The 56,889-nt window shown below is 35.0% G+C and carries 71 protein-coding genes (1 of these 71 only partly in view); 60 read left to right on the top strand and 11 right to left on the bottom strand.

Features of this window, described 5'->3' with window-relative positions; all coding sequences use genetic code 11:
• The 9 genes from QZU81_RS03485 to QZU81_RS03445 all read left to right on the top strand — a co-directional run.
• Positions 1-77, top strand: the 3' end of a protein-coding gene (locus QZU81_RS03485) for an aldo/keto reductase (protein ID WP_295589457.1). 1,072 nt of this gene lie to the left of the window's left edge; the window shows 77 of its 1,149 coding nt (coding positions 1,073-1,149); its start codon lies off the left edge, out of view; the stop codon is at positions 75-77.
• Between the two features lie 67 nt (positions 78-144).
• Positions 145-1,431, top strand: a complete 1,287-nt coding sequence (locus QZU81_RS03480; protein ID WP_295589456.1) for an O-acetylhomoserine aminocarboxypropyltransferase/cysteine synthase family protein — start codon at positions 145-147, stop codon at positions 1,429-1,431.
• A 102-nt stretch (positions 1,432-1,533) separates the two neighbouring features.
• The gene (locus QZU81_RS03475) at positions 1,534-2,898 is read left to right on the top strand and encodes an MATE family efflux transporter (protein ID WP_292851608.1); all 1,365 of its coding nucleotides are present in this window, start codon (positions 1,534-1,536) and stop codon (positions 2,896-2,898) included.
• Positions 2,899-3,178: 280 nt separating this feature from the next.
• The gene (locus tag QZU81_RS03470; RefSeq protein WP_292823980.1) at positions 3,179-3,997 is read left to right on the top strand and encodes a tetratricopeptide repeat protein; all 819 of its coding nucleotides are present in this window, start codon (positions 3,179-3,181) and stop codon (positions 3,995-3,997) included.
• 267 nt (positions 3,998-4,264) lie between these two features.
• Positions 4,265-4,954, top strand: a complete 690-nt coding sequence (locus QZU81_RS03465; RefSeq protein ID WP_295589455.1) for an SDR family NAD(P)-dependent oxidoreductase — start codon at positions 4,265-4,267, stop codon at positions 4,952-4,954.
• A gap of 68 nt (positions 4,955-5,022) precedes the next feature.
• A complete protein-coding gene (locus tag QZU81_RS03460; protein WP_295589453.1) occupies positions 5,023-6,066 on the top strand; it encodes an NAD(P)-dependent alcohol dehydrogenase in 1,044 nt (347 codons plus the stop codon).
• A 134-nt stretch (positions 6,067-6,200) separates the two neighbouring features.
• Entirely contained in the window at positions 6,201-8,006 is a 1,806-nt protein-coding gene (locus QZU81_RS03455) for an ABC transporter ATP-binding protein (protein WP_295589452.1), read from the top strand.
• Position 8,007: 1 nt separating this feature from the next.
• Entirely contained in the window at positions 8,008-9,801 is a 1,794-nt protein-coding gene (locus QZU81_RS03450; RefSeq protein ID WP_295589450.1) for an ABC transporter ATP-binding protein, read from the top strand.
• A complete protein-coding gene (locus tag QZU81_RS03445) occupies positions 9,791-10,330 on the top strand; it encodes a MarR family winged helix-turn-helix transcriptional regulator (protein ID WP_295589448.1) in 540 nt (179 codons plus the stop codon). The genes QZU81_RS03450 and QZU81_RS03445 overlap by 11 nt, the downstream gene beginning before the upstream one ends.
• 63 nt (positions 10,331-10,393) lie before the next feature.
• Here QZU81_RS03445 and QZU81_RS03440 read toward each other — a convergent pair whose 3' ends face one another.
• Positions 10,394-11,194 (bottom strand): DUF169 domain-containing protein, encoded by an 801-nt coding sequence (locus QZU81_RS03440; RefSeq protein WP_295589446.1) that lies wholly within the window; start codon positions 11,192-11,194, stop codon positions 10,394-10,396.
• Positions 11,195-11,556: 362 nt separating this feature from the next.
• On the opposite strand from QZU81_RS03440, the gene QZU81_RS03435 reads away from it, so the two are divergent.
• The 6 genes from QZU81_RS03435 (at position 11,557) to QZU81_RS03410 (ending at position 14,887) form a co-directional block, all read left to right on the top strand.
• Complete coding sequence (locus QZU81_RS03435) at positions 11,557-12,333, top strand: DUF389 domain-containing protein (protein WP_295589445.1); 777 nt, start codon at positions 11,557-11,559, stop codon at positions 12,331-12,333.
• A gap of 112 nt (positions 12,334-12,445) precedes the next feature.
• Positions 12,446-12,925 carry a dCMP deaminase family protein gene (locus tag QZU81_RS03430; protein ID WP_295589443.1) on the top strand — a complete coding sequence of 160 codons (480 nt, stop codon included), beginning with the start codon at positions 12,446-12,448 and terminating at the stop codon, positions 12,923-12,925.
• 42 nt (positions 12,926-12,967) lie between these two features.
• On the top strand, positions 12,968-13,360 hold the full coding sequence (tsaA, locus tag QZU81_RS03425; RefSeq protein WP_292823955.1) for a tRNA (N6-threonylcarbamoyladenosine(37)-N6)-methyltransferase TrmO: 393 nt from the start codon (positions 12,968-12,970) through the stop codon (positions 13,358-13,360).
• Between the two features lie 101 nt (positions 13,361-13,461).
• Entirely contained in the window at positions 13,462-14,082 is a 621-nt protein-coding gene (locus QZU81_RS03420; protein ID WP_292851623.1) for a HEAT repeat domain-containing protein, read from the top strand.
• Positions 14,083-14,259: 177 nt separating this feature from the next.
• Complete coding sequence (locus QZU81_RS03415) at positions 14,260-14,463, top strand: MoaD/ThiS family protein (RefSeq protein ID WP_295589440.1); 204 nt, start codon at positions 14,260-14,262, stop codon at positions 14,461-14,463.
• Between the two features lie 4 nt (positions 14,464-14,467).
• Positions 14,468-14,887, top strand: a complete 420-nt coding sequence (locus QZU81_RS03410) for a nuclease (protein WP_295589438.1) — start codon at positions 14,468-14,470, stop codon at positions 14,885-14,887.
• Between the two features lie 113 nt (positions 14,888-15,000).
• Here the strand turns inward: QZU81_RS03410 and QZU81_RS03405 are convergent, their stop codons facing one another.
• Complete coding sequence (locus QZU81_RS03405) at positions 15,001-16,497, bottom strand: DUF3100 domain-containing protein (protein ID WP_295589437.1); 1,497 nt, start codon at positions 16,495-16,497, stop codon at positions 15,001-15,003.
• 243 nt (positions 16,498-16,740) lie between these two features.
• Here QZU81_RS03405 and QZU81_RS03400 point away from each other — a divergent pair, with 243 nt between their 5' ends.
• The 6 genes from QZU81_RS03400 to QZU81_RS03375 all read left to right on the top strand — a co-directional run bounded on the left by QZU81_RS03400 (position 16,741) and on the right by QZU81_RS03375 (position 19,776).
• Positions 16,741-17,598: a DUF1002 domain-containing protein gene (locus tag QZU81_RS03400; protein WP_295589435.1), complete on the top strand. Its 858-nt coding sequence runs from the start codon at positions 16,741-16,743 to the stop codon at positions 17,596-17,598.
• 85 nt (positions 17,599-17,683) lie between these two features.
• Positions 17,684-18,313, top strand: coding sequence for a zinc ribbon domain-containing protein (locus tag QZU81_RS03395; protein ID WP_295589434.1), 630 nt, complete (start codon positions 17,684-17,686; stop codon positions 18,311-18,313).
• Between the two features lie 377 nt (positions 18,314-18,690).
• Complete coding sequence (locus tag QZU81_RS03390; RefSeq protein ID WP_295589468.1) at positions 18,691-19,278, top strand: acyltransferase; 588 nt, start codon at positions 18,691-18,693, stop codon at positions 19,276-19,278.
• A gap of 18 nt (positions 19,279-19,296) precedes the next feature.
• Positions 19,297-19,458, top strand: a complete 162-nt coding sequence (locus tag QZU81_RS03385; RefSeq protein WP_295589432.1) for a rubredoxin — start codon at positions 19,297-19,299, stop codon at positions 19,456-19,458.
• A 78-nt stretch (positions 19,459-19,536) separates the two neighbouring features.
• Entirely contained in the window at positions 19,537-19,656 is a 120-nt protein-coding gene (locus QZU81_RS03380) for a rubredoxin (protein ID WP_292750918.1), read from the top strand.
• Between the two features lie 9 nt (positions 19,657-19,665).
• On the top strand, positions 19,666-19,776 hold the full coding sequence (locus tag QZU81_RS03375; protein ID WP_292783789.1) for a rubredoxin-like domain-containing protein: 111 nt from the start codon (positions 19,666-19,668) through the stop codon (positions 19,774-19,776).
• Positions 19,777-19,789: 13 nt separating this feature from the next.
• Here the strand turns inward: QZU81_RS03375 and QZU81_RS03370 are convergent, their stop codons facing one another.
• The gene (locus QZU81_RS03370; protein ID WP_295589428.1) at positions 19,790-20,386 is read right to left on the bottom strand and encodes a YigZ family protein; all 597 of its coding nucleotides are present in this window, start codon (positions 20,384-20,386) and stop codon (positions 19,790-19,792) included.
• A gap of 66 nt (positions 20,387-20,452) precedes the next feature.
• Here QZU81_RS03370 and QZU81_RS03365 point away from each other — a divergent pair, with 66 nt between their 5' ends.
• A complete protein-coding gene (locus QZU81_RS03365) occupies positions 20,453-20,848 on the top strand; it encodes a hypothetical protein (protein WP_295589426.1) in 396 nt (131 codons plus the stop codon).
• Between the two features lie 8 nt (positions 20,849-20,856).
• Here the strand turns inward: QZU81_RS03365 and arfB are convergent, their stop codons facing one another.
• Genes arfB through QZU81_RS03350 form a run of 3 tightly spaced genes read right to left on the bottom strand, consistent with a single transcriptional unit; the run spans position 20,857 to position 22,605 of the window.
• Positions 20,857-21,549 (bottom strand): 2-amino-5-formylamino-6-ribosylaminopyrimidin-4(3H)-one 5'-monophosphate deformylase, encoded by a 693-nt coding sequence (gene arfB, locus QZU81_RS03360; protein ID WP_292823926.1) that lies wholly within the window; start codon positions 21,547-21,549, stop codon positions 20,857-20,859.
• An 11-nt stretch (positions 21,550-21,560) separates the two neighbouring features.
• Entirely contained in the window at positions 21,561-22,043 is a 483-nt protein-coding gene (locus tag QZU81_RS03355; protein WP_292823923.1) for an RNA-binding protein, read from the bottom strand.
• A 55-nt stretch (positions 22,044-22,098) separates the two neighbouring features.
• Positions 22,099-22,605 carry a type II toxin-antitoxin system antitoxin SocA domain-containing protein gene (locus QZU81_RS03350; protein WP_295589424.1) on the bottom strand — a complete coding sequence of 169 codons (507 nt, stop codon included), beginning with the start codon at positions 22,603-22,605 and terminating at the stop codon, positions 22,099-22,101.
• Positions 22,606-22,906: 301 nt separating this feature from the next.
• On the opposite strand from QZU81_RS03350, the gene QZU81_RS03345 reads away from it, so the two are divergent.
• The 4 genes from QZU81_RS03345 (at position 22,907) to QZU81_RS03330 (ending at position 24,343) form a co-directional block, all read left to right on the top strand.
• Complete coding sequence (locus QZU81_RS03345) at positions 22,907-23,137, top strand: LSm family protein (protein WP_116591755.1); 231 nt, start codon at positions 22,907-22,909, stop codon at positions 23,135-23,137.
• A 59-nt stretch (positions 23,138-23,196) separates the two neighbouring features.
• The gene (locus QZU81_RS03340) at positions 23,197-23,385 is read left to right on the top strand and encodes a 50S ribosomal protein L37e (protein WP_067042784.1); all 189 of its coding nucleotides are present in this window, start codon (positions 23,197-23,199) and stop codon (positions 23,383-23,385) included.
• 150 nt (positions 23,386-23,535) lie between these two features.
• On the top strand, positions 23,536-23,946 hold the full coding sequence (locus QZU81_RS03335; protein ID WP_295589422.1) for a hypothetical protein: 411 nt from the start codon (positions 23,536-23,538) through the stop codon (positions 23,944-23,946).
• A gap of 4 nt (positions 23,947-23,950) precedes the next feature.
• Positions 23,951-24,343, top strand: coding sequence for a hypothetical protein (locus QZU81_RS03330; RefSeq protein ID WP_295589420.1), 393 nt, complete (start codon positions 23,951-23,953; stop codon positions 24,341-24,343).
• 15 nt (positions 24,344-24,358) lie between these two features.
• On the opposite strand, the gene QZU81_RS03325 is transcribed toward QZU81_RS03330, so the two are convergent.
• On the bottom strand, positions 24,359-24,694 hold the full coding sequence (locus QZU81_RS03325) for a hypothetical protein (protein WP_292823912.1): 336 nt from the start codon (positions 24,692-24,694) through the stop codon (positions 24,359-24,361).
• 163 nt (positions 24,695-24,857) lie between these two features.
• On the opposite strand from QZU81_RS03325, the gene rnc reads away from it, so the two are divergent.
• From rnc to QZU81_RS03200, 25 genes are all read left to right on the top strand, one after another.
• Positions 24,858-25,529, top strand: coding sequence for a ribonuclease III (rnc, locus tag QZU81_RS03320; RefSeq protein WP_295589418.1), 672 nt, complete (start codon positions 24,858-24,860; stop codon positions 25,527-25,529).
• A complete protein-coding gene (locus QZU81_RS03315) occupies positions 25,530-26,996 on the top strand; it encodes a homoserine O-acetyltransferase (RefSeq protein WP_295589417.1) in 1,467 nt (488 codons plus the stop codon). It begins immediately after the preceding gene.
• A 41-nt stretch (positions 26,997-27,037) separates the two neighbouring features.
• On the top strand, positions 27,038-27,733 hold the full coding sequence (locus QZU81_RS03310; protein WP_342764256.1) for an AzlC family ABC transporter permease: 696 nt from the start codon (positions 27,038-27,040) through the stop codon (positions 27,731-27,733).
• A complete protein-coding gene (locus QZU81_RS03305) occupies positions 27,733-28,047 on the top strand; it encodes an AzlD domain-containing protein (protein WP_292823903.1) in 315 nt (104 codons plus the stop codon). The genes QZU81_RS03310 and QZU81_RS03305 overlap by 1 nt, the downstream gene beginning before the upstream one ends.
• Positions 28,048-28,482: 435 nt before the next feature.
• Entirely contained in the window at positions 28,483-28,719 is a 237-nt protein-coding gene (locus tag QZU81_RS03300) for a helix-turn-helix transcriptional regulator (protein ID WP_116591747.1), read from the top strand.
• Positions 28,720-28,729: 10 nt separating this feature from the next.
• The gene (locus QZU81_RS03295) at positions 28,730-29,461 is read left to right on the top strand and encodes a DUF4013 domain-containing protein (protein WP_295589416.1); all 732 of its coding nucleotides are present in this window, start codon (positions 28,730-28,732) and stop codon (positions 29,459-29,461) included.
• Positions 29,462-29,471: 10 nt separating this feature from the next.
• Positions 29,472-30,308, top strand: coding sequence for a DUF4013 domain-containing protein (locus QZU81_RS03290; protein ID WP_295589415.1), 837 nt, complete (start codon positions 29,472-29,474; stop codon positions 30,306-30,308).
• A 60-nt stretch (positions 30,309-30,368) separates the two neighbouring features.
• Positions 30,369-31,289, top strand: a complete 921-nt coding sequence (locus QZU81_RS03285; protein WP_295589413.1) for an ABC transporter ATP-binding protein — start codon at positions 30,369-30,371, stop codon at positions 31,287-31,289.
• A gap of 9 nt (positions 31,290-31,298) precedes the next feature.
• Complete coding sequence (locus QZU81_RS03280; protein ID WP_295589412.1) at positions 31,299-32,024, top strand: ABC transporter permease; 726 nt, start codon at positions 31,299-31,301, stop codon at positions 32,022-32,024.
• 71 nt (positions 32,025-32,095) lie between these two features.
• The gene (locus QZU81_RS03275) at positions 32,096-32,371 is read left to right on the top strand and encodes a zinc ribbon domain-containing protein (protein WP_292823887.1); all 276 of its coding nucleotides are present in this window, start codon (positions 32,096-32,098) and stop codon (positions 32,369-32,371) included.
• Positions 32,372-32,440: 69 nt separating this feature from the next.
• Complete coding sequence (locus QZU81_RS03270; protein WP_295589410.1) at positions 32,441-33,889, top strand: asparagine synthase-related protein; 1,449 nt, start codon at positions 32,441-32,443, stop codon at positions 33,887-33,889.
• Between the two features lie 753 nt (positions 33,890-34,642).
• On the top strand, positions 34,643-34,858 hold the full coding sequence (gene gatC, locus QZU81_RS03265) for an Asp-tRNA(Asn) amidotransferase subunit GatC (RefSeq protein WP_295589409.1): 216 nt from the start codon (positions 34,643-34,645) through the stop codon (positions 34,856-34,858).
• A 10-nt stretch (positions 34,859-34,868) separates the two neighbouring features.
• Entirely contained in the window at positions 34,869-35,354 is a 486-nt protein-coding gene (locus QZU81_RS03260) for an amino acid-binding protein (protein WP_295589407.1), read from the top strand.
• A gap of 12 nt (positions 35,355-35,366) precedes the next feature.
• The gene (locus tag QZU81_RS03255; RefSeq protein WP_292851630.1) at positions 35,367-36,386 is read left to right on the top strand and encodes a homoserine dehydrogenase; all 1,020 of its coding nucleotides are present in this window, start codon (positions 35,367-35,369) and stop codon (positions 36,384-36,386) included.
• 31 nt (positions 36,387-36,417) lie between these two features.
• Complete coding sequence (locus QZU81_RS03250) at positions 36,418-37,629, top strand: cofactor-independent phosphoglycerate mutase (protein ID WP_295589405.1); 1,212 nt, start codon at positions 36,418-36,420, stop codon at positions 37,627-37,629.
• Positions 37,630-38,265, top strand: a complete 636-nt coding sequence (locus tag QZU81_RS03245; protein WP_295589404.1) for a flavodoxin family protein — start codon at positions 37,630-37,632, stop codon at positions 38,263-38,265.
• Between the two features lie 8 nt (positions 38,266-38,273).
• A complete protein-coding gene (locus QZU81_RS03240; protein ID WP_295589403.1) occupies positions 38,274-39,638 on the top strand; it encodes an MATE family efflux transporter in 1,365 nt (454 codons plus the stop codon).
• Entirely contained in the window at positions 39,638-40,045 is a 408-nt protein-coding gene (locus QZU81_RS03235; RefSeq protein WP_295589402.1) for a GNAT family N-acetyltransferase, read from the top strand. Before QZU81_RS03240 ends, QZU81_RS03235 begins: the two co-directional genes overlap by 1 nt.
• Positions 40,046-40,054: 9 nt before the next feature.
• Entirely contained in the window at positions 40,055-40,828 is a 774-nt protein-coding gene (locus tag QZU81_RS03230) for an alpha/beta hydrolase family protein (RefSeq protein WP_295589400.1), read from the top strand.
• Positions 40,829-40,838: 10 nt separating this feature from the next.
• Entirely contained in the window at positions 40,839-41,192 is a 354-nt protein-coding gene (locus QZU81_RS03225; protein ID WP_292851642.1) for a hypothetical protein, read from the top strand.
• 67 nt (positions 41,193-41,259) lie between these two features.
• The gene (locus QZU81_RS03220; protein ID WP_295589399.1) at positions 41,260-42,876 is read left to right on the top strand and encodes a CTP synthase; all 1,617 of its coding nucleotides are present in this window, start codon (positions 41,260-41,262) and stop codon (positions 42,874-42,876) included.
• Positions 42,877-42,971: 95 nt separating this feature from the next.
• Complete coding sequence (locus QZU81_RS03215; RefSeq protein ID WP_292826047.1) at positions 42,972-43,841, top strand: prepilin peptidase; 870 nt, start codon at positions 42,972-42,974, stop codon at positions 43,839-43,841.
• The gene (locus QZU81_RS03210) at positions 43,842-44,270 is read left to right on the top strand and encodes a class III signal peptide-containing protein (RefSeq protein ID WP_292851648.1); all 429 of its coding nucleotides are present in this window, start codon (positions 43,842-43,844) and stop codon (positions 44,268-44,270) included.
• A 75-nt stretch (positions 44,271-44,345) separates the two neighbouring features.
• On the top strand, positions 44,346-45,149 hold the full coding sequence (locus QZU81_RS03205) for a hypothetical protein (RefSeq protein ID WP_292826041.1): 804 nt from the start codon (positions 44,346-44,348) through the stop codon (positions 45,147-45,149).
• A gap of 4 nt (positions 45,150-45,153) precedes the next feature.
• Entirely contained in the window at positions 45,154-45,837 is a 684-nt protein-coding gene (locus QZU81_RS03200) for a TIGR00289 family protein (protein ID WP_292826038.1), read from the top strand.
• Here QZU81_RS03200 and QZU81_RS03195 read toward each other — a convergent pair.
• Genes QZU81_RS03195 through QZU81_RS03185 form a run of 3 tightly spaced genes read right to left on the bottom strand, consistent with a single transcriptional unit; the run spans position 45,832 to position 47,510 of the window.
• Positions 45,832-46,371 carry an AAA family ATPase gene (locus tag QZU81_RS03195; RefSeq protein ID WP_295589397.1) on the bottom strand — a complete coding sequence of 180 codons (540 nt, stop codon included), beginning with the start codon at positions 46,369-46,371 and terminating at the stop codon, positions 45,832-45,834. The two genes, QZU81_RS03200 and QZU81_RS03195, sit on opposite strands and share 6 nt — an antisense overlap.
• Before the next feature lie 5 nt (positions 46,372-46,376).
• Entirely contained in the window at positions 46,377-47,114 is a 738-nt protein-coding gene (locus QZU81_RS03190) for a 4-phosphopantoate--beta-alanine ligase (protein ID WP_292826032.1), read from the bottom strand.
• A 12-nt stretch (positions 47,115-47,126) separates the two neighbouring features.
• Complete coding sequence (locus QZU81_RS03185) at positions 47,127-47,510, bottom strand: hypothetical protein (RefSeq protein WP_292826029.1); 384 nt, start codon at positions 47,508-47,510, stop codon at positions 47,127-47,129.
• A gap of 345 nt (positions 47,511-47,855) precedes the next feature.
• On the opposite strand from QZU81_RS03185, the gene QZU81_RS03180 reads away from it, so the two are divergent.
• Together QZU81_RS03180 and QZU81_RS03175 are read left to right on the top strand one after the other, a co-directional pair.
• Positions 47,856-48,893, top strand: coding sequence for a ribonuclease H-like domain-containing protein (locus tag QZU81_RS03180; protein ID WP_295589394.1), 1,038 nt, complete (start codon positions 47,856-47,858; stop codon positions 48,891-48,893).
• A gap of 1 nt (position 48,894) precedes the next feature.
• Positions 48,895-50,400: a HEAT repeat domain-containing protein gene (locus QZU81_RS03175; RefSeq protein ID WP_292826023.1), complete on the top strand. Its 1,506-nt coding sequence runs from the start codon at positions 48,895-48,897 to the stop codon at positions 50,398-50,400.
• Here QZU81_RS03175 and QZU81_RS03170 read toward each other — a convergent pair.
• Positions 50,395-51,153: a flavodoxin domain-containing protein gene (locus tag QZU81_RS03170; protein ID WP_292851654.1), complete on the bottom strand. Its 759-nt coding sequence runs from the start codon at positions 51,151-51,153 to the stop codon at positions 50,395-50,397. The two genes, QZU81_RS03175 and QZU81_RS03170, sit on opposite strands and share 6 nt — an antisense overlap.
• 250 nt (positions 51,154-51,403) lie before the next feature.
• On the opposite strand from QZU81_RS03170, the gene QZU81_RS03165 reads away from it, so the two are divergent.
• The 7 genes from QZU81_RS03165 (at position 51,404) to QZU81_RS03135 (ending at position 56,800) form a co-directional block, all read left to right on the top strand.
• Complete coding sequence (locus QZU81_RS03165) at positions 51,404-52,477, top strand: Coenzyme F420 hydrogenase/dehydrogenase, beta subunit C-terminal domain (RefSeq protein ID WP_292826017.1); 1,074 nt, start codon at positions 51,404-51,406, stop codon at positions 52,475-52,477.
• Between the two features lie 100 nt (positions 52,478-52,577).
• Positions 52,578-53,606: a M42 family metallopeptidase gene (locus QZU81_RS03160; protein ID WP_295589392.1), complete on the top strand. Its 1,029-nt coding sequence runs from the start codon at positions 52,578-52,580 to the stop codon at positions 53,604-53,606.
• 66 nt (positions 53,607-53,672) lie between these two features.
• A complete protein-coding gene (locus QZU81_RS03155) occupies positions 53,673-54,839 on the top strand; it encodes a site-specific integrase (protein ID WP_295589391.1) in 1,167 nt (388 codons plus the stop codon).
• Positions 54,840-55,076: 237 nt separating this feature from the next.
• Entirely contained in the window at positions 55,077-55,910 is an 834-nt protein-coding gene (locus QZU81_RS03150; protein WP_295589389.1) for a hypothetical protein, read from the top strand.
• Between the two features lie 14 nt (positions 55,911-55,924).
• Positions 55,925-56,197, top strand: a complete 273-nt coding sequence (locus tag QZU81_RS03145) for an STAS-like domain-containing protein (protein WP_295589387.1) — start codon at positions 55,925-55,927, stop codon at positions 56,195-56,197.
• A gap of 22 nt (positions 56,198-56,219) precedes the next feature.
• Positions 56,220-56,681, top strand: coding sequence for a hypothetical protein (locus tag QZU81_RS03140; protein WP_295589386.1), 462 nt, complete (start codon positions 56,220-56,222; stop codon positions 56,679-56,681).
• A complete protein-coding gene (locus tag QZU81_RS03135) occupies positions 56,678-56,800 on the top strand; it encodes a hypothetical protein (RefSeq protein ID WP_295589385.1) in 123 nt (40 codons plus the stop codon). Before QZU81_RS03140 ends, QZU81_RS03135 begins: the two co-directional genes overlap by 4 nt.
• The last annotated feature ends 89 nt before the right edge of the window (positions 56,801-56,889 follow it).

Below are 56,889 nucleotides of genomic sequence, written 5' to 3'. Positions count from 1 at the left end.
ACTGTGAACCGAGATGCCCATTCAATGTTCACATTGTAGATGTGATGCTTGATGCACAGGATTTATTCGGATTCTAACCGAATCTTTTTTTCTTTTTTTCACTATATTTATTAGATTATTTAAACAAATATTCAAATGATTATTATGGCGTATGAAATTAAAAACAAAAAAAACATCTCAACAATTGGCGTGCATGCCGGTCAGGAAGAGGTGGATGAGACCGGTTCAAGAGTGACACCTATTTATCAGACCACTTCTTATGTATTTGAATCTTCCGAGCAGGCTGCAAATAGATTTGCACTTAAGGAAGGAGGAAACATCTACACCAGACTTACAAACCCTACTACTGAAGCTTTTGAAAAAAGAATGGCCGCTATCGAAGGGGGAACAGCAGCATATGCAACAGCTTCAGGAATGGCCGCAATTTTCTATGCAATCATTAACCTGACAAAAGTGGGAGATAATATTGTATCCGCAGATAACCTATACGGCGGAACATATGAGCTTTTTGAAAATACACTGGAAGAATTGGGACGTACAGTAACATTTGTCGATTCGCAATCTCCTGAATTGTTTGAAGAAGCAATCAATGATAAGACAAAAGCGATTTATGTAGAGTCAATCGGAAACCCGAAACTTGATATTCCGGACTTTGACAGATTGGCTGAAATCGCACACTCTCATGGAATACCATTGATTGCGGACAATACTGTAGGTATTGGATCCGTAAGGCCGTTTGACCATGGGGCTGACATTATCGCTTCATCTGCAACCAAGTATATTGGAGGTCATGGAACCACTCTCGGTGGTATTGTCATTGAAAAGGGAGACTTTGACTGGATGAACGGCAAGTTTCCGACATTGTCCGAACCTGATGAAACCTACAACGGATTGATATTTGCTGAAACATTTAAGGGTTCCGCATTCACAACAAGAATCAGAACAGTTGTCGGAAGGGACACAGGTGCAGTACCTTCTCCATTCGGATCATTTTTACTGTTGCAAGGTCTTGAAACCTTGGGACTCAGAATTGAAAGGCACGCTTCAAATGCAATGGCCGTTGCAGAACACTTGGAAGCACATCCTAAAGTGGCTTGGGTAACTTATTCAGGCCTTGAATCTTCACCTAACCATGAAGTGGCTAAAAAATATGCCGAAAAGGGTTATGGGGGAATAGTTTCATTCGGCCTTAAAGCTGGTTATGACGGTGCTTTGAAATTCATTGAAAATGTAGAGCTAATCTCATTTTTGGCAAATATCGGTGATGCAAAGTCATTGGTAACCCATCCGGCATCAACTACACACTCCCAATTGTCTGAAGAGCAGCAATTGTCTACTGGAGTGACACCTGACCTAATCAGGTTTTCAGTGGGTATTGAGGATATTGAAGATATTTTGGCTGATGTCGATCAGGCTTTAGAAAAAGTTTAATGGAATTCCTTTATTTCCATTTTTCTCTTTTTTTTGTTTTTTAAAATCTAATTTTGTTTTTCTAGTTAAAATTAAATATGCTATTTTTGAAAATATAATGTAATGCGAAGCAATGAAAATATTAACTCTATTATTGGCTCACCAAGAAAGGCAATAAACAAATTGGCGTTTCCCACTATTTTTTCAATGCTTTTAATGTTTCTGAATAATCTGATTGATAGTTTTTGGGTTGCAGGAATCAATGCTGATGCGTTGGCTGCGCTTGGTTTTGTTTCACCATTGTATCTGGTCATCATTGGACTTGGAAGCGGTGTGGGTGCAGGTGCCAATTCATTGATTTCAAGATGCGTTGGAGCCAGACAATTTGAAGATGCAAACAATGCAGTAATGCATTCAATAATTTTAACACTTATTGTTTCAATTATAGTTTTAATTGTAGGTATTTTCTTTTTAGATGATTTGATTGTTTTTTTAGGTGCGAACAGCGTTAAGTCATATTGCCTAAGTTATGGCCAAATCATATTTTTGCTGAATATAGTATTTCTGGCACCTAATGTAACTGCAAGCATCTTTAGGGCTGAAGGTGATGTCGGAAGGGCAACTAATCCCCTGATTTTAACTGCAGTTTTAAACATGATTCTAGACCCGATTTTGATTTATGGATTAAATTGGGGCATTTTTGGAGCGGGGCTTGCAACTGTCATTGCCTCTCTTGTAGGATTTTTATGGATGTTATTCTGGATTTTTGTTAAAAGGGACACATTCTTTAAGTTTGATTTCAAATATTACAAAAGAAAACTTGAAATCTATAAGGAAATTCTTGTTGTTTCGCTGCCGGCAGGTACGGAAGAGATTATTTTTGCATTAGTTGCAATCATTCTCAATTATCTAATCATGATGACTGCTGGCGTAAGCGAGGTTGCTTCGTTTACCATTGCATGGAGATTCATATCAATTGCATTTCTGCCTTGCATGGCAATTGGAATCGCAACAATAACCGTTTCGGGAATTGCATATGGTGCTCGAAACTGGGAAAACTTCAATGAAACAATAAAATATTCTACATTATTAAGTTTAGCTATTACTTTAGCAATCTGCGCCATATTTTTCATTTTTGCATATCCTATTTGTGAAATATTTAATTTCCAGGCCGGAAACTTGGCTTTGGTGGAGAGGTCTGCAGAAATATTACGGATATTGGCATTTTACAACTGCCTGATTTCATTTGGAGCAACTGCAGCATATACATATCAGGGAGTAGGTTCAGGATTCAAATCACTTGGGTTGACTATTTTAAGGGAATTAATATTGAGCATGGCATTCGCATATATTATGGGAATAATTTTGGATATGGGCGTTTTTGGTGTGTATTTGGGTGCTGTAATTGGAATGAATATGGGTTCTTTAATTGGTTTTATCTGCATTTGGATATTTAATTTGAAGTTTAAAAAGCAATGCGGACTTTAAATTTTAAAATTTAAGTATGATTTTTATCTATCTTAGTTTTCTAAATAAAGCTAATGATTTACAATATTAGTTTTTTGAAAAGAAAAGCACCAAATAACAAAAAAGAATCAGATTTAATTTTAAATCATCCAAATTGATTTAATTAATTTTATTTGTTTAATCAAAATTTGATTAATTATTTTTACTTAATTTTAACAATTTTAATTAATATTATTAAATAGAAACCTTTTTATAATTGAAGGATAATATCATTAGCAACCAATAATTTGTTGGTGATATTATGAAAAAACAATCAAAAGATTGGGAAGACATTAAGATCAATGAAAGAAGAACAGATAAGATTTTCTTTGAATCTTCATTACTTCAATCCATCTCCGATAAAATTGATTTTTTAAGAGAGGAATCATTTGAATTGTTTAATGAATTGGATTCAAACGAATTTAAACAACAACTTGATGAATTTGATTTGGAAGAGTTTGGTGAAGAAGCATTTTACCAAATTTCAGAAATCGCAGACAATTTTTCAGAATTAAAATCTGAATTAATCAATTCTGATGAGTTGCCTGATTTTGTAAAGGAATCCACTAGAAATGCTAAATTCGTATTAAATAGGGATTCCGATTATGTTAGAAAAGCAAAAAGAAAACTTGATAGGTTAGACTCTGATAGTGAATTGGTTGATTCATATAAGACAAATATTAGGGTCATTGAACTTTGCGATAAAGCTATTGATGTTAACTATGAAAATTGGCAAGCGTATTATTTTAAAGCTCAAGCATTAATTAATTTGGAAAGATATGATGATGCAATTCGTCAATTAATCAAATCTCTTGCATTGAATGAAGAAAATATGGATGCATGGTTTGATATTGCAAATGCATATAAGTTAGATAAGAAATATGCAAAATCAATTGAAGTATTTGATTCAATTTTAAAAAGAGATGAAAATTCATTTGAGGCATTACTTGGAAAAGCACAAGCATATTTTGAATTGGGCGATTATCAAAATGCAGATGAATTTTTCAAAAAAGCTAATTCCATTAAATTCTTAGATGATGACGCTAAGGAAATGTGGAAAAGTATCCAAAAAGATAATTAATTTTTTTTGCATATAAGAATTTTTTTCTTATATGCTCATATTTGTTTATTTTATTTCACTGTTTTTTAGTATTTTGAATAATATTCATCAAATTTTTGCCATCACTGAATTTATTAAATAATTTTTCTTATTCATCTGTAAATTATGAATGATTTTCATAAAAAATAAAAATAGTTAGTAATATATTTATTATTACCAAATTATTTTAGGTGAAAAAATGGCAAAAAATGCAATTATTACTGGTGGATCAAGAGGAATAGGTAAGCAATGGCTTTAAAACTTGGTGAACTTGGATACAATGTAGCAATAAACTACAGAAGTGACTCATCTAAACAGCTAACAGAAGATTTAATTGAAGAAATAAAATCTGAATATGGTGTAGATGCTATTGCTGTACAAGCGGATGTAAGTAAATTTGAAGACTGCAAAAAATTAGTCGAAGCGACTGTTGAAGCATTTGGTGAAGAAATTGACGCATTAGTCAACAATGCAGGAATTACAAACAACTCCAATTTCATTGACTTGCAACCTGAACAGTATGAAGCTGTAATCAACACTAACCTCGTAAGTATGATGCACATGTGCCACTTAGCACTTCCTTATATGGTAGACCGTGACACCGCAATTGTATGTACTGCATCTGTAGGTGGATTAACTGGTGTTATTAACCAAGCAGACTACTGTGCTGCTAAAACTGGGGTAATCGGATTATGCCGTGCACTTGCATTAGAATTTGCTCCAAGAAAAGTAAGAGTAAACTCAATTGCACCAGGTATGATTATGACTGACATGTTACGCGGAGTAAACCAAGATGAATTGAACGCACTTGCTGCAACAATCCCTCTTGGACACATTGGTGAAGTTGAAGAAATCGCCGGTGCTTTAGAATATATCTTAACCGCAGACTACTTGACTGGACAAGTTATCTCACCTAACGGTGGATTCGTATTACAATAAGGTTATTTGACCTTATTAATGATAATTGAATTCTAATTCAATGAATAAAATTAAAAAGAGGAATTAAAATGGCTGAAACAATGAAAGCTTGGAGAATTAACGAATTGGGAAAACCTCCAGTATTGGAGGATGTACCTATTCCAGAACCTGGATTTGGCGAAATCTTAATTAAAATGAAAGGTGCAGGAATGTGCAGAACCGACCTTGAAGTTATTGACGAAGGTTTTATTACAGTTCCGTTTGTAGGACCATTCACCTTCGGTCACGAAAATGCAGGTACTGTTGCTAAACTCGGGCCTGGTGTCGGCACTGTTGAGGTTGGACAAAACGTTATTGTAGACACATTACACGCATGCGGTAAATGTCAGTACTGTCTTTCTGGCTGTGACAACTTCTGTGAAGTTGCAAGTGCACGTGGTCTTAAGGAAGATGGGGGAATGGCAGAATATATGATTGCCGATGCAAGGGAAGTTGCACCTTTAGGTGATCTTGACCCTACAGAATATGTGGCATTGGCTGATGCAGGTTTATCTCCATATGGTGCTGTACAGACTGCAAAACCATTCATTCCAAACAACGGTACTGCAGTGGTCATCGGTGTAGGTGGACTTGGATTCTACTGCTGCCAATATTTGGCTTTAACAACATCTGCCCGTGTTATTGTAGTCAACAGATCAGCTGATAAGATGGCTAAAATGACTGACTTCGGTGCTGATGAATTAGTTGTTTTAGATGACAATGCATATGACAAAATCATGGAATTGACTGATGGTAAAGGTGTAGATGCAGTATTTGACTTTGTAGGTAGAGATAACACTTTAGAGCTTGCTGCACAAATTACTAAAGGATTAGGTCTCATTTCCATTTTAGGTCTTGGTGGAGGAACACTCCCTGTAAGTTGGACCACTGTTAAACCTGGTGTTATGGTAAGACTAACTCAAGGTGGAACAATTACAGACCTTTACGAAATCATGGATTTGGCAAAAGCCGGAAAAATCACAGTTCAAGCTCAAAAGTATCCCTTCAGTAAAGTCCTCGAAGCTCTTGATGACTTGAGAAATGGAAGAGTTGAGGGTAGAGCTGTCATTACCTTCGAAGAATTTGACGAATAAATTATAAAGGACTTTTTGTCCTTTCTTTATCTTTTTTTTTAAAATATTTCTTGATTGACATTTAGTGATAATGATTATATATTATAAAATCTAAAGGTACCTTTAAGAAATTGAAAATAAAGCAGGAAAATATCATGAAGTTAACCAAGACACTGAAGACAATAGGAAAAATGCTTAGCCCATTAAAAAAGAACATTATTTCGCTTTTTCTTATTATTGCATTCCTATTGATTGATGTTTACTGTAACCTGACTCTGCCGGCATACACTGCAAATATTGTGGATGTAGGGATTAAAAACACAGATTTCAACTACATAATAAGTGTAGGAACCATGATGATGGCAATGGTTTTGGTAGGGGTTTTGGCTACAATAGGCCTTTCATACTTCTCAAGCAAAGTATCGGCGGCATACGGTAGAGATTTAAGAAAGATCAGCTATGACAAGATTCTGAAATTTTCAAACTTTGAATTGAATAAGATATCAAGAGCATCTCTCATAACACGTAATACAAACGATGTGCATCAAATACAAATATTTTTAGGTTTGTTTTTCACAACAATACTGTTCTCGCCGATATTGGGTATAGGAAGCATACTCAAGGCATTGGAACTTGGAACTAATCTTTTATGGATTATTGGAGTGACATTTGCTGCTGTAATGATACCGTTCATCCTGATATTCATAAAGACTGTTCCTTACTTTAAAGTAATGCAGGAACTGACTGACAAAATCAATCAAACCTCAAGGGAAATATTGATAGGCATGCCGGTTATTAAGGCATTCGTAAGGCAAAACTATGAAGAGAAGAGATTTGAAAAGACCAATGAAGAATTCAGGTCTGTAAACTTAAGTGTTTTCAGAGTCCTATTGACTTTACTGCCTGCAATGACTTTGTTGTTGAACTTGATGATTGTTCTCATTTTATACTTTGGCGCATATGATGCAATCAGGGGAGAGATATTGACAGGAACAATCATAGCATTCATTCAATATGCTACACAAATTGTTATGGCCTTTTTGATGATGGGTGGTTTTCTTGTAATGATTCCAAGAATTTTAGTGTCAGGAAGGCGTGTTGCTGAAGTGATAAACATGGAAATATCAATCAGCGACGGGCCAATTGACAGGATTGATGGCGACCCTACAATCGAATTCAGGAACGTTACCTATAGTTTTCCCGGCAGTGAACAGGAAATATTGAAGGATATCAATTTCAAGTTGGAAAAGGGAAAAACCACTGCAATAATCGGAGGAACTGGAAGTGGAAAGTCTACAATCCTGAATCTGATACCTCGCCTTCAGGATGTAACCGATGGGGAAATCCTTGTCAATGGCATAAATATAAAGGAATATAAGCTATCCGTCATTAGGGATAGAATCTCATACGCTCCTCAAAAGGCGATTCTTTTTGAAGGGACAATAAGGTCAAACATGCTAATAGGAAAAGGCGATGCAAGCGATGAGGAGATTGAAAAGGCATTGGACATGGCGGAAGTTGACTTTATAGAAAGCCTTGACGATGGAGTTTCACAGGGTGCATCCAATTTCTCAGGAGGACAGAAGCAGCGCCTTCAGCTGGCAAGGTCAGTGATAGCCGAACGTGACTTTTACCTCTTTGATGACTGCTTTTCCGCATTGGATATGAATACCGAAGCAAAAGTGAAAGAAAACATAAGAGACTTAAAGGAAAACTCATCAATGCTCATTGTTTCACAGAGGATTTCAACAATCATGGATGCCGATGAGATAATCGTGCTGGATGAAGGCGAGATTATAGACAAGGGCAGCCATGACTACCTTAATGAAAATTGTAGCATCTATAGGGAAATCGTTTCCTCACAGATGGAACAGTCCAAAGAGATGCTATATGACGATGCAGAATCATCCAAATTCGTCATAGATACAGATCATATTAAGAAAACTGCAGGAGGCAAATGATATGGCAAGAAGACCGAGAAGGCTGCCTCCTGAAAAGCCGGCAAATACCAGGCAATCCATAAAAAACATATTCAGTCTATTGGTGGGATATAAGTTAAAGTTATCTTTGACAGTTATTTGTGGCATCATATCAACAGTATTTTCAGTAATAAGCCCTCTTTTGATAGGTTTTGCCACAACTGCAATATTTGACGGTATAAAAACCGGAAACATGAATATGGAATATATACTCAATCTTTTAATCACAGTCGTAATCCTATATGTTATAAGCGCCGTTTTCTCATATCTTCAAAGCTATCTCCTGCTTGACATTACAACTGACATAAGCTATAATCTAAGAAAGAATCTGATTGAAAAGATTACCCATCTGTCAATGGGAGGTCTGGATGCGAATACCCGAGGGGATATCCTATCTAGAATTACGAATGATGTGGATTCCCTGCAGTCAGGTATCGTTCAGACATTCAACCAATTGCTGACAGGTGTCATCACTATAATCGGCGTTACGGTAATGATGCTTTCCATTAATATCTGGCTGACAATTGCTACAATAATATTGGTTCCGATTGCCTTTTTCATCATAATTAAGGTCACTGAATTCTCACAGGATTATTATCTCAAACAATTGGAATACAGAGGTAGGCTCAACGGACAGATTGAAGAGTCTTTCACAGGCCATGAAATCATCCGTTCATTCAACCAGGAAGAGGAATCCATGATTATCTTTGATGAGGAAAATGAAAACTGGTATGAACAGGAATGGAAATCCAAGTTCTTTTCAAGCATATCCGGCCCTTTCGTGCATTTCATCTCCAATCTGCAATATGTTATCATATCAGTTCTTGGAGCAGTTTTCGTGCTTCAAAATGCAATAAGTGTTGGGGATATTTTGGCGTTTATCCAGTATTCCAAAAACTTTACAACCCCAATCGAACAGATTACAAGAATCATGAACATGATACAAACCGCAATGGCTGCAAGCGAGAGAATATTTGACTTCCTAAAAATCGATGTTGAAGAAAACCCATCAGAAGAGAAAATCACAGAAATTAATGATGAAATCAGCTTTGAAAATGTCAGTTTCGGCTACACTGAAGATGAATTGGTCATAAAGGATTTGTCTTTTAAAGTCAAAAAAGGAGAAAAGATAGCTATTGTGGGTGAAACCGGAGCTGGCAAGACAACTATCGTAAAACTGCTAATGAGATTTTATGATGTGAGCGGCGGTGAAATAAAGATCGATGGTGTAAACATCAACAGGTACGACAAGCACAGCATCAGGTCCCTTGTAGGCATGGTTCTTCAGGATACCTGGCTTTTCAACGACACAATCTTCAACAATATCCGCTATGGAAAGCTGGATGCCACTGAAGAGGAGGTCATAGCCGCTTCAAAAGAGGCCCATGCGCACCATTTCATAATGCAGAGCGCTGAAGGATATGAACTGATGCTGAACGAGGATGCGGACAATATTTCCCATGGCCAAAAGCAGCTTCTGACAATTGCAAGAACCATCCTTTCAAACAAGCAGATACTGATTCTGGATGAGGCGACATCATCTGTCGATACAAGAACTGAAAAGCTAATTCAAAGGGCTATGGACAGATTGATGAAAAACAGGACAAGCTTCATCATAGCACACAGGCTTTCAACAGTCAGGGATGCTGATAAGATACTGGTAATTGATGACGGGCATATTATTGAGCAGGGAACACATGATGAATTGCTAAAACAGAAAGGATATTACTACAATACCCTGAATGCTCAAAAGGGGAGAATAGCAAATGAAAACTGATGAAATCAACAATCAGCTATTGTTCTACAAGTTCGCCATGATAAATGGGATTCTGGATCAAAGGAACAAGAAGCAAAATCCTGAAATGAAGAGCATTACAAGGGGCCAGGGCAGATTGATTGTTCTTTTAAAGCGAAAAGACAAGCTATCTACCAAGGAACTATCTGAAATACTTAATATCAGTGTCAGTTCCCTCAATGAAACCCTGAACAAATTAGAACAAAAGAACTTCATTAAAAAGGTTCCGTCAGAAAATGACAAAAGAATTTTGCTTGTTGAACTGACTGATGAAGGCAGAAACCTAAAATTCAAAGAGCATAATGACATTGATATTTTCGACTCTTTAACCGATGAAGAGAAGGAAAACCTGAACGATTATCTTAATCGTATGCTATTGGGTATTCATGATAAATTCAGGGATGAAGAACCTGAAAAGTATGAAAAGATTATTAAAAATAGGCAGAAAATCTTTGAAAAATACTTTAAAAACGATAATCATCATGCAGAATGGGTAAAATTGATGATGTGAATAAAAATAGAAAAAACAGTTGGAATTGCTTCCAACAGAAGAATATTTTCACCTAAGATAAGTTTATTCATATTTTTTTAGAAAATCTGTCTGAAGGACGCTGTTTTCGCTTACTTCTTCCAATTTTAAGAACAGTTTCCAAGGCATTGACAAGGTCAGATAGTCATTTGGAATGAAATGTTTCATTTTGCTTCTGCCTGCAAAGTCGATAGGTCCCAAAACAGGTTTCGGATCATCGCTTTCGTCTTGCTCGAATACAAAATTACCAATGGCCTGACAAGCTGATGCCTGTGGAGTTAAGATATATGAATCTTTAGTCCTGAATGATGAATTGATTTGTATCAATGCTGTCAGCTCAATCGGATTGACAGTAAAAATTACGGATTCAGGTATTTCTCCATCTTCCAAGTTTTCAATACCCTTAAATATTACATAGTCTTCGCTATCGTAGATTGGTCTATTCTTGATATTGGTTTTTGCAGTTTCAAAGTCACAGTAGATTCTCTCACCGTGCATGAACATTTCACGTGTTGGTTTGGCAAAATGCTCCAATCTCTTTAAGTATTCCTCTTTGTCAGGAGCCGAATCGACACCTAATGACAGAAATGATGCCTGAAAGTCTATCGCACTTTCATCGGCAAAACCGGTTCCCCATCCAAAGCCTGAGGCTATTCCTCCGCATGTGATATTTTCACGGCCAAAGCATGTTGTTTTTCTTTTAGCTATTGTTTGTGCAACAAAACTCATTACACATCCACCTTTGCCGTCTTTAGGTCCAGTAGCATTTTCGGGTTTAGTATCGCTCTTTATCAATACGATTGGTGGAAATTTCATGTCTAGTCCTTGTGATATTTTGCTTTGCATTTTAACTACCTCGTTAGTTATAGTTTCTTCATAGCCATTAATATTGATTTTGAAAAAATTCGAATTTGGTTATGAATATTTAATCCCTGATTTCCATTTTCGGTAGAAAAACAACTTTTGAAATATTTGATTAATGTAGCCACCAGAACATAGCATATAATTTTAATTAATATTAAAAACAATTATTTAGTAAGGAATAATGGTCATGAATATTGACTGAATGTTTCAATAGAACTATTCAACCATAAGCAGTGAAAAATGTAATTTGCCGTATTATGGAATTATTCTGTTGTATGAGAAGTTTAGGATTATATGACCTTTTTCATCAGCTTATGTGTTATGATAGATTGGGAAATGGGAATATGAGTGTGGAGACATATCAAAACGAAACAGTAAAGGAAAAAATAAGAAAAGCGTTTTCATTAAAAGAAGATTCGGCATCAAATGAGGAGATTCGCTCACGTCTCCTTGATGGCGGAAAAATCACTGGAACTAATATGTGTGTGCTGGTATGTGCAATGGTAATTGCATCTGTCGGCCTCAATATGAATTCAACAGCAGTGATTATCGGTGCGATGCTGATTTCACCTATAATGGGAAGTATTCTTGCTTCTGCATATGGAAATGTGTCAGCGGATTATCCTCTGCTTAAAAATCATATGATTGGTTTTGGAATGCAAATTGCAATCAGTGTTACTGCGGCTACTATTTATTTCCTTCTCTCTCCGGTTAAAGAGCCGACTGTGGAATTGCTTGCAAGGACATCTCCAACATTTTTTGATGTTCTGATAGCATTTTTCGGAGGTCTTGCAGGAATCATAGGACAAACAAGAGAAGACAAAGTCAACACAGTTATTCCGGGTGTTGCAATTGCAACCGCTTTGATGCCGCCACTATGTACCTGTGGATTTTCTATTGCAAACGGAAGATGGGACATGCTTCTTGGAGCAGGATATCTCTTTATCCTCAATGCGTATTTCATTTTCCTGTCATCCAGCATGATTTTGAGCGTTTTGAAAATTCCGAAAACAAAGGAATTGACAGAAAAAGAATGGAAATGGCATCGTTTCAGGATGATTCGAAATACAATCATCATAGCGATACCAAGTATAGTTGCGGTTTATATGATGATGCAATAAGTAAACGGTTTATGGTGAAAATAAAGATGGTGGGATTTCAAATCCCCACTATACATTTTTCAAAATGAAATTACATGTTTTGATTTATTTTTAATGAGATGGAGATAAAAGAATGGCAGATGAAAAAACAATAAACGAAAGCCGTATGAGTAAAAACGAGTATTACCTTGCAATCGCTCTTGCAGTATCAAAAAGAAGCACTTGTCTGAAAAGACGATATGGGGCAGTAATTGTCAATAACGATGAGATAGTCAGCACTGGTTATAATGGAAATCCAAGAGGAGAAGAAAACTGCTGTGATAGGGGAAACTGTAAAAGAATGAACCTCCCATCCAATTCCGGAAACTACAATGACTGCTTTTCAGTCCATGCCGAACAGAATGCCATGATCAGTGCAAGCAGAAATGAGATGCTGGGCTCAACCATTTATTTGGCTGGAGAAAAGTATGCTGACGGCGATTGGGTGGAAATAGAAGATGCGGAACCTTGTCCAATATGCTTCAGAATGATAAAGAACTCAGGAATTGACAGAATAGTCAGTAAGAAAGGAATTTTAGAGCTACGCAATTCCGCATGCAATGATTGTTGCTAAGATTAAAATAGAATCATTTTTAAATCTTATGTTGGTGGTTTTATGGATGAAGAAATAGTTTTCAAACCGATTGGTTATATCAAGTCCCCCTTTGAAGATGTCGGCAACATGCCAAAGTCCACTAGGGAATCCATGGATGTGGAAGCGGAAATAATCATCAATGAGGAATATCTGGAAAGCATGTCCAGCATGGAAGCCGGCGAAGAGTATATGGTATTGTTTTATTTTCATAAATCAAAGGGATTCAAGCAAAGGGTTCCCTTCATGGGAAATGGTCCAATTAAGGGATTGTTTTCAACTCATGCGCCGAACAGGCCAAATCCAATTGGAGTTTCCACAATAAAAATAAAAGAGATTAACGGGAATGTCATCAAGTTTAATGGAGTTGACATGTTAAACGGCACTCCAGTGCTTGATATTAAAGACATTCTATGAATTTTTCATTGGCAAAACCTACAAGTTTTTTTTTTAATTCTGATAGCTATTGTGAATGCTTCTACAGATATATTGATAATTTAGGATTGAAAGGAATAAATATGGATGATAAAGCTATTCTAAATGAATTGAGAGACATAACAAAAAATAAGAATTGCTGGAAAGCAAATATTGGTGATGTCTCAGACAAATTGAATGAAGATTATTCCATTGCCGTTAAGGCAAAGGCATTATGGCTTCTTGGAGAGATGGGATTAATGCATCCTGAAGAAATCGAATGCCATGTTGAAAATATCGCCAGCTACTTGGATAATGAAAATCCCAAATTGAGGGAAAGGTCAGCCAATGCGATGGGTAGAATAGGCAGGGCAAATGAAAGTCTCGTAATTCCTTATCTGGACAGGCTAATGGAATTGAGGCGTGATGAATCGGAAAACGTCAGGCATGCATTTATCTGGGCCTGTGAAAACATAGCTTCAAATGCTCCCGAGCTCTTTTGCGAAAAACTGGACATATTTTATGAGATGATTTCTGATTCAGGGCAAAAGGTCAGGATAGAAGCTCCTGAAATGTTCAGGGTGATTGGAAAAAGAAAGCCTGAGTATGTAAAGCCTTATCTGGAAAAGCTGGAATGGATTGCTGAAAATGATGAAAACCCTATCGTTCGCATTCATAGTGCAGGTGCAATTAGAATCACTAAGAAAGCTTTGAAAGAAAGTTAATTGCTTCAATTCAACTATTTTTAAATATTTTTCATCGAAAGGTTTATATTATCTTAAAATAATATAACAATTGTTAATTTTTTTGTGATGCTAACTATTTATGAAGTGCCTGTTGTTTGAACCGGTGCTCGAGTTCAACAGCAGCAAAATTGTTAATCAAGAATTTGAAGTGATATTATGAGTTTTAACTTAAAGTTTAAAGATATTGATGAAATCAGAGAATTAAAAGATGAAAATTATACCATAAATGATTTATTGAATGATTTGGATTTGTCCGCTCAGACCATAGTCGCAAAGCAAAACGGTGATTTGACCCTTGAGGAAAGCGTAATCAACGACGGCGATGAAATAAAACTGGTCCAGATTATTTATGGGGGATAATTTCATGCCGGATGAAAAAAAGGTTTATAAGTTGCTTATAACTAAGGGAATTGATCCTGATGACCAATATGGATTCTATAAGGAAAGAATCGATAGTCAAAGGGATTTTTCATATGAGGAATATAATACGATGGATGATGATTTGACTGAGGAGTTATTTGAGGAAATTGATGTGATTGTATTGTTATTCGGCTTATATCATAATAATCAGGAGTTGTTCGATGAGTTAATAGACAAATCTAATGAATTCAAGGTTCCCATATTATTGATAAGATTCTTCGGTATGGAATTCATTTTAAAGGAATTGGAAGAAAAGGCAGATGCGGTTGTTGGATGGAATCCGCATTGTATTGTAGATGCAATAGAGACTCTTGTAAATGGTGAAGATTGGATTAAACCATGCGATTCCGCAGAGGAATCTTAGCTTTTTTCAATCTACCATAGCAAAATAAGCAATTGGTATCTGTTAATATACAAGCATTAAAACAAAATTAATATTCTATTAAAAAATAAAAAAAGAAAAATGGAATGGATTGATTAGATCATTCCGGTTAAAAGTAAAGTTATGTTTGCAATTGTTGCAGAACCAAGGTAAGTTCCGGTAATCACTATCAAAGCAACAATGACTCCTCTCCAACCGATTCTCTTAAATTCATCCCAGTTTTTACCGATTGCAATACCGACGTAACCTAAAAATGCTGTACAGATTGTTGTTAACTCAACTTGAGAAACATAATGAGCCACAAAATCCGCTGTTGGAGAGCCTGGTATAGCCACTAGCAAGCCGATTATGCTGATGAAGATAATTGATGGAATATGGACTGGAACAATCCTTTCAAGAGACATGCCTATAATGGTAATCAAAGAAATGATCATCATCGCAATAAATGCGCCAACAAAGGAAGCATTATAACCTACGGCACTTCCAACGGCTACAATGATTGAAAATCCAAATAGCAATGCAGCCCATCTTTTAAGTTTACCGGAATTCAAGTTGTCTATAGATTCATCTTCATCATCCATATCATCAGGAACATAGCCGTCATCATCAATGTGTGCATCACCTTTACCTAAAATTGGAGATAACCATTTATACAATTTTTCTGCAAGAGGTAAGGAAATAAACATGCACATGTAAATTCCCAAACAGAATGAAAGGATATTACTGCATCCTGCAAAAGCTTCGAGTTGGGTAGCTATGGCCGGGTTCATATGAACCAATGGAACTAATGCAGCGGCATTCATACTTGCACTTCCGATACCTGATGCCATTGCAAAGGCATATGGATGGTATGGTATGAGTGAAACACACATGCTTGATAAGAAACTGATATATGGGGTACCGATAATGGACCCTATAACAAAAATAGCCAAAACACCTCGCGCTTCCGGTGAGTTAAAGCCATACTTATCAATAATAATTCCCAAGTTCGGTTCACGGCAAATGGAACTTGCCATACCGATAACTTCTCTTCTAAAACCTAAAAGCAAAGCGACAGGCAATGCTATGAGAGTACCTAAATCACCTAAAAGCTGTAAAACCAAAGCAGGACCCACCTGAAAAATAATGCCAATGGATTGTCCGCTTGAAATAGCTAATTTACAAATCAGAACACCAATAAGCAGAACCATAACTCCTTCAGCTACTTTGGCCTGTTCTTCATCTATGTATTTAAATGGTTTTGCCAAATAAAGAGCCAATCCCATAACCAAAGAGTATATTAAAGGCAATAGTAAAAAGCTGATTGTATCTGTTATTTTAATCTCTATAACTCCAATATACATTGAAATGACAACTAAAATCAACACGACAAAAGTTAAAGTATACTCTCTCCACGGAGGTCTTCTTTTAATTGCCCTATCTGCTCTTCTTCTAAGTCGGTGTTGCTTAAATCTGCGTTGACTGTGCATATGCTGTTTGTGCATATGCTGTTCATTCATATGCTTGTCCAATTTTTGCTGTTCATGCATATGTTGCGTATTGTCGTCAGAAATAAAATCCCTCCTAATTTTGAATAATATCTTATCAAACACTCAGTTTAAAATCTATAGCTTGCACAAATGTTTACTTTTTGTTTAGATATATTCAGAGATACTTAAAATTCTATTTTTAGAAATATAAAAATATGACTGTTGTTTTAAAGCATTTTAGTGAATGTCAATGTTTAAATTCATATTAAAATCTTCAGTTTTTGAATGATATATTTTCCAGAAAACTGCAACATTTAAATACTACTTTCGCTAACTTATGATAGGAATTTAAAAGAGGTGATAAAAATGCGCAAGACTACTGTACTAGTATTAGCATTAATCCTTGTTGGCATGTTAATCCCAGCAGGATTTTCAACTGATTCCAATGTTGTAATAACTTATGGTGAGACAACCTATTCAAATTCAGACTACAAATCTTTCGTTGACAATTTCTTTGTCAGCCAAGCGAATGTTGATATAAATAATGTTGGTGTAAAAACAATTTCAGCAAATCAAGTAAATCAAATCTCAGGTGGAATTACAGGAAAATATTACAATTCAAATCAAATATTGTCCTCAGCGCTTGTTGATTTAAATGATAATGCTGATTTGAAAGTGAGCGTTGATAAATCAAAAATCACCACAATAACTGGTGACATGTACATTTCAGCCTTGAAATCAGCTGGAATTACTAAAGGCCATGTTTATGTGACAAGTCCTGTTCAAGCAACCGGTGAATCCGCTCTTGCAGGAATAATGAACTCTTATGAGGAAGTGACCGATGTTGAAATTCCGGACAGCGTAAAAGAAGCTGCAAACGATGAAATCTACACTGAAGCGGAAATCGTTGAAAACTCCGGCGTAGATGCAAATGAACTATCAGACCTTGTAAATCAAGTAAAAGATGAAGTGTCAGCAGATAACGTTACAGATCACGACACAATCGTCAATATCATCAACAACTATGTTGAAAACAATAACATCAACATAACAAATGTGGATATTGAAAACTTGGCGGATTCCATTGAGCAAGTGCAAAACGTTCAGGGGGACGTAAACTACTACAAAGACCAAGTGGGTGATATTTTAGGCAATAGTTCAGCAAGTGGATTTTCACTTGATGGTCTTTTAGACTGGATTAAATCCTTTGTTAATGGGATTTAATTCCTATTTTTCTTTTTTTAATTTTTGTCATTTAACACAATCTTTTTATTAACTTATTAATAAATTAATAACAAGGAGGTTTTAAATGAATAATGTAAAACACTGTCCTAATTGTGGATGTGAACTTGACATTGATAATGAATTTTGTAGTGAATGCGGTTATGATTTACGAAATAATGTTTCACTTGAGCAAAAAAACATGCCACTTGGCTTTTTTGATAATCTAACTCAAAAAACAAGCTTTCCAATAATTGTATACTCATTTATAGTATTTGGAATATTCCTGTTTGTTGGTTCGATATTTTGGTCTTCAGTAATGGCTAACGGTTCAATAGACTTTTTAACATACATTATATTAACAGTAACATTTTCAGTATTCCTTGCGGGGATATTTTTAGGATACTTTGGTTGCAATGATCAGTCATATGTATTGCCTAACTTTTTAGTGCATATGGGATGCGTATACTCTGTAGTTCTATGTGTGATAGGTTTAATTTTCACATTTTTAATGGGAATCTTCGGCATGTTAAGTTCAATTTTCCCGGGTAGCGGTTCTACTCCTACTTATACAGGTACATCTCAATCAACTGCTTCAAATTATGTTCCGTCATTTGATTTGAGCGGATATCTTAAAATATTCATATTAATTTTAGTAATTCCTGTTGCATCATATTTGGGAATTTATTTGGGATATTTTTTAAAAGAAAATATCTAATTTTTTTTCTTTTTTTGTAAGTTAAAATACATTTTCATGTTAATATTGTAAATTCTTCAAAAACAAAACCATCTACTATATATACTAATTGAAGACATAAATTAATTCACTAACAAATTATTTTAATTAAATGTAGGTTTGATATTATGGTTAGATTTTCACAAACTCTTGGTGATAGGCAATCAAAAAGTCGAGAAAAACCTTATGAACGATTTGAGGAGAATCCTTATTATCAAAGGCAGCCTCAAGTAGCTATGCCAAGAGAAGACAGGCTATATTCACAGCCTCCAAGAAGGGTCTATCAACAGGATAATTACTATGCACAGCCTCCAAGAGAGGAAGTAATATATGAAAGACCAGTCATCAAAAGAGAATCTATCCAACCTGATTATCCAGAACCAGAGTTAGACAAATTTAAAGAGCAGAATATTCAATTCGGTGTTGAATATGCTCCTAATTCAAAGCCTCCAGTAGTCGGTAGAAACTACACAATCAGGTCCAATTCAATTATCTACAATGATGTGGTCATTGGGGATAATTTTAGAACAGGACACAACGTTGTAATTCGTGAAAACACCAATATTGGAGACGATGTATTGATTGGAACCAATACAGTCATTGAAGGAGATGTAATCATAGGAAATGATGTCAGCATCCAATCCAATGTATATATTCCGACCAATTCTGTAATTGAGGATAATGTATTTATCGGACCTTGTGCTTGTTTTACAAATGATAAATATCCTGTAAGAATCAATTATGAACTTCAGGGACCTAAAATCAGACGTGGTGCTTCAATTGGAGGTAACACAACATTCTTATCCAATGTTGAGATAGGTGAAGGATCCATTGTTGCTGCTGGAGCTATTGTTATTCATTCCGTTCCACCATTTTATTTGGCTATTGGAACACCGGCACGTATCAAACCGCTTCCAGACCACTTGAAAGTCCCTAATAGGTTTTAATTAAAAGGAGATTATTTTATGGCTCAATATAAGTGTAAAATTTGTGGATATATCATCGATGAAGATAATTATGAAGAAGGTTTGAACATTCCTGAGGGCACCAAATTTGAAGATTTGCCATCTTCATTCAAATGCCCTAAATGCAGAATGCCAAAGGCAATGTTTGAAAAATTTAAATAATTTTATATATTGATAAAGTGAAAGATAATATTAATTAAATTATATAATTTAATAGAACTTTTAAGGAGATTGTTAAAAATGGCAAAATTTAAATGTAAACTTTGCGGATACACAACTGAAGAATTTGAAGAACTCCCAGAAGACTTTAAATGTCCTATGTGCGGCGCAACTGCTGACATGTTCGAAAAAGTGGAATAGGTGTTTTAAATGGCTTACGTTTGTAAGGTATGTGGTTTCGTTTTAGAAGAAGACGAATTACCAGAAGATTACACCTGCCCTGTCTGCGGTGTACCTGCTGCAAATTTTGAAGAACAATAAGTTCTTCATTTATTTATTTTTCTAAAAATTGCTTATTTTTAAAATTAACGCTTATTTTTCCAGAGTATTTCTCAAATATTTTTAGGATATCTCTGTTGTCTTTTGATACAATTTCATAGCTGACCTTATCTGAATATTCTTTATTTATCACGTCTAGACTATTGTTTCTGACTTCACTGTCGGCTGTTTTAATGTCTGAGTATTCAAAAACAATTTCATAAACATCATACTCTTCAATTTCAAGTATTTCAGCTTCGCCGATAGCTTCCATTACAGATTTTGAATAAGCCCTTACAAGGCCTCCGGCACCAAGTTTTATTCCTCCGAAGTATCTTGTAACGACAGCAGTTACATTGTGAAGCTCGTTTTTTCTTAAAACATTGATCATAGGTTTTCCGGCAGTTCCGCCAGGTTCGCCGTCATCGTCAAAGCCTTCTCCATCATTTACAATATATGCTGTACAGTTATGGGTCGCATCATTGTACTGTTCATTTAATTTTTGAATCACAGCTTTGGATTCCGCTTTTGATTTGGTTGGAACCAATGTGCAAATAAACTGGGATTTTTTAATGTTTATTTCACTTTGTATTGCTTTTTTAATAGTTTTCATTGTATCAATATCTTTTTATATTAAATTAAACATATTATTGTTATTAATTTTTATGAGGTGATATTGTTGTCAAGCAGGTCTGCAAAAGTTCTAGTAATTTTTATTGTAGCTATTATTGCATTCTGTCTAGCTTGCGTTTGTGCATCTATGACTGGACCAATATCAATTTTACCTAATGAAAGTAATTCGGGAAGTATTTTGGATAACCTTTCAGCCATTACGGATGATACAGGAAATAACGGCGAAAGCTATGGTTATCAAGAGGATTATAGTGATTATAGCTCATCAAGTTCAGATAGTTCATCTTCAGATGATTCCTATGTAGAGACTACAACAGATAGTTCTTCATCTGATTCAAGTAGTAGCCAGCAAAGTTCTACTGAGTCAAGCACTTCTGAGGTAGAAACTACAACAGAGTCACACACTTCTACTTCTAATGTGGAAACTACAACTGACGAATAACGGTTATTCTAAAAGTCCAATAGCTTTTCGACATCAAGGATTACGGAGTTAATAGCTAAATTGAACAGTCTTTCTCCGTACTCTTCATCTACATAAACACCGTTTTCTTCAACGTCACGTGCACCTTCTTCAATGTTCGGATCATCTTTGCGTGCTTGCTTAAATCCATATAGGCCAACTTCCTCATATTCATCGACATTAGCTTGATTTATAACTTCATCGTCATTAATGATGCCCAATACCTTTGCCATTGATAATTCTCCGCTGCCGCCATGAGGGCCTTCTGATGAGATTACCTTATTGTTAAATATGATTGCCATATCAGTTTCATCTTCAATATCCCATAATTCTGCCATTAAAGGAATGTTTCCTCCATGAGCATTAACAATAACGACTTTTTCAATATCCAAGAATTTTTTAGCAGAATTAAGGGTTGTAATAACATTTTCTTTTAATGTGTCAAGGGAAACGTGCACTCCATGGTCTATTGTATCCAATTCATAAGCTGGAAAGATTATTCCTAAAAATTTAGCTCCTGTCTTAAGGGAGGATTGAAATGCGATATGCGCTCCAATTTTGGCGTCGGTATCGATTGGTAGTGCAGGTCCGTGGTTTTCCAAGTGTGAACCAAGCGCTATAATGCCTATCTTATGAACTCCAGGATCTCTTATTTTACCGGCTCTGTATCTTAATTCGGCCATGTTATCACCGTTTATATTTCAAAGTTCCAGATATCGTCACCGACATAATGTTTGGTTTCAACTGCCTTTCCGGAATCGTTTTCAACCATTTCCTCACCGCTGATTAAACTCACTCCAATAGCTAATGGTTTTCCATGAGTTTCATCAATAATCAGGACAATGTCGCCTGCTTCGACACCTTCTGATGTCGCTACAATTCCAGGGCTCATTATGTCTGCACCATTGCTTACGAATCTGATTGCACCCATGTCTACAGTCACGGTTTTCGCATCGATTTCATTGGCTAATGCTGCCTTTAATGTTGGAAATGGTCTTTCATCAATCAGTATGATGTACGGTTCGCCATCCACAAGAATGAATGAATTAGGTTCGGCCTCAAGTATTTCAACATTTTTCTTTCCTTGAAGTAAGTTGCCGTATTCGCCTAATTCCGCTTTAATTTCTTTTATTTTCTTTTTTTTCAAGAAATTTCTTTTTTTAACTTTTATAGCCATGTCAATCCCGAATAATATTTTAATGAATAATATTTTGTATTAAGAATAAATAAATTTATTTATTTGATATTTTAATTTTTCTTGCTGAATATTTGTGATTTCTGCAAAAAACATAGCGATAATCTATATTTTCACCAAAATCCGCTATCATTAATGGCGGATCTTTTATTGCATATTTCATTATTGTGCTGGCATTGTTATTGCATAGTGCGTTGATTGAGAAATCTATTATTTCAAGCTCCTCTCTACTAAATTTGATCGAGGGGATTATTGTCAGGTAATATCTGTGGATGGTTCTGTGGTAGTACGGTTCCTTTCTTAAAAAAAGCTTTTTTGAGGAAATCAGGTCTTCTGTAACCTCTTTAAAGTGTGTTGGCTTTATTCCTCTTTTTGATTTGACGTATGTTTCCTTTGTGAGCAGCTTGCCGTAAAGCTCATAATAATTGGAGTCAATGAAATACAGTATGCTGCAGAGCACGGTTTTTCCCAGATTGGGCTTGTTGCAGCATCTAGCCAAAATGTACATTATCACGTCAATATATTTTTCACGATTAAGTTGCATGGTGTTACCGGTGATGGTTGGTTGATTGTATTTTTGTGCGGTTTTATTTTTAAGTGATGTCAGAGAGCATTTGAAAAATAATATAAATACGATTAAGTTAATAATTGGTATTGTTGTTATTTTTTCATTCTTTTTGCCTAAAATAAAGTAACATTTATATAGTAGGTTATTTATAATTAATAGTATTAGTTTTAATTAGGTTTTGTCTTATCTTAACTTGATTATATTATGTCTAATAAGGGGTATTACTTACTCCATTCATATTAAAAAACTAAAATTTGTAATAATATAAGGTGATATAATGAGCGGACAAAATGTTCAAAGACCACTTGATGCATTAGGGAAATCTGTAGACTCTCCAGTTTTAATAAAACTCAAAGGAGATCGTGAATTTAGAGGTATACTTAAGAGCTTTGATTTACACATGAATTTAGTTCTTAATGATGCAGAAGAGTTACAAGACGGAGAAGTTACTAGAAGACTCGGTGTTGTACTCATTAGAGGAGACAATATTGTTTATATTTCACCATAAATATTATTCAATACTTTTTTCGAGATTATATTCTAATGATAAACTAGGGAGGTGTATCAATGTCAAAGGGAACTCCATCAATGGGTAAAAAGAATAAAAAGACCCATATCAGATGCAGAAGATGTGGTAGAAACACTTATCATATACGTAAAAAAGTCTGTGCTTCCTGTGGATTTGGTAAATCTAAAAAATTAAGGAGATACAGCTGGCAAAACAAAAAACCAACTACTAGGCAAAGATTAGTATAAGTTGGTAAAAACTATGAAGATTATTAAATTAATCTTCTTCAAACTACTTTTTTTAATCAGATTAATTTCAAAATAGACTGCTTTTTTTAGATAGATTTATATAACTATTGATATTATAATTAAATTAAACATTTTTTTAGGAGGTCTTTTATGACCGAGTTAAAAGATATTGCTAAAGAATATGATGTAGATTTGGAAAACTGTGTTGTCTTTATAAGAGGCAACGATGATATATTGGCTGTTGACATAACCAATGCCGGAATTAGGCAAAGAAGTGATGATACAATGGGTTTTACCTTTTCATTGCCTCCAAAAGAAACATTGAAGCTAGAGGAATATTTCAATAAGTTTGCAACAGGAGAAAAATTCTACTTTGATATTTCACAAACTGGCTACAGGCCGGTTTATTACAGAGGCCTATCTCCAATCAACAAGGAAGTCAGTGCCGAATACCATCCGAAATTCAACATTACACTGTTTGCACAAAAGGCTATTGTCGAGCCTGAAGATTCATACTTTGCTCCGACATGCGCTTGCTGTGAATTTTGCCACATAGGATAGGGATATGATGTTCGATTCTCAATTTTCAAATTATGTTGTACTTACCAACAAAAAGACAAATGAATCCATTAAGTTAGATCAAAGAAGGGTTAAAATCAGAGAAAATGAAAATGGTTTGATGGCCATAAGCTATGTTGGCCCTGTATTTGAAATAATGGATCTGGAAATCTTTTTTGAAGATTTCTTGAATTCTGAAAAATTAAATATAGATATCTGCGGAACCGGAAACAGCATTGTAAGCTTTAGGGGAATAATTGATGGTAAGGGAAAAAATCTCCCTCAAAATATAGACCATAAAATTATTCTTTTACAGGAGCCTAAATGTTTGGATCCAAGAGTGAACATTCAAAGGACAGGATTTTCTAAATTCAAGCTAAAAAGTGAGATTTCAGAATAATCCTTTTTATTTTTTTTATAATTCGTCTTCAACGGCTTCCCATAAGTCAACCGCCCATCCTTGCGAACCATCAATTACCATATCGAGCAGCCTTACCTTGCCGTCTCTAAATCGGAATAGCCTGTAGTCCTGCTGAGGCTTTTTAGCACTTCCTTCCTTATTGCAGTCAAGGTATAGACCTTCATCATAATTTTCTTCAAAATCTCCGGCCTGAACAAATTCTCCAACAAGGGAAAATCCATTTTTTACGCTTTTGTCTAGTTTTTCGACGGTTTTCAACCAGCCGCCTTGTGCTCTGAACTTTATATCAGGGTCAATTCTTGTTATTTCTTCTTGCCAGTTAACTATCATATTACCAAATCCTTTTTATTTTTTAATTTGGCTATTAATAGCATATAAGCAAAGAGCGAGAGCATTTGAAAAGTATTATTTTCCAACTTCAAAATAATTAGTTATATATAATTAAAATTTCAAATTTATTAATATACTATTTAATTAAATCTGGGCTTTATTTATGAATTTATTTGAAAAATTTGGCATAAAAACTGAAAATGAACATTTATATGAAATGGCGTTCACACATGGTTCCTATTCAACACAGCATAAATTAGATTATAATTATGAAAGATTGGAATACTTAGGTGATTCTGTCTTAAGTTTAATTGTATCTGAATATTTATATCAGAAATATCCTCAATTTGAAGAGGGTAAATTAACCAAGTTAAGGGCGAATTATGTCTGTCAATCAGCATTAATCTATTACTCTCATGATTTGGGACTTCAAGATTACCTTAAAGTAGCCGCCGAGGAATCAAATCTGACTAAAAATGAGATTTTGTCCATTACAGCGGATATTTTTGAGTCATTTCTTGGTGCGATATTCCTGGATCAGGGAATGGATTTTGCAAAAGAGTACATATCTAAGACAATATTTAAATATATTGATGAAAATAAAATATTCTTTGCAGATTATAAATCAGCAATGAAGGAATACGGCGACGCAAAGGAATTGGATATTTCATATAAGATATTGAAAGAATTTGGAGTGCCCCATGATAAGACATTCATCATATCCATTTTGATTGATGGTGTTGAAATGGGAGTTGGAAAAGGAAAGAATAAGAAAGAGGCAGAACAAGCGGCTGCTAAAATAGCTATTGAAAAATTAAATATTAAGGTGTTTTAAATGTATGAAGAATCTGTAGGTATTGTTAAAACAGAATATCTTGACATCAAGGAACCGATTGAATTGGACAGTGGAAAGGTTCTTGATGAAGTCACAATTGCCTATGAAACTTATGGTCAACTCAATAAGGAAAAATCCAATGCTATTCTAGTTTGTCATGCTTTAACAGGAGATGCCCATGCAGCAGGTTGGCATGAAGGCGATAAGAAGCCTGGCTGGTGGGAGATAGTAATAGGTCCAGGCAAGGCATTAGATAGTGAAAAATACTTCATAATCTGTTCTAATGTATTAGGAGGATGTAAAGGAACAACTGGCCCTAGTTCAATCAATCCAAAGACAGAAAAGGAATACGGTCTTGAGTTCCCGGTTATTACAATCAGAGACATGGTCAATGTTCAGAAAAAGTTGGTTGACCACTTTGGAATTACACAATTGGCTGCAGTCATTGGCGGGTCCATGGGCGGAATGCAGGTTCTCCAGTGGATGGTATCATACCCTAAAATGATGAAAAAGGCGATACCTATAGCTACAGCGGCAATGTCCTACCCTCAGCAAATAGCTTTTAATGCAGTGGGTCGCCAGTCAATATTCTCCGATCCTAATTGGAATAATGGAAATTACTATGAAACAGGCAAAATTCCAAGCAACGGATTGTCCCTTGCGCGCATGATTGCTCACATCACATATTTAAGTGATGAATCAATGGACATTAAGTTTGGACGTGGACTTCAGGATAAGGATGAAATCAGTTACGATTTCACAGTTGATTTCCAAGTTGAAAGCTACCTGAAACATCAAGGGGAAACATTCGTAAAGCGTTTTGACGCTAACAGCTATCTATACATTACAAAGGCTGTCGATTTGTTTGACTTGTCCATCAGCAATTCATTGATTGATGGTCTTAAGGATGTTGAAGCCAAAGTTGAAGTGATTTCAGTAGATTCCGATTGGCTATATCCATCAGAACAGAGCATGGAAATTGTCACAGCCCTCAACGCTAATGATGTTGAGGTTTCATATTCCGAAATCAAATCAAATTATGGGCATGATGCATTCTTGCTTGAAACAGGGCAGCTTAACTATATCTTCATGAAATTCCTCTCAGACAGCATTGTTGAGGATATAATGATGGAAGAGATAGCTACAATCAGAGGCAATGCGGATGTAACCGAAGCGGCTAAATTAATGTTGGATAAGCATGTAACTCATATTCCTGTTGTTACTGATGATTATAAACTCATTGGAATTGTTACAAGTTGGGACTTGGCTAAATCAGTAGCTACTAATTCAAATCATTTAACGGATATAATGACAACAACCGTCAAGTATTGTAATGCCGGCGACACCATAGAGGAAGTCGCCCGTCAAATGCGCAAATTTGACATATCCTGTCTTCCGGTTGTTGATGAGAACATGAAGGTTTTAGGCCTTATCACAACAGATCAAATTAGTAATTTACTCGGTTAAATTACTTCTTTTTTTATTTATTTTAATTTTCTGGAGTCGTTATTATTTCACGTAAATCTAAGTTTATCGATGGTGCTAAAAAGGGTATTCCAATCACATTCGGATATGTTCCGATGGGTATTGGATATGCTGCAATTGCCATAAAGGCGGGAATGACACCCCTTGAGACAATTTCAATGTCCTTTTTAGTTTATGCAGGTGCAGGACAGATCATTGCCGCATCGATGGTTCTTAGCGGTGCAACTGCAATGGCGATTATATTGACAAATTTTGTTGTAAATTTAAGATATTTCGTAATGTCAACATGCGTTTTAAATCAAATCGAAGATTCAAATGTGGGTTTGAACATTCTGGCGGCTCATGTAACTGTTGACGAGTCATTTGCAATGTTTTCATTAAGTGAAGATTCAAGCATTTGGACTTATCTTGGAATTGCAATAACCGCCTGGTTAAGCTGGTGCTTTGGAGCGGGAATTGGTGTTGTACTTTTGGATTTGCTTCCGGTAATCGTTACAAACAGTTTTAACATTTCACTGTATGCATTGTTTGTTGCAATTTTGACTCCTGCCGTTAAAGAAAACAAGCAGATTGCACTTTTGGTTTTAATAACTGCAGTTTTAAATGTTGTTTTAGGCCAATTCTTGGGAAATTGGTCCTTGATTGTCGCTACACTTATAGGTGCAGCTGCTGGAATGTATATTGTTGATGACGAATATCTGATTTCAGGTGATGCCTAATGGATTATATCATGTTGGTTATTTTAGGCTGTGCAATCGTAACATTCATTCCAAGGTTGATTCCGGCATTATTCATAGATAAATTGAATTTCTCTCCTAAAGTGGAGAAATTTTTGAATTTAATTCCATATACCGCTCTTGCGGCTTTAATATGTCCTGGAGTATTGACAGTTGACAGTCAATTATGGTATATCGGTTTGATTGGTGCGGTTGTGGCTGCAGGGCTTGCCTGGAAGAAGGTCCCTCTCGGAGCTATTGTAATTTTAACCGTGGTTGTTTTAATAAGCGTTTATTCAATTGTTCCTTTCTTCTAATTTTTTTAGTCCCAAGCAGATATTAAAGGGAAAATGGATTGATAAATGTGTAAGTCTAATTTTGATTTTCTGCTTGAGACCATGTAACATCTAAATGTGTTAATGATATGTTACATATGTTAAAGATTAATTACCTAATATATAAATGTTTCGTTTTTAATTTTTCTATTAAAAAATATTTAAAATCTATTTAATTAATTATTTAACATCAATTATTTATTTTATTCTTAAAATTTTTATTAAATATTATATTTATATAAAATAAAGTTATTTTAACTTGTTTTTATTAATTTACACTTATTATATTAATTTTATTATAAACAGTTAAGTTTATATACTATGTAATGTAACATTAACATAAGTAATTAGTTTTTAACATAATTACTAATGTACTTAAATACTTTTTGCAAAAATGAATTAATTTGTGGGAATACTATGAGAACCATGATTAAATATTTAAGACAAGAGCTCAAGATGAGCCAAAAAGAACTTGGGGATAAAGTTGGAGTCACCCGACAAACCATAAATGCGCTGGAAAATGGTAGATATAATCCATCTTTATTTTTAGCATATGAGATAACCCAGGTTTTTAATAAAATGATGTTTAAAGGAGATCGAGAAAAGTATTTTGTTATGGAAGAAATATTCATTTTCGATGATGATTACTATTAGGTGATAAAAGATGATTTTAGATATATACAAAGATTCACTAGAATATTCCGCCAAGGACTGGAAGACATTAGTGATTTTGGGAGTAATCTGTTTATTCAGTTTCTTATTGCTGCCTGCATTCTTGATTACAGGATATAATTATAGAGTTATTAATACTGCAGTACATGGAATAATCAACGGAAGGGATCCTCTTCCGGGCTTCGATGACCCGATTGACATGTTTGTTGATGGTGTAAAGGTTGTTATTGTTCAGGTTCTGTATCTGATTGTGCCGATGATTATCTTTTTCGTGTTTGCACTTATTGCAGGTAATGTATCCGGCGTAGCATCAAGCGCTCTAATGCTTATCGGATGTTTGATTACCTTGATTGTTGGCGTAGCTGCATGCCTAATGAGCCAAATGGGAATATGCCACATGGCATATAATGACGGAGCATTTTCAAAAGCGTTTGCCCTAAGTGAGATAAAAGAAGTGATTGATGAAATTGGATGGTTTGAATGCATTTTAACCTATATTGGACTGATAATCATAGTCATTGTCATTTCAGTTGTTGTTACCGCACTCATTGGAATCATTTTTACATTATTTGGAATTTCAGGTGCGGTTTTAGGTGCTGACCCAAGCGGAGTATTTGTATTAGGAGCATTAGTCAACACAGCAATATCAATGTTTATTGTTGGACCGTACTTGAGCATATTCGCATCAAGATCAATGGGATTATTGTATACAATGCAAATATGAGGTGATTATGATGGCAAGTATAACTGACTGTGTAGTGGAAGGATTGAAATATCCTTTCAATGACATTAAAAAACTTCTAAGCTTTGGAGCTCTATTTGCATTAATAAGTGTAGTCTCAACATTCATTGGCGCAAAATCGTTGGATATTTTCAGAGCCGCTGTGCATATAGCTGAAAAGACTAACGGTACTGTTTCACACATTCCCATTTCACAGCTGCCTGTTGGCGATATGTATCTTGTAGCGGGCTTGACTATTGTTACCTTTATCGTCTCATTGCTGATAATGGGATATCAATATGATATTATAAAATTCTCAATAGATAAGAAAGAAGACCTTCCCGGATTTGGCGACATCCTGTCCATGTTTGTAAATGGAATAAAATATTGCATTGTCATATTGGCATATAATATCCTTCCGATACTCATATTGGTGGGTGGAGCAGCATTGGCAGGAGAATCATCAATATTTCCAATTGTCCTCTTAATTTCAATGCTGTTATTCATAATTGCATATTTCCTCCTTCTCATGGCATTAAACAACATGATTGCCCATGACAGTCTCAAAAAGGCATTTGATTTCGGAGAGATAATTGATAATATTTCAAATCTTGGATGGGGAAAGTATGTCGGAATAATTCTGTTCACATTAATTGTGATGATGATTATTTCTGTTGCAGTAGGATTCATACTAAGCTTTATAACAGTATTGTTCGCAGCAATTATCAACAATCAGGCATTTGTCATATCAATAGTTATTGCGATAATCGAAGGTTTGTTCATAGACTCTTATATGGGATTATTCTTCAACAGAGTGTGTGGATCAATCTATAGAGAATCAATCAAATAGATGGAATGTTTTTAAACATTCCACTTTATTTTTTCATGTTATTTATTGGAGGTTTTAGCCATGGCAGACTATGTCATCGAAACAAAGGATTTGTCAAAAATATATTCCAAAACTAAAGTTGTTGATTCTATTAATATGCATGTTGAAAAAGGTAAAATCTATGGGCTATTGGGTAAAAACGGAGCCGGAAAGACCACAACAATGTGCATGCTTTTGAATCTCACATATCCAAGCAGTGGAGAGGTATTCCTTTTTGGAAAAGATCCTAAAAAATACTCAAAGGAAATTTACCCAAAAATCGGTTCCATCATTGAAACTCCAGGATTTTATGAAAATTTAACCGCTTATGAAAACTTGAAAATCATTGCGAAGCTAAGGGGAGAATATAATCCTGTCAATATAAATTCAGTTCTTAAAATGGTCAATCTGGACCAGGAAAAATCAAAAAAATTCAAGGATTTTTCGTTAGGCATGAAGCAGCGTCTAGGAATAGCTGCAGCAATCATGCATAGTCCGGAATTGCTGATTCTGGATGAGCCAATCAACGGTCTTGACCCATTTGGAATCAAGGAAATCAGAACATTGCTTAAAAGGCTATCCCATGAATTCGGAATAACCATTTTGATTTCATCCCATATCCTAAGTGAAATTGAAAATATTGCTGATGTAATCGGAGTCATGGATGAGGGAATTTTGATTGAAGAGTTTACACGAGATGAACTGTTCAGAAAATTGAATAAGCATGTCGAATTCGAAGTATCCGATGTTGATTTGGCGGTCAATATTTTAAAGAAATTGGATCTTAGGGATAACAGCGATTTCACTTTTAATATTGATGGAAAAATCTGTCTGTATTCTCATTTGGAAATGAGGGATAAGTTCAATGCATTATTTGTCAAGGCAGGTGTCGACGTTAAAAAAGTGAACTTATGTGAAGAAAACCTGGAGGAGTTCTTCACACGATTTGTTTCTAATAATTGAGGTGATAATATGTTAACTTTTATTAAAATGGAATTTCTAAAGCTTAAAAGGTCAAATATATTTTTGTTAAGCTTAATGGGGGCAGTTCTTCCTCCTTTGTTAATGTTTATTGCAGTTTTTGCATTTGATGAGGGAAGCACTTTCGACATGCTGTTCACCAATGTGAACATGTACATGTCAGCATTGTTTGCTATCATGCTTTTTTCAATAATGATATCCTATCTATTCGGAAGGGAATATAACGAACATACTCTAAAGACCATGCTGACCATTCCGATATCCAGAGGAAAATTCCTGGCAAGCAAATATGTGATGTTTCTGGTGTGGATTTTAATCTTGACTGTTGTTACAAGTCTTTCAGCACTTGTCTTCGGTTTCATTGCAGGTCTTGAGGGTTTCACGTTAAAGTTGTTTATGGATAGCTTTGCACAGCTTCTGTTTGCAAATATCCTGCTGTTTTTAACATTCTCCCCATTTGTATTTCTTTCATTGTTCATTACAAATATGGTGCCTGCAATGGTTGGCGGTGCAGGTTTGACACTGGTGAATATGCTTATTTATGGCCAAACTTGGGCTCCGTACGTGCCTTGGGTTTGTCCATATCTAATAGCCTCCGGTGAAATAGCGGAATATGCAACAAGCCCAACAGTATCTTATGGGATTATTTTGGTCACTTTCTTAATAGGATTGGCTATTTCTTACATTTATTTCACTAAAACCGACGTGGCGATATAATCATTAGTATTCAAATGCTCTATGTATTGATTTAAATATGATGGTGGTAAAATATAGTTGATGGTGATATGATGAATGACTTTGAAAACCAAAAATTCTGTCAATCATGTGCAATGCCTTTAGCTGATGAAGAACTCTTCGGAACCAATGCAGACGGCAGCAAAAATGAAGATTACTGCATGTACTGCTTTAAAGATGGTGAATTCACTTCAGACATGACAATGGATGAGATGATGAATTTCTGCATCGGCAAAATGGTTGAAGTTCATCCGGAAATTGACAAGGATGAAGCAAGCGCAATGATGAAGGAAGTATTTCCTAAATTAAAAAGATGGGCAAATGATTAATCAGCTCACTTTTTTTCTTTTTCTTTTTTTTTTAAAATTTTAAGTATTATTAGTTTATAATATTATATCATGTGTTCTATTGTTGGCCTGCAAGGCAATTTTAAGGGAAATGATATTGTAAAAATGCTTAAAGCCTCAAAAAACAGAGGTCAGGATTCTTCAGGAGTTTGTTTGGATAAGATTTATACAGACATTGACTTGGATGAATTTAACGATGATAATGATTATGAGATAGCTTTTGGCCACAATCTGCTTTCAATATATGATTTGAATGAAAGAGTATCAAGAACACAGCCGATTTCAAATGACAATCTGACTCTTGTTTTCAATGGCGAGATATATAACTTCAGAACTATGAAGAATTTCTTGAATAAGGTGGGCGTTGAAGAGGAAATTACCTCAGACAGCGAAATTTTATTATATCTAATAGATTTCTATGCCAAAAAGATGGACTTGCTTAAGGCAGTTCAAGCGGCAATCAGATTAATTGACGGCGATTATGCCTTTGCAGTATATGACGGGGAAAATCTGGCAATTGCAAGAGATCCGTTAGGTGTAAAGCCATTGTTCTACTCCCAAAATAAGGACATTAAAGGATTCGCATCAACCAGACAATCATTAAAGGAAGTGGGATTAACTGACATTGACACATTAAAACCTGAACACATACTTTACAACTGGGAGGATATATCTCCATCTCAAGCAATCTATGAAAAGATCTTTGATGGTGACGTAGCTAAAATAGACAAGATGTTAAGATTAAGCGTTATTAAAAGAGTTGAAGGATTACGGGAGCTTGGTGTAATATTTTCAGGTGGTCTTGACAGTTCATATTTAGCTCTTCTTTTAAAAGAGATTTCAGAAAACATACCATTGAAAGTCAAGCTTTATGCAGTGGGCGCCGAAGGCTCACAGGATGTTGAAGCTGCAATTTACGCTTCAAAATTCCTGAATATGGATTTGGAAATATGTGAAGTCACAGAAGAGTTGGTGCGTGAAGCGTTGCCTCAAGTTGTCAAGGCCATCGGGGATGACAATCTGATGAAGGTAGGCGTAGGATTGACTACTTATTTTGCAACCAAAATGGTGGCTGATGACGGCATTAAAGTAGCCTTTTCAGGCCAAGGTGCTGATGAGCTGTTTGGAGGATATAAAAGATATCTTAAAAGCTTTGTTGACGGTACACTAAATTACGATTTGAGAGTTGACATGTCCAACATGTATCATGTTAATCTGGAAAGGGATGATGCATGCTCTATGCTCAATGGCGTTGAGTTAAGATTGCCATTTTTGGATAAGACTCTTGTTGAGCTTGTATTAAATATTCCTGACAACAAAAAGATTGTTTCAATGCATGATGATATGAGGAAAAGCATCTTAAGAAAATTGGCTTTTGAAGAAGGCCTTGACTATGAAATAGCCTACAGGCCCAAAAAGGCAGCACAATATGGGACAGGTATCGATAAAATCTTAAGGAAGAAAATTATTAAAGATACAGATATTTCAAAATATTTATAATAATTTTTCCTGTTTTAACCTATTTTTTATTTTAATACAATTTTATTAGTTTAAAGCAATTTTTAGTTCTTAAATTATAAAATAAAGGTTTAAATATTTTTAAATTTAATATAAGAATCAAACTGTAACTCCTAAGTCCAAGGAGGTGATATTATATTTGATAATATTCTCATGAGTTTGATTCAATTCTTTTTTTTTGATGAGAATTCTACTTGGCAATCCAATAAATCTAAAAGGAGGATTCATTGTGGATATTTTAAGCAAAATTAGATGTTTAATTGCTTTAAATATCATGTTAATATGGTATTTAGTGTTAATATTCACATTGGCAATAATTAATCTAATGTGATGCCTTAATGAATTCTCCTTTAAATTGCAGGGAAAAACAATTTTATATGCTTTTGTTTTTGATGTTCTTTACCCGTGCATCTTTGGGTTCAGTTTCGCATAGAAAGTACACTCCTTGCAATTTATAAATGATGATTAGATTTATATATTATTTGCAACAATATACAAATAGAGTTTTTAAACTCCAAATGGATTTTTTAAAAATCTATTTTAGATTTATTGGGTTAATCAATATCCAAAGGGTAATATTGTGGGATTGAAATCCTACAATATGGATATTGACGTTTTATAGTCTATTTTTTTATCAAATTTTTTATTTTAGTCTTATTTTTCAAGTCTAAATCTTTACATTTATTAATATCAAAAAACATAATAATTATATTATTAATTAATAGGAGTTTTATTATGACAATCGAAAAAGATGCGGAAGACATTATTGAAAAATTCTCAAAAATATTAGAAGACATTCCAGATTCAGACGAAACCTGGTATATTACTGATAATTTAAATTTAACTCGTGAAGATAAATCTCAAGCGAAAAACCCTGAAAAAATATTAAGAAACGCTAGGATTGATAAAGAAGGAAATCTTGTTGTTAAAAAAGCAGATTGGACAGGTTAGAGGGATTTAAATGAGAATGGATTTAGTTCTAGAACTTTTAGACAGTCCAGGACAATTAGTTAAAGCATTAGAACCAATAAGTGCATTTGGTGCTAATCTGGTAACTGTTATCCATAAAAGGGACTATAAAAATGACAATGGTAAAGTTCCAGTTCAACTAACTTTGGAAGGAGAGCATGAAGACCTTAAAAATGTAGTTAACAAATTTGAAGAGTTAGGATTCACCATTATTGAAATGGATGGTATTGTTAAAAAGGAAAAAATAACTACTATTTTCTTTGGTCATATTGTAGATCAGGATTTAAGGGACACTATGGACAGAATTAATGCTCTTGATGGTGTTGTCATTGTTGCATTTGATATTAAATTAAACGGCGAAGAAAAATCAACTGCATTAATTAATATTGAAGCGGACATTGGTTTAAAGCAGACTGTATTTAATAGAATTGCAGAAATTGCAGAAGAAAAAGATTTATTGGTTATTAATGAAGTTTAAGTGATGATTATTATGGATGAATGTAGAGTCATTATCATGGGATTTGGTTCAGTTGGCCAAGGTGTGGCTAATGCGCTTTCCATGAAGAAGGATTTGATTAAGGATAAAACAGGTATTGCAGTGAAGGTTGTAGCTGCAGCCGATTCATCTTCATCTGCAATCTCACAAGATGGATTAGATGAATTGTTACTTGTAAAGACAAAGAATGAAGAAGGAAAACTATCAGCATATCCTGAATTTGGGTCTGATGTAAGTGGTGCAGATGTTTTGGATGCCGTTGAATACGATTGTCTTATAGAAGCAACTCCTACTAATATTAAAGATGCGGAACCTGCACTTTCATTAACACTAAAAGCATTTGAACAAGGAAAAGATGTAGTGACATCAAATAAGGGACATTTGGCACTCAAATTCAAAGAAGTTGTTGGCGCTGCTGAAAAGGCAGGCGTTGAATTTAAGTATGAGGCTAGTGTTGGCGGATCAATGCCAATCATCAATTTCACAAGAGACACATTGGCATCATGTGAAATAAAATCAATTAAGGGTATCTTAAACGGTACTACCAATTACATTTTATCAAGAATGACCTCTGAAGGGTCAGATTATGAAGTTATTTTAAAAGAGTCACAAGATTTAGGAATAGCCGAAACCGACCCAACTCAAGATGTTGAAGGTATTGATGCAGCCTGTAAAACTGTAATTTTAGCCAATTCCCTTTTAGGAATCGACGCAACATACAGTGATGTTAAAGTTGAAGGTATTTCAAATATCAATTCCGAGGCTATTGAACTGGCTAAAAAGGATGACTACTTAATCAAATTGATAGCTGAAGTATCTCCTGACAATTTGCAGGTATCTCCTCGTTTGGTTAGAAGGGGAAGTTCCTATGATGTAAGCGGTACTTTAAACATGGCTACAATCAAAACCGATTTGGCCGATGAAGTATCCGTAATTGGACTTGGAGCAGGATCTCTTGAAACTGCTTCTGCGATGTTGACTGATTTAATTAGTATTTTAAAAAATAAAAACTAATTAAATTCTTTTTTTATTTATTTTTGATAACATGAAATACGTAATATTTATCCCAGATGGGTCTAGCGATTATCCTGTAGACGAATTAGATGGTAAAACTCCTTTAATGGTGGCAAATACTCCAAATATAGACAAATTGGCACGTGGCGGATTTGGCGGATTTACAAATAATGTTCCGGAACAGTACACCCCAGGTTCAGACGTGGCCAATATGAGCATTTTCGGATACAATCCTGCCGATTTCTATACTGGCCGTGGACCATTGGAAGCCGGAAGCGAAGGCATTCCAACAACCCCGTGCGATGTAATATTCAGATGCAATACAATATTCAGCGAAAATGGTGAAATGGATGACTTTAATGCAGGCCACATTTCAACTGAAGAGGCTGATGAGCTAATGAAAGGTTTGAATGAATATTTCAATGAAAAATATCCTGATTTCAAAGGAAAATTCTACACAGGCGTAAGCTATAGGCATCTGTTCATCTACTCCTGTGACAGTGTTGAAGATGCAGAAATCTTATCCAGCATCCAAACAGTTCCTCCTCATGACATGGTCGGTGAAAAGTTAGCCGATAATCTGTTTGGTGACTGTGAACTGGCTCAGGAAATCCAACAGATAATGTTTGAGTCAAAGGAATACCTTAAAGATGCTGAAGTTAACCAAAAAAGAGATATTCCTGCCAATATGGTATGGCTATGGGGACAAGGCGTAACTCCAAGCTTGCCTAACTTTGAAGAGACCTATGGAATTACCGCTTCAGTAATCACCGGTGTTGACCTGCTTAAGGGTATTGGAAACTTTGCAGGAATGAACATCGTAAATGTTCCGGGTGCTACCGGATACTTTGACACAGACTACAAGCAAAAAGGAGAATATGGTATTGAAGCATTGAAGGAAACTGATTTGTTGTTGATTCATATTGAAGCTCCTGATGAAGCAGGACATGCTAAAAATACTGCTGAAAAAGTCAAGGCTATTGAAAGAATCGATGAATGCATTGTCGGTCCGATTATCGAAAGTCTGCAAGGCGAGGATTTCAGGGTGGCAATTTTGCCTGACCACCCAACTCCAATCAGCGTTGGAACACACACTCGCGATAATGTGCCTTTAGTAATCTATGATTCAGCCCGTGAAGGTGATGAATGCGAATCATTTGATGAAGAGGGTGTTAAAAAAGGTTCACTTGAATTCAAAAAAGGACATTTCCTTGTTCAAAGATTAATAGATGGAGATTATTAAATGAAAGTATTGTTAGTTAACGGCAGTCCCCACAAAGGGGGTTGTACCTATACCGCTTTAAGCGAAGTTGCAAAAACCTTAAATGATGAAGGCATTGAAACTGAAATATTCTGGATTAAGACAAAACCGATTACCGGATGCATTGCATGCGGCAAATGCGGCGAATTGGGCAAATGCACATTTGACAAGGATGTTGTTAATGAATTTGTCGAAAAAGCATATGATGCTGACGGATTCGTATTCGGCTCACCTGTTTACTATGCAAGTGCAAACGGATCAATGACCTCATTTTTAGACCGCGCATTTTACTCAAACTCTCACGGCGCCGGAGCAGAAGCATTCAAACATAAGCCTGGAGCTGTAGTCTGCTCTGCAAGAAGAGGCGGTACAACAGCAACTTATGATCAGTTAATCAAATATTTGGGTATTTCCCAGATGCCTATCATTTCATCCTTTTACTGGAATATGGTTCATGGAAACACTCCTGAAGAAGTAATGCAGGATGAAGAGGGATTAGGCACTATGAGGCAATTGGCTCATAATATGGCATTTTTCTTAAAATGTCTTGAAGCAGGTGCTGAGAATGGTTTAACAGTTACCGAAGAGCCTAAACCTCGTACAAACTTTATAAGGTAAATTTTTATATGAACGTTAGCAACTTAATAAAAACTCCTGAAGGTTATATCTATTCAAATAGAGCATTACTCGCCTTATTCATTCCACTTTTAATAGAATACGGTTTGGAATTCTGTGTAGGCCTAGCCGATTCCATCATGGTTGCATCGCTAGGTGAAGCAGCTATTTCAGGAGTTTCTTTAGTTGACTTTCTGGTTCAGCTTCTTATTTTTTCATTTTCTGCTCTTGGAACCGGTGGGGCTGTGGTGGCCGGCCAGTATCTAGGCGACAATCAAATTGAAAAGGCACAAAACTCTGCAACTCAGCTCATTTGGTTTTCAACTATCCTATCTACAGTCATGATGATTGCAGTTGTCATTTTAAGGCAATTTCTAATAGGGATATTATTTGGCCAAATTGAAGCGGATGTTTGGGCAAATGCCGATGTATATTTATATATTGTAGCTCTTTCGATTCCATTTTTGGCAATTTATAATGCAGGTGCAGCAATATTCAGAACAACCAATAACGCATCACTTCCAATGAAGATATTGTTAGTCTGCGATGTCTTAAACGTTATTGGAAATGCAATATGCATTTACTATCTTGGTTGGGACGTTCGCGGGGTGGCTATTCCGACAGTCATTTCAAGGGCACTGGCTGCAATTCTGATACTGCATTTCGTTGTTGATGAAGACTATAAATTGCATATCAAAAGAACATTAAAGCATAAGTTTGACTTTAAGATCCTTAAGAAAGTTCTCCAGGTCGGCATTCCATATGGTGTTGAAAACGGGCTTTTCCAATTGGGAAGGGTATTGGTTTTAAGTTTGGTTTCAACATTCGGAACAATGGCGATAGCCGCAAACTCAGTTGGTTATGCAATCGGAATATTTTCAGTATTGCCCGGTTTTGCAATCAATTTAGGTTTGACTGCAGTCATTTCAAGATGTGTCGGAGCCAATGATTATGAACAGGCAAGGTATTATAATAAGAAATGCTTAGTGATTGTTATAATCTCACATATTGTCATAAACCTGTTGATTTTTGCAGGCTTGCCTCTAATTTTAGGCATTTACAACCTGTCAGCTCAAACTGCAGCAATGACCACGGAAATGGTTATCTGGCATGGAATATTTGCAATAATAATCTGGCCGATTTCCTTCACACTGCCTTCTACATTCAGAGGGGCAGGAGATTCAAAATCAGTAATGTACATCAGTCTGGCAGTAATGTTCATCTGCAGAATAGGATTATCCTATGTCATAGCCGATTGGATGGGCATTGGAGTGTTCGGAACTTGGATAGCTATGTTTATTGACTGGTATGTAAGGGCAGGAATTTACGTTTACAGATATTTCTCAAACAAATGGACAGAATATAGGGTGGTTTAATGGATAGAATAGTATATAAGAATACGCACAATTTCAGCAAAAAGGAACTCAAAGATCTGTTTTTATCTGTTGAGTGGTCATCAGGTCATTTCCCAGATAAATTGGCAATTGCAATGAAAAATTTCGAAACCGTTTACTCCGCATGGGACGGCGATAAGCTTGTCGGCATGGTATGTGCAATGGATGACGGCATAATGAATGCATATGTTCATTATCTTTTGGTGAGGCCGGAATACCAACTTAAGGGAATCGGAAAGGAATTGCTTCAAAGGATTAAAGACCACTATAAGGATTACATGCGCATTGTAGTGGTTGCATACAATGATGAAATCAAGTTTTATGAATATTGCGGATTTGAAAAAGCCGAAGATGCAAGTCCGATGTTCATTACTGAATTGTGGACCTGAGGTGATAATGTGGTTCTGTTTAGGGGAGACGTCAAGTGCAAAAGCTTACAGAGAAGGACATCTATTAGTGTGATTCTTCCATCCGATAACATTCATTTCTTGCAGGACAGCGAAGAGATAGTCCCACAGCCTTATAGGACACTGTATCTGCTTCATGGATTGTATGGCAGTGATGATATCTTTTTGGCAAACACATCCATTCAGAAATTTGCGGAAGATAACGGAATAGCTATTGTAATCCCTTGCGGAGAGAATAGCTTTTACATTGACAATGAAAAAGCGCATGCATACTATGGGGAATATGTCGGCCAGGAACTCCTGGATATCACTAGAAATATCTTCCCTCTTTCAGACAAAAGGGAAGACACATTCATTGCAGGATTTTCAATGGGAGGATATGGAGCTATCCGCAACGGTTTGAAATACTCACAGAACTTTTCAAAAATTGGAATGATTTCAGCGGCATTGATAACCGATGACATAGCCGATTATGCCAGTGACACCAATGTGTTGAGATCAAGGGACTTTTATGAATCCATATTCGGCGATTTGGAAAGCGTAAAGGGTTCTGATAAAAATCCAAAATATCTGATTGACAGCTGCGAAGACATTCCAGACATTTACATGGCCTGTGGCGTAAATGACTTTTTATATGATAAAAATGTTGATTTCTATGAGTTTTTAAAATCTAAAAATATTGATGCAGAGTTTGTTGAGGCTCCGGGGGAGCATACTTGGGAATTTTGTGACAAGCATATTAAGGAATTCATTAAAACATTATAAGGTGATATGAATGAGATGTCCTAACTGCGGAAATGAACTGGATGAGGATAACTATTGCAGTGAATGCTGTGAATTTTTCAATGAGGAGGATTCGAATGATTTTGATGCCTATGATTTCGATTCGATGGTGAATAATGGTGAGGCAATCTGTCTGAATTGCACTTTTTGGAGCGTAAGCCCTTATGGAGCGTCTCATGGTATGGTATGTAGAAAGGGACAATTTTCACAAGGTCCTAATGATTCCTGCGAACTGTTCATAAAAGAGCAGCAATTTGCCAATTATGGTGATGGGGGACAGTATCAGTTTGATGAAACGGGCAGTGCCATATCGAATAAGTTATATCATTGGAAAAATAATCGCTGAAATGCATATTTTATAAAGGAAATTAAATTTTTATATATCATAAAAAACTAAAATTATAGTATAATTAATGGAGAGGATTTTTCTGACAAAGTATATTATTATAACTGGTGGGGTTGTTAGTTCAATCGGAAAAGGTATTACATCAGCGTCTATGGGACGTATTTTAAGATCATATGGTTTAAAAGTTTCAGCTATTAAAATAGACCCTTATTTAAACTGGGATTCTGGAACACTCAATCCATATCAGCATGGTGAAGTATTCGTAACCCATGACGGTATGGAAACTGACTTGGACCTTGGTCACTATGAAAGATTTTTGGATGTTGAGCTTGATGGATTAGCCAACATTACCACAGGTAAGGTTTATGAATCAGTCATCGCTAAAGAAAGAGAAGGCGGATACTTGGGAGAATGTGTACAGGTCATTCCGCACATCACTAATCGTATTAAAGAAATGATTAGGGAAAATTCTGAAAGCGCAGATTATGACGTGGTTTTAGTGGAACTTGGTGGTACTGTCGGAGATATTGAAAGCCAACCTTTCCTTGAAGCATTAAGACAACTCAGAAATGAGGAAGGCCGTGAAAATGTTATGTTCGTCCATGTTACATTTATTCCCTACCTAAATGCAGCTGGAGAATTCAAAACAAAACCTACTCAACACTCCACAAAAGAATTAAGAAGTGTCGGTATAAATCCTGATGTAATTGTCTGCAGATCTCAAGAACCAATTGATGATGGCTTAAGAGGAAAAATAGCTCATTTCTGTGATGTGGACTATGAAGCTGTTGTAAACACTCCTGATGCAGGCACAATTTATGAAGTTCCTTTAGTTTTAGAAGAGCACAACATTGGTGAATTCATTGTCAAAAGAATTGGTTTGGATATCGAACCGGATTCATCTAAATTGGATGAATGGAGAGATATAGTCAAGTCTTTAAAGATAACCGAGCCTGTTGTCAACATTGGCATTGTGGGCAAATATGTTGAACTTGAAGATTCATATATCAGTATCAGAGAATCTCTGCTTCATGCGGCTGCAAGCATTGGAGTTAAAGCCAATATTAAATTCTTAAGCTCTGATGTTGAAGAGTTGGATCAGGATGCAATGAATGAATTGCATGGTATTCTTATTCCTGGAGGATTCGGTGAACGTGGTTTTGAAGGCAAACTGGATGCAGTTGAATATGCTATCGAAAACAACGTGCCTTTATTCGGAATCTGTCTTGGAATGCAATGTATGGTAACTCAGTTTGCAAGAATCAATGGATACCCTGGTGCAAATAGTTCTGAATTTGACGATAATTTGGAATACCCTGTTATTGATATGATGGAAGAGCAAAAGAAAATCAAAAACATGGGTGGAACTATGCGTTTAGGTTCCTATGACTGCAAAATCGTTGAAGGTACCAAAACATTTGATGCATATGGTGAATTGAATATTGAAGAGCGCCATAGGCACAGATATGAATTTAACAATGATTATAGGCAAGATTTACAGGAAAAAGGTTTAATTATTTCTGGAACTAGTCCTGATGACTTCCTGGTTGAAATCGTAGAGCTTCCAAATCATCCATGGGCTATTGGTTGCCAATTCCATCCTGAATTTAAATCAAGACCTAATAGGCCACACCCATTATTTAAATCATTTTTAGAAGCTATCAAAGAGTTTTCTAAAAATTAATCTTTCTTTTTTTTCTTCAATTTTATATTTTTAAAACAATTTTATAAGCTTATTTTCTATCTAATTAATATTATTTGAAGTTAAATACTATAATCATGAATTTAACAGCTATATTTTTAATTCAAATAATAATCACAATGCTATTTTCCATAATGGCTGCAATTTATGATGTACGAAAGAATGTTGTTCCTAACAGGTTGACCTATTCATTGTTGCTTTTTGGATTGGTCTCAAATGCGATTTTGTCATTAATTTCAGGTAACATTAAATTCATTTTAGCTTCGTTTATTTCAATGGTTATCACTAATGCTATAACTTTTATGTTGTGGAAATTGAATATGTGGGGTGGTGGCGATGTAAAATTATTCACTGCTATTGCTACAGTAATACCATCTGGTCTTAATATCAACTTTTTGAATATTTTTCCGCAGCTGTCAATCTATCCGTTTTCATTCAGCGTAGTGATAAACAGCATTATCATTTCATTCCCGTTTCTTTTGGTTTTCTTAGTTCAGCTGATTATTAAGAATGGCATATTCAACAGGAATGTGGATTTTCTGGTAAACATCTTTAATATAGGCAGTTTAAAGTATGTTGTCAACTCAACGATGAATAAGATGGTATCGGTTAATGATTTGGAGGAAGGCATGATTGTAAATGATTTCTACTTCAACAATCCGCAGATTATAGAATTGCTGGGTGAAATCGATGGAAATTTGGGTGTTTATAAGACAAAGGACAATAATGAATTCAAATATTATTTCAAATCTCAAAACGGCGGGGGACTTACAGGAATGGAAGTTCTGCAGCTTAAGGTTATGAATGCCCAGAATATAATTTCAGATAAAATCTCCATAAAGGTTTCATTTCCTTTCGCCCCTGCAATATTGGCCGGTTTGACGGTGACAATATTTTATGGAGATGTAATGATGATGTTTATAAAAAACTTTTATCTGGTGATTTAATTGAAAAAGGAAAGCAGAGGTCAGGTTTCATTGGAATACATCCTGATTTTTACCATATCTCTGATTATTTTAATGGTATTCACGCTGCCTCTCAGTGAAGAATCAATCTCAAATACTCTTGACGTATCCGATTCACTGAATGTCAAATATGGCATGTCGAAAGTAGCGCATGCAGTCAAGGAGGTTTATGGTGAAGGTCAGGGATCAAAACAGACAATAAGCATGGATTCTCCAAAAAACATCAAGGTAACTGCTGGAAATAATTATATTTCCTGCAAGTTAAAGCTTAAAAGTAATCAGTATAAGGAAATAAAGGAATATTATAGTTCAAATCTTAAGAAAACTTCAATTAATCTAGAAAAAGGGGAAAATACAATAATTGTAGAATGGCCGGTAGGCAGCGACAATATGATAATCCATAAACAATAGTCATTTTATACAAAATTATTTAACTATTACACTTTAAATATTATAATATTGTAATAAGTTACTGGCTGTGAATATATGGATTTTATAACTGCGATTATTTACCTAGTTTTATTTATTTTAATGATGGTATTCGTATTCTCAATTGGAATGTTAAGGCAGTTCATGCCTAAGCGAGAAATTATTCTAGTGCTTGTTGTATCTTTTTTAATTGGAGCTATTGGGGGAGCGTTTTTCCTGGATCCAATTTATGATGAGTTACCTAATGCGGTAAGCGCTTTTGAGAAGTCAATGCCAAATAATGAAGAGACTTTACACCTGGATTTGTCATCTTCAATAGATACCAAGGAGTTAAGGGAAAATTTATCTGCTACTGAAGGTTTCAAATCATTCAAAGAAAATTCAATTTCGATTCCTATGTGGACGTTTAATGAGCGGGAGCATAATTATTTTGAGGAGATTGTTGGAAATATTGATTCTCATTATGAAAACTATACTATAAACTCATCAAGTATTGAAATATCCCTTGCAGATAATTATACTTCTTCCCAAGCTTTGAAATCTTTCTCTGATTGGTATAAGTTGGTTTATGGTGAAACCATATCCTACGCACAGGTTCATGCGACATTGGTTGTTGATTCAACAGCTCTTGATCGCTTTGAACAGAATCTTCTTGAAAGGGGTATTGTTGCAACTTCAATCGAAGGGCCTATTCAGGATAGTGTGAACAATACAAACTCATCCATGCTGACCAATATGCAATTTACACTATGTTCCGGAGCTCTGGGTGTTGTTGTTGGACTGATGGGAATCTACATAGATTCTGTCGTTCCTGCATATAGAAGATTTAGAAAATTCTTAAAAGAAAAACGTAGACGGTAATTCCATGAACGTTGCAATATTATTTTCAGGTGGTAAAGACAGCACTATGGCATTATATAATGCTTTAGAAGCGAAAGAGGATGTAAAATATCTTCTTTCAATGAAATCAAGAAATGATGAGTCATACATGTTTCATGTTCCTAATATTCACATTACTGATTTGCTGTCTCAGGCCCTTGATATTCCGATAATATCTGCGGAAACTGATGGGATTAAGGAAGAAGAGCTTAAAGACTTGAAGATGGCGTTCGAAAATCTTAAGGATTTGGGTGTTGAGGCAATATACACCGGTGCTCTTTATTCAACATATCAAAAGTCAAGAATTGAGAAGCTCTGCAGTGAAGTTGGCCTAAAGGCCATTTCCCCTTATTGGCATGTTGATGAATTGGAGTACATGAGAGAGATTGTCTCCTTAGGATTTAAGATAATCATTTGTGGCGTTGCTGCTTGGGGTTTGGATGAATCCTGGCTTGGCAGGGTCATTGATGATGAGGCTATTGATGAACTGGTTAAGATTAATGAGAAATATCAGGTCAATATCGCCTTTGAAGGCGGTGAAGCCGAAACTCTAGCTATTGATGGTCCTATTTTTAAAAAAAGAATTAAAATTTTAAAAGATAAAAAAGAGTGGCATCTTGATAGTGGTGTTTACATTATCGAAGATGCAGTTTTGGAAGATAAGCTATAAATTGATTTCATCGAAATATTCATTAATTTTTTCGCAATAACTTTCCACGTCACTTTCGTTAATAATTAGCTTGTCTGAAAGGGAGATTACGCTGCCGATTCCGAAACCCAATTCGGTCCTGTCCCTTGCATCAAATACATTAAAATCAGTTGAATCATCTTCTCTCATTCTAAGTTTCAATCTTTCGAATCTTAGGGTAGGATTTGCAAAGACAGACACAATAATAAAATTGTCGAATTCTTCTCTAAACATGTCCACTTCATGAAGGCTCCTTATGCCCTCCACAACGATACTGTTTTCAATACCTTCTTCCTGGAGTTTTTTTATTTTTTTAATAGTTAATTCAGAAATGATATATTGTCCAAATTCCGCTCTTAAATTTTTAGCGGTTTCTTTAGAACTTTCTCCTCTTTTTTTAGCTTCTTCACGTACAATATCGCCCATACTTACGATAATCGCTCCTCTTTCAGTTGCGATATCTGAAATAAAACTTTTTCCAGAACCGGGCATGCCAGATATTCCCATTACTTTCATAATATTCACTCTTTAATTCTAATTTGCTCTAATGATTCTTTTAGATTTTCTTCATTATCGAAGTCATTTACCATATCAATCAATACTTTCTTGTCTTGAGTTTTCAAATCCTCGGCTATCTTTGTCATGAATGGAATCGCCCTTACAATATTGTCCATAATTGAAACGTCAGACATCTTTGATGTTCTTGAAAGAGGATTCAAATCAATAGTGATTATATTTTTTCCACCTTTTTTCAATATCTCAGCTCGATCTCCATCTTCAAGAGGTATTAATATTGTGTCCGCTGAATATATTCCGCTTTTGCTTGCTGTCGCTCTATTGTTTGGTATGTCATTGATATACTCGATATCGTCGTCTAGTGTTCCGAGGATGTTTTTGTAACCATGATTTTTGTATAGTTGTGTTATTAGCTTAACACGTTCATCAGTTCTATAAAAAAGATTTATTTCAATCTTAGCGTCTATTGCATTGGCTAATTCAATTATTTCATCAATGGCCAACGCTGTGGCATTTCCATTGACTGAGATTACAGGATTATTTGATAAAAGGAGTGCTGCTACAGCAACATACATTGCTCTTTTTGCAGGGTATGTTGTTTTTTCACCAATCAAATAATCAAAAGCTTCGCCTCTTCCATGTGCAATCAATGCTGAATCTGCTAAGTAACCCTCTTGCGCTGCTTTAACCATCTTGTCTCTTAAAAGCAATGATTCATAGCGAGGGTGTGATTTTGGTATCATTTTTAATTCTCCTTATTTTAAGTCTATTTTCATTTGAGCCAAATATCCTAAAAATGTTGTTATTAGTAAGGTTATTATAATCATTGAAAGCATATGCAAAGGATAATCCTCAATAATCAATGCTGTGGAATGCGGTATAATTAAAAAGATATAATCGCAGATAACATCCATCATGATGAATATCACTCCTGCCAAAAAGCCTTCAATAACTTCATTTTTATCGATATTTCTAATGTAAAGTATTCCAAAAAATCCAGTTACGATTATAATTATTATTGGCACTACTATGTTGATATGCGGGAGGTTATCCGTAAAAATCGGATTGAAAATTTCTGAGAGCACATAGGTTATCAGCCATGTGAGTATCCCGTATATGATAGCTAATTTAATTTTCATAGTAAAACCTTAAGAATAATTAATAATATTTATGATTAAAAATTCTTATAAAGTTTACTAAGTTGAGATTAGATTGTAAAATTTTCTTTTTTTAAAAATTATCAAAAAATAGGTTTTGGGATGGTTAGATAGTTAATAAAGGTATTAACTATCTAACAACTTGTTTTAACAAGCTTTTAGAGAAATGAATTTTAAAATTTGGCTGTTTAATCTATCTCTCTGGCTACTTTGTAGCCAATTAAATTATTTGATAGTTACACTATATAAATGTTATTATAATTTAAAAAAAATCAAGTATACTTTATTAAAAAAATATATATTGCCCTTTTTATAAAGTTTAATTGAATGACAGAATATTGGAAGCATGAGGAAGATATAAGAAATTCAATATTAAAGCAGTTAAATCTTCCAAAAAATGAAAAACAAGAGAGAAAAACATTGTCCAGTGCATATTTCCAGGATTTAAAAGAAAAACTCCTGATAAAATATGATAATAAATCATTAAGCGACGTAATGAATTGCAAGGTCTGCTCCACATCATGTGGTGATGTGTTGAAAATAACAAATGAGGAAAAGATGGACTTTGACATTGCCGATAATGATTTTAAAAGTCAAATCAACCATAATCTTAAGTTGCTTCCAAGAGTTGGGCTTAAAACTGAAGAAAACCTTAAAAATAAGGGTTATGCAACCATAGAATCCCTTAAAGGCCATGACAAATATTGTGATATCGCTTCAAAATTCCTGAATGAAATCGATGACATGTCCTTCGGAGAGATAGTTGATCTTTTGGACAGCAACAGATACTCTAAAAGATGCAGGGACAATCTGATTAAATGCATAAGCTTGACCGAACCTGAAAACTTCAAATTCATGGATATCGAGACAAAAGGCCTTTCAAACGTTCCAATCATTTTGATCGGTGTTGCTGAAATAAAGGGAAGCAAGATTATATCCTCCCAATATTTTTTAAGGGATTACAGAGAGGAGCCGAATATCATTGAAGCTTACCTGAGTCATTTGGATGAGGATTCGGTGCATGTCACATTCAATGGAAAGAGTTTTGATGTGCCGTTTATAAAAAATAGAAGCCTGTATAATGGAATTGAAGCGGATTTAAATCTGCCTCATCTGGATTTGATGTATTTTGCAAAAAATCTCTGGAAAGAGAATCTTCCAAACTGCCAGCTTCAGACAATCGAACGGGAAATGTTTGGAATAGAACGTGAGGGCGATGTTCCGGGCCAGTATATCCCCGGTTATTATGATACTTATCTAATGGAAAATAATATCGGTCCGGTTGTACCAATAATAGAACATAACTGTCAAGATATTGTTTCGCTTGCAAGCTTTTTGAAGAAAATGTATGAGGACGTAAATTAAAATGGGATTATTCGATAGATTTAAGAAAAACGATAAGGCTGAAAAGAAGGTAAAAATTCCCGACAAAGTGGAAATTGATGAGGATCAGCTTATTTTAAAAAAGATAGCGACCACTGATAAGGACAGAGTTAAAAGGGCTGAAGCTGCAGACAAGATTACTAACCAGTTCGTAGCGTTAGATTTGTCTAAAAACGTTAAGGATAGGGCAATAAGATTAATTGCAATTAATAAAATCCAGGATGAAAACCTGCTTCGTGACGCTGCCGAAAACTCTCAGTTTTTTGATGTAAGGAGTTTTGCATGGGAAAGGCTAGGTGAAAATAACAAATCAATTGCAGAAATCGTAATCAACACCAAAAAGTCCGCTCCTGTTGATGATATCTACAATAAAATCGTCGATGAGGAAACCCTTGAATGGATTGCAATTGAGGCTATGGATAAAAGGTATAGAAATGCATCCGTAGAAAAGATCAGCAGTCCGGAGGTCCTATATGATTTGGTTTTCAAATCCAATGACAAATCCATTAGAAGAGCATGTGTCTTAAAGGATTCATTCGATGATGAGGAAATCCTTAAGAGAGTAGCTATTGAAGATAAGGATGAACAGGTCAAAAGAGCGGCAATCGGAAAAATAGAAAATGAAGAAATCTTGGCTGAAATCGCCAAAAGCGAAGAAAATGCAAAGGTCAGATCACTGATATTTGATAAGATTGATAATCCCGATATATTGAAAAGCATTGTCTTGAATTCTTCAAAATCAGATGTCAGAAGCGATTTGGTAAATAAGATAGATGATGAGGATCTTCTGGTTCAGATTGCCTTGGAGGACAGTGATAAGGTAGTCAGAAGTGAAGCGGTCAAGAAGATTTCCGATGAAAAATCATTGCTTAAAATCATTTCCACAGAGAATGACCGATTTGTCAGACAGATTGCAGTAAATAACTTATCAAATCCACAAGAGTTAATTAAAATAGCTTTGGAAGATGAAGACCAGTTTGTGCGCAATCATGCTATTTCAAATCCTGCCATTGCAGACGAAAAGGATTTTACATACATTGCCATTAATTCAACTCATGAGGATATAGCCAATGAGGCCTTAAAGCACATTGAAAGTGAAGAATATTTCATTGATATATTGAAAAATGCCAAAATCGACTCTATTAGAAAATCCACTTTGGATAATGTAAACGATTTGGAAACATTGATAAGAATCGTTCTTGCAAATGAAGATGAAGAATTTTCATTAAAGGCATTGAATAAGATTAAAGTTGAAAAATGTCTGATGAAGATATATGAGCAGGGAATTTCAGAAAATATTTCAGTCAGAGCTGTTTCCCTAATCAGAAATCAAAATTATTTAGCGGATGTCGTCAAAAACGATTCTTCATGGAGGGTTCGTGAAGCTGCCGCCAAAAAAATAGTAAGTAAAAAAGTTCTAAAAGAAGTTTCAAACAACGATGAAAATGAATATGTAAGAAACGTAGCTAAAAAGAGGATGAGTTTATAGATAGAACTCGGGCTCTTTTCTTTCGCTGTTTGCTTCTTCAAATGCAGGTTTTTTAGTTTCAAATGCGTCTCCAGTAAAGCTTCTAGCATTTTCCTCACAGATATGGATACATGCGGTACATCTTGAGCATAAATCAAGGTCAGTATCGACGGGGTCATCATCAGGAATAGCCTTTTCAGGACAAATTGAAACGCAATCATAGCAGAATGCACACACGCTTTCATCACAGCTTATTGTGAATGGAAGCTGTTTGTAGTCCACATATGGCTTGTTACCTGGAATTTCTGATTGCAATGACTCGCCGGATTCTATTTTTTCAATACATTTTTGTGCAAAACCGTTAATTTTTTCAACATCATCTTGGTCGGGCCTTCCAACTGCAACACCGTCAAATATTGAATGGTGGCTGATGGTGGATGCGGCTGCAATGACATCAAAGTTATTTTCTTTAAGCAATTCAACCAATTCAAGCAATGCATCTGTCACATGTGCATTTCCATAATTCACAACAGCTATTGTCTTTGTATTGTTTCCGGTTAATTTTGATAATCTTTCGCGTGCAGTTTTCGGAATTCTTCCTGCAAATACTGGCATTCCAACAATGGCGATATCCTTTTCGTCGAATGATTTGTTATCATTAAAATGCAGCAAATCGCAAGATTCCTTTTCCTGTTTGAAGTTGCCTGCTATTTTGCTGATTACCTTTTTTGTTGTCCCTGATGGGCTAAAAAATATACTTATCACTTTAGACATACTCTCACCTATTTTGATATTTGGCTTTACAATAACTTAATAATTTCGAATATCCATTTTCAGTTTTATATGAAATCAGCTCATATTTGTTTAATTTTTAAATTTTGGATTTCATTCTTTTAAACTAATTGAGATTAAAAAATGTATTTTAGAAATTTTGTTCATTTTTTTAAAAAACTTTAAATATACCTAATGCCAAAAATAATGTTTGGTGGAAGTAGTCTTCCGGTCTATTGAATGAGGTGAAAAAGTGAGCGAAATCAAAACCGCAATGGTAGGAACTCCCTGTCAGATATTGGCGGCTACAAAAATTAACAGGTATAGTGAACAAACTGGTGGATCCCCTATTGATGTGAAAATAGGTCTGTTCTGCATGGAAAACTTTTCATATTCATATCTTGAGAAATATTTAAAGCAACAAGGTATAGAATTGTATGAGGTAAAGGAATTCAGAATAGATAAGGGGAGATTCGTTGCCTATCTGATTGATGGTAATGTATTTTCAATCCCAATTGCAGAAACAGAACCGTTCACCCGTAAAAACTGCCACATATGTACTGATTATACATCAGATGTATCCGATATTTCAGTGGGGTCAGTCGGTTCTCCGCAAGGTTACTCAACAGTGATTGTCAGGTCAAGAAAAGGCCAGGAAATAATTGCAGATGCAATTGATAAGGGTTACATTACAACAGAAAACATTTCCGATAATGGATTGAATCTGCTGGAAAGAATAGCCAATCAGAAAATTTCAAGAAACACAAAAAACTATAAAAAAAGGGAAGCTGTTGCAAGGCCGGTCTTATCAAAAAGGGCAATAACTGAAGAGGAATTCATAGAAGAGTCAAGTCTTTGCCAGTTTGAAAACCTGCAGAATGATGTGATAAGTGTTGGATCCTGTGTTTTATGCGGTGCCTGTGAATATGTCTGTCCAAAAGATATAATTCATATCAATCGCAGAAAACCGGTAATCAAGGGAAATTGTGATGAGGACTGTCACGCATGCTACTTTGCCTGTCCAAGAACATTTGTAAGCGATAAGATTTATCCGGAAGACATTGACGAAAAACCTCTTGGAAACTATCTTGAAATCTATTCAGTAAAGGCAAATTCCATAATAGGTCAGGATGGTGGTGTAGTTTCAGCTATTTTGGTATATCTGCTTGAAAATCAAATCGTTGACGAAGTGTCAATTGTCGGTCAGGATAAAGATGCACCTTGGAGACCCGAATCAAAGCTCACCTCATCAGTCCAAGATGTGATTATGGCTGCCGGAACAAAATACAGTACTACACCGATTGGTTTTAAAGCTTTAGACAAATGATGGCTTAAAACCTTTTTTCTTATTTTTTTTTAATTAATTAATTTTCATCTAATAGAAACTATTTAATATAATTAAATTTATAAAATTTAATGGTGATACGATGGAATTAATGAGAGAGCTTTCCTTGGCACCTGGTGTATCAGGTAGTGAAGAGGAAATAGCTAAAATTATTACACGTGAATTAAAAGATGTAGCTGATAAAATTGAAACTGACAGTATGGGAAACTTAATTGCAACCAAAAAAGGTGAAAAAAAGGCACCTACTGTAATGTTAGCATCCCATATGGATGAAATCGGTTTAATGGTAAGATACATTGATGATAACGGTTTTATTAAATTCTCAAATATCGGTGGAATTAATGATCAAATGCTCATGAACCAAACTGTTACTGTACACTCTTCCGTTGGCGAAGCGGTAGTTGGTGTAATAGGTTCAAAACCACCTCATGTAACAACTGCAGAAGAAAAAAACAAGGTTGTTAAAGCTACAGACATGTTTATTGATATCGGTGCAAAGGACAAGGACGAAGCTGAAAAAATGGTCAGAATTGGAGATAAAATGACCTTTAATTCTTTATTTGTCGAATATCCTAATAATTTGATTATGGGTAAAGCATTGGATAACCGTGTAGGCTGTTATGTAATGATAGAAGTTTTAAAAAGAGTTAACACAAGAGCTACTGTCTACGGTGTTGGTACCGTACAGGAAGAAGTTGGTCTTAAAGGAGCAAAAACTTCATCATTTAAATTAAATCCGGACATAGCCATTGCGCTTGATGTGACATTATCAGGTGACCATCCTGGAATCAAGCCTGAAGAGGCACCTGTTGTTATGGGTAAAGGTCCTGCAATCATCTTGGCTGATGCAAGCGGAAGAGGCATATTGACCCAGCAATCCATCAAAGACATGCTCATTGAAGCCGGTGATGAAAACGAAATTCCATACCAGTTAGAAGTAAGTGACGGAGGAACAACCGACGGTACTGCAATCCATTTGACCCGTGAAGGAATTCCAACCGGTGTTTTATCTGTGCCTACCCGTTACATCCACACTCCTGTAAGCGTATGCAGTATGGATGATATTGAAGCAACCATTAAATTAATTACTGAAGCTATAAACAAATTATAAGTTATATTATTGTTTACTTTTCAAATGCTCTCACAAAAAACCAAAATGTATGGGAGTATAAAAGATATGAACATGAACAATAATACCATTATAGAGGAATTTGTAAAAGCGAGGCGATTAAAAAAAGGCACACAAGAACAATACACTATCGCCCTAAACTTTTACTCAAAATTCCAAGAAAAACCATTATCAGAACTGTTAAAAGAAGCAGACACAGAAGAAGAAAACGGTATACGCTGGAAAAACCGGAAACTAAAGCAACGTTTAATAAACTATCGAAACTATTTATATGAACACTATGTCAAAAGCACCGCAGAACTAAAATTTGCACTAATCAAAACATTCTACAAACACCATGAAATAGAAATACATGACCTGCCAGCAGTCAATAAAAAGAATATTAAACTATCAGAACCATTAAAATTTAAAGATTTGCCTGATAAAGAATTAATAAAAAAAACATTAAAAATAGCAAATCCATTAATGAGGGCCATTATCCTTTTTATGAGTTCATCTGGATGTGCAAGAGCAGAAACATTAAGCTTAACAATACAAGATTATCTTGATGCAACAAAAGAATACCACAATACAAATGACCTATCCAAAGCAGTACAGTTAATGCATGATAAAGATATCATACCTACATTTTATCTGAAAAGGATTAAAACAAATAAATATTATTATACTTTTTGCAGTCCTGAAGCAAATAAGGAGATAATTAATTACTTATTATTGCGTGAAGATTTAGACAATGATAACCTTAATGAATTACCCTTGTTTAAATGTAATGTTGCATATTTTGAAAGACATTTTGCAAAAATAAACAATACATTGAATTTAGGGAAAATCGGAGCTCATAATAAGTTTAAAAGTCATATCCTTAGAAAGTTTCATGCAACTAATTTATACAATAATGGAATGAGTCTTGAAGAAGTAGACGCATTGCAAGGCAGGAGCAAAGATTTAACTCATTCATCATATTTCACGGAAGATCCAAGTAGACTAAAAGAAAAATATATTAAACATTTAGGTTGTTTAACTATTAATCTTGATGTGAATACATTGGAAATCAAATCACCAGAATTTGTTGAGTTGGAAAACGAGAATGCAATTTTGAAGGAACAGAATAAACATTATCAAGAGATTGTTGATAATATTGATGCTCGTATTGATGAGAAAATTAATGCTGCTATGAAGAATAATAGTGATGATTTGGAAGATCTGTTTTCATAATTTTTAGTGTAAAATTTTGTTGTGAAAACAATATTTTCAAATTGAAACAATCAACAATTTTTCTGGTTATTGTTTGTTTGTTTGTCGATTAAAATCTTCAAAAATACATGCCGTAAAGTTTACTTAAAACTAATTTAAATTAAACAATGTTTAATTAAACTAAATAAAAACTTTTAAATATATAAAAAACTAACATTTAATTGAAAAGCATATTTTTTTCAAAGGAGTGATAAAATTATGCCACCATCATTAATAAACAATTTAAGAAAAGTAGACAGAATAATTAAAGATAATCAAGGACAACAAGTAATGGATTTGTCAAGATACTCATTCATTGCACCACCAACATTACTTCCAATACTACAATATATGGAACTACATGACATCCACAAATACAGACCTCATTTAGCCACCAAATCTTATTTAGAAAAAGTTTTAGGCAAGAAAAAATGTACAGACACCACCATTCCATTACGCAAATTAAAAACTTTCCAATATGACGATTATTTTCAAGTAGCAGATAGAACTGAATTGTATTTATCAGATTTAACTGATGAAATTGTATTGTTAATGCATTCTCACGTTGATGCTCAAAGTGTAAACGTATTATTTTATGAAATGCTAACCAACATCTATAAACATTCCTACTGTGAAAACGCATATATCCTATGTCAAAAATATCCCACAGTAAATACAATTGACATCTGCATTATTGATGATGGAATTAGCATACCAGGAAGTTTTGAACAGGAAGGACTAGAATTTACAGATGATTCAGAAGCAATTTATGAGGCCATTAACGGAAGAACAACAGATAAAGAAAAGTATAATCTTCATGGGAGAGGATTAAACACCAGTGCAAATATCACATCTTTAGGTTTCGGCGAGGAAATGCTTATAGCATCTCGTAATGGTGTATGCACAGTTAATAAAAAAGGGGTTCGAACTTGGAAAAGAAAAATGCCTTATATTGATGGTACCTTTGTAACTTTAAGAATAAATACTAATAAAATAAAAAATATACATGAATATATAAAACATAGAGAATATATGAAAAATGAAATTGATTAGGGGAGGATTTAAAAATGAATGCTGTTGAGATAAATCTTGAGAAAACATTCGCCAAAAAATTGGGAATGAGGACAACTGCAAAGAAATTATTTCAAGATTTAGAAAATGAAACTGAAGCAATATTGGATTTTAAAGATATTGAATTCATGAGTAGATCCTTTGCACAGGAATATGTTTTTCAAAAACACAATTCCAAAGTACGCATTATAGAGTCTAATATGTCTGAATTTGTGAAAGGATTGTTAGAAGTAGTTGAAGAGGATTATCAGGAAACTTGCTTATCATAATGAAATGGATGTGGAAAAGAGTATGGATGATAATATCACAATGCAAAATATGAAAACTGCCTATCAGATAATCGAAGATGGAATTCGTGATTTAGACAATAAATCTTTCCAGATGATTAGTATTTTAGGGATAATGATGACTGTTCAGGTAACAGTTCTTCCTAATACTGTAACTGCAATAGGTGCCGTATTTTTATTATTTTCATTAATCTCATATTTCATATCTGCATTATTATTCATTAAATCTTGTATAATTAAGGAATATAAGATTTACCCTACTAATGAATCTGTTTGTTATCATTATGAGTATGATGTTAGTTTAGATGATTATGTTAGTGGAGCTGTTGGTGACTATGATGAAGCAATTGAATATAATCGCAGAATAATTCATGAAAAAGGTGTGGATTCAAGATATGCATTTTACTTTTTCATATTAGGATTATTCTTAACAATACTCACTGTAGGGTCAATAGTGATAGCATGAAGATCTATGTTGACAATGATGTTGTTGAAAAATCCAAGTATAAAGATAAGAAAAAGAAACGTAATCCAGATAATAAAACACAAGTTATACAAAAATGGGCAAAAAACAGTGAAAAATAAGTATTTTTTAATGTTTGTAAAAGAGTAAGGGGTCGTAGAAGCTGCAACTTCTCACCCAAAACTCTGGCTACATAAAAAATTAGAACACC

The sequence above is a fragment of the uncultured Methanobrevibacter sp. genome, assembly GCF_902770715.1.
In the GTDB taxonomy this organism is placed as follows: Archaea; Methanobacteriota; Methanobacteria; order Methanobacteriales; family Methanobacteriaceae; genus Methanocatella.
This window is presented reverse-complemented; position numbering and strand designations above follow the sequence as displayed.

Bases quoted from the DNA above. Each gene is read 5' to 3' on its own strand.
- QZU81_RS03175 (WP_292826023.1), top strand. From the start codon at position 48,895: ATGGGATTATTCGATAGATTTAAGAAAAACGATAAGGCTGAAAAGAAG.
- QZU81_RS03245 (WP_295589404.1), top strand. From the start codon at position 37,630: ATGAAAGTATTGTTAGTTAACGGCAGTCCCCACAAAGGGGGTTGTACC.
- QZU81_RS03280 (WP_295589412.1), top strand. From the start codon at position 31,299: ATGTTAACTTTTATTAAAATGGAATTTCTAAAGCTTAAAAGGTCAAAT.
- QZU81_RS03275 (WP_292823887.1), top strand. From the start codon at position 32,096: ATGAATGACTTTGAAAACCAAAAATTCTGTCAATCATGTGCAATGCCT.
- QZU81_RS03475 (WP_292851608.1), top strand. From the start codon at position 1,534: ATGCGAAGCAATGAAAATATTAACTCTATTATTGGCTCACCAAGAAAG.
- QZU81_RS03350 (WP_295589424.1), bottom strand. From the start codon at position 22,605: ATGCAACTTAATCGTGAAAAATATATTGACGTGATAATGTACATTTTG.
- QZU81_RS03410 (WP_295589438.1), top strand. From the start codon at position 14,468: ATGCCGGATGAAAAAAAGGTTTATAAGTTGCTTATAACTAAGGGAATT.
- QZU81_RS03250 (WP_295589405.1), top strand. From the start codon at position 36,418: ATGAAATACGTAATATTTATCCCAGATGGGTCTAGCGATTATCCTGTA.
- QZU81_RS03355 (WP_292823923.1), bottom strand. From the start codon at position 22,043: ATGGCTATAAAAGTTAAAAAAAGAAATTTCTTGAAAAAAAAGAAAATA.
- QZU81_RS03465 (WP_295589455.1), top strand. From the start codon at position 4,265: ATGGCTTTAAAACTTGGTGAACTTGGATACAATGTAGCAATAAACTAC.
- QZU81_RS03460 (WP_295589453.1), top strand. From the start codon at position 5,023: ATGGCTGAAACAATGAAAGCTTGGAGAATTAACGAATTGGGAAAACCT.
- QZU81_RS03480 (WP_295589456.1), top strand. From the start codon at position 145: ATGGCGTATGAAATTAAAAACAAAAAAAACATCTCAACAATTGGCGTG.
- QZU81_RS03440 (WP_295589446.1), bottom strand. From the start codon at position 11,194: ATGCAAAGCAAAATATCACAAGGACTAGACATGAAATTTCCACCAATC.
- QZU81_RS03285 (WP_295589413.1), top strand. From the start codon at position 30,369: ATGGCAGACTATGTCATCGAAACAAAGGATTTGTCAAAAATATATTCC.
- QZU81_RS03160 (WP_295589392.1), top strand. From the start codon at position 52,578: ATGGAATTAATGAGAGAGCTTTCCTTGGCACCTGGTGTATCAGGTAGT.
- QZU81_RS03340 (WP_067042784.1), top strand. From the start codon at position 23,197: ATGTCAAAGGGAACTCCATCAATGGGTAAAAAGAATAAAAAGACCCAT.
- QZU81_RS03335 (WP_295589422.1), top strand. From the start codon at position 23,536: ATGACCGAGTTAAAAGATATTGCTAAAGAATATGATGTAGATTTGGAA.
- QZU81_RS03315 (WP_295589417.1), top strand. From the start codon at position 25,530: ATGTATGAAGAATCTGTAGGTATTGTTAAAACAGAATATCTTGACATC.
- QZU81_RS03395 (WP_295589434.1), top strand. From the start codon at position 17,684: ATGAATAATGTAAAACACTGTCCTAATTGTGGATGTGAACTTGACATT.
- QZU81_RS03205 (WP_292826041.1), top strand. From the start codon at position 44,346: ATGGATTTTATAACTGCGATTATTTACCTAGTTTTATTTATTTTAATG.
- arfB (WP_292823926.1), bottom strand. From the start codon at position 21,549: ATGGCCGAATTAAGATACAGAGCCGGTAAAATAAGAGATCCTGGAGTT.
- QZU81_RS03470 (WP_292823980.1), top strand. From the start codon at position 3,179: ATGAAAAAACAATCAAAAGATTGGGAAGACATTAAGATCAATGAAAGA.
- QZU81_RS03135 (WP_295589385.1), top strand. From the start codon at position 56,678: ATGAAGATCTATGTTGACAATGATGTTGTTGAAAAATCCAAGTATAAA.
- QZU81_RS03300 (WP_116591747.1), top strand. From the start codon at position 28,483: ATGAGAACCATGATTAAATATTTAAGACAAGAGCTCAAGATGAGCCAA.
- QZU81_RS03385 (WP_295589432.1), top strand. From the start codon at position 19,297: ATGGCTCAATATAAGTGTAAAATTTGTGGATATATCATCGATGAAGAT.
- gatC (WP_295589409.1), top strand. From the start codon at position 34,643: ATGACAATCGAAAAAGATGCGGAAGACATTATTGAAAAATTCTCAAAA.
- QZU81_RS03150 (WP_295589389.1), top strand. From the start codon at position 55,077: ATGCCACCATCATTAATAAACAATTTAAGAAAAGTAGACAGAATAATT.
- QZU81_RS03185 (WP_292826029.1), bottom strand. From the start codon at position 47,510: ATGAAAATTAAATTAGCTATCATATACGGGATACTCACATGGCTGATA.
- QZU81_RS03445 (WP_295589448.1), top strand. From the start codon at position 9,791: ATGAAAACTGATGAAATCAACAATCAGCTATTGTTCTACAAGTTCGCC.
- QZU81_RS03180 (WP_295589394.1), top strand. From the start codon at position 47,856: ATGACAGAATATTGGAAGCATGAGGAAGATATAAGAAATTCAATATTA.
- QZU81_RS03195 (WP_295589397.1), bottom strand. From the start codon at position 46,371: ATGAAAGTAATGGGAATATCTGGCATGCCCGGTTCTGGAAAAAGTTTT.
- QZU81_RS03380 (WP_292750918.1), top strand. From the start codon at position 19,537: ATGGCAAAATTTAAATGTAAACTTTGCGGATACACAACTGAAGAATTT.
- QZU81_RS03260 (WP_295589407.1), top strand. From the start codon at position 34,869: ATGAGAATGGATTTAGTTCTAGAACTTTTAGACAGTCCAGGACAATTA.
- QZU81_RS03400 (WP_295589435.1), top strand. From the start codon at position 16,741: ATGCGCAAGACTACTGTACTAGTATTAGCATTAATCCTTGTTGGCATG.
- QZU81_RS03170 (WP_292851654.1), bottom strand. From the start codon at position 51,153: ATGTCTAAAGTGATAAGTATATTTTTTAGCCCATCAGGGACAACAAAA.
- QZU81_RS03370 (WP_295589428.1), bottom strand. From the start codon at position 20,386: ATGAAAACTATTAAAAAAGCAATACAAAGTGAAATAAACATTAAAAAA.
- QZU81_RS03235 (WP_295589402.1), top strand. From the start codon at position 39,638: ATGGATAGAATAGTATATAAGAATACGCACAATTTCAGCAAAAAGGAA.
- QZU81_RS03240 (WP_295589403.1), top strand. From the start codon at position 38,274: ATGAACGTTAGCAACTTAATAAAAACTCCTGAAGGTTATATCTATTCA.
- QZU81_RS03155 (WP_295589391.1), top strand. From the start codon at position 53,673: ATGAACATGAACAATAATACCATTATAGAGGAATTTGTAAAAGCGAGG.
- tsaA (WP_292823955.1), top strand. From the start codon at position 12,968: ATGGATGAAGAAATAGTTTTCAAACCGATTGGTTATATCAAGTCCCCC.
- QZU81_RS03415 (WP_295589440.1), top strand. From the start codon at position 14,260: ATGAGTTTTAACTTAAAGTTTAAAGATATTGATGAAATCAGAGAATTA.
- QZU81_RS03225 (WP_292851642.1), top strand. From the start codon at position 40,839: ATGAGATGTCCTAACTGCGGAAATGAACTGGATGAGGATAACTATTGC.
- QZU81_RS03325 (WP_292823912.1), bottom strand. From the start codon at position 24,694: ATGATAGTTAACTGGCAAGAAGAAATAACAAGAATTGACCCTGATATA.
- QZU81_RS03295 (WP_295589416.1), top strand. From the start codon at position 28,730: ATGATTTTAGATATATACAAAGATTCACTAGAATATTCCGCCAAGGAC.
- QZU81_RS03145 (WP_295589387.1), top strand. From the start codon at position 55,925: ATGAATGCTGTTGAGATAAATCTTGAGAAAACATTCGCCAAAAAATTG.
- QZU81_RS03220 (WP_295589399.1), top strand. From the start codon at position 41,260: ATGGAGAGGATTTTTCTGACAAAGTATATTATTATAACTGGTGGGGTT.
- QZU81_RS03430 (WP_295589443.1), top strand. From the start codon at position 12,446: ATGGCAGATGAAAAAACAATAAACGAAAGCCGTATGAGTAAAAACGAG.
- rnc (WP_295589418.1), top strand. From the start codon at position 24,858: ATGAATTTATTTGAAAAATTTGGCATAAAAACTGAAAATGAACATTTA.
- QZU81_RS03215 (WP_292826047.1), top strand. From the start codon at position 42,972: ATGAATTTAACAGCTATATTTTTAATTCAAATAATAATCACAATGCTA.
- QZU81_RS03450 (WP_295589450.1), top strand. From the start codon at position 8,008: ATGGCAAGAAGACCGAGAAGGCTGCCTCCTGAAAAGCCGGCAAATACC.
- QZU81_RS03305 (WP_292823903.1), top strand. From the start codon at position 27,733: ATGGATTATATCATGTTGGTTATTTTAGGCTGTGCAATCGTAACATTC.
- QZU81_RS03330 (WP_295589420.1), top strand. From the start codon at position 23,951: ATGATGTTCGATTCTCAATTTTCAAATTATGTTGTACTTACCAACAAA.
- QZU81_RS03140 (WP_295589386.1), top strand. From the start codon at position 56,220: ATGGATGATAATATCACAATGCAAAATATGAAAACTGCCTATCAGATA.
- QZU81_RS03435 (WP_295589445.1), top strand. From the start codon at position 11,557: ATGAGTGTGGAGACATATCAAAACGAAACAGTAAAGGAAAAAATAAGA.
- QZU81_RS03190 (WP_292826032.1), bottom strand. From the start codon at position 47,114: ATGATACCAAAATCACACCCTCGCTATGAATCATTGCTTTTAAGAGAC.
- QZU81_RS03255 (WP_292851630.1), top strand. From the start codon at position 35,367: ATGGATGAATGTAGAGTCATTATCATGGGATTTGGTTCAGTTGGCCAA.
- QZU81_RS03200 (WP_292826038.1), top strand. From the start codon at position 45,154: ATGAACGTTGCAATATTATTTTCAGGTGGTAAAGACAGCACTATGGCA.
- QZU81_RS03290 (WP_295589415.1), top strand. From the start codon at position 29,472: ATGGCAAGTATAACTGACTGTGTAGTGGAAGGATTGAAATATCCTTTC.
- QZU81_RS03375 (WP_292783789.1), top strand. From the start codon at position 19,666: ATGGCTTACGTTTGTAAGGTATGTGGTTTCGTTTTAGAAGAAGACGAA.
- QZU81_RS03420 (WP_292851623.1), top strand. From the start codon at position 13,462: ATGGATGATAAAGCTATTCTAAATGAATTGAGAGACATAACAAAAAAT.
- QZU81_RS03345 (WP_116591755.1), top strand. From the start codon at position 22,907: ATGAGCGGACAAAATGTTCAAAGACCACTTGATGCATTAGGGAAATCT.
- QZU81_RS03270 (WP_295589410.1), top strand. From the start codon at position 32,441: ATGTGTTCTATTGTTGGCCTGCAAGGCAATTTTAAGGGAAATGATATT.
- QZU81_RS03455 (WP_295589452.1), top strand. From the start codon at position 6,201: ATGAAGTTAACCAAGACACTGAAGACAATAGGAAAAATGCTTAGCCCA.